Source organism: Streptomyces sp. NPDC093591, assembly GCF_044764885.1.
In the GTDB taxonomy this organism is placed as follows: Bacteria; Actinomycetota; Actinomycetes; order Streptomycetales; family Streptomycetaceae; genus Streptomyces.
In genome coordinates, this window is the sequence record NZ_JBIWIY010000019.1 from 230185 (window position 1) to 276045 (window position 45861).

Annotated in this window: 37 protein-coding genes and 1 pseudogene (1 of these 38 only partly in view); 20 read left to right on the plus strand and 18 right to left on the minus strand. The window is 68.7% G+C overall.

What is annotated here, in order from left to right; all coding sequences use genetic code 11:
- Positions 1–51, minus strand: the 5' portion of a protein-coding gene (locus ACIREI_RS35570; protein WP_403341951.1) for a hypothetical protein. 453 nt of this gene lie to the left of the window's left edge; only the first 51 of its 504 coding nucleotides appear in the window; it begins with the start codon at positions 49–51; its stop codon lies beyond the left edge, outside the window.
- Positions 52–259: 208 nt separating this feature from the next.
- Here ACIREI_RS35570 and ACIREI_RS35575 point away from each other — a divergent pair, with 208 nt between their 5' ends.
- The 4 genes from ACIREI_RS35575 to ACIREI_RS35590 all read left to right on the plus strand — a co-directional run bounded on the left by ACIREI_RS35575 (position 260) and on the right by ACIREI_RS35590 (position 3341).
- Entirely contained in the window at positions 260–586 is a 327-nt protein-coding gene (locus tag ACIREI_RS35575; protein ID WP_403341954.1) for a hypothetical protein, read from the plus strand.
- A 20-nt stretch (positions 587–606) separates the two neighbouring features.
- A complete protein-coding gene (locus ACIREI_RS35580) occupies positions 607–1800 on the plus strand; it encodes a PE-PGRS family protein (RefSeq protein ID WP_403341957.1) in 1194 nt (397 codons plus the stop codon).
- Positions 1801–1873: 73 nt separating this feature from the next.
- Positions 1874–2263, plus strand: a complete 390-nt coding sequence (locus ACIREI_RS35585) for a hypothetical protein (RefSeq protein ID WP_403341960.1) — start codon at positions 1874–1876, stop codon at positions 2261–2263.
- A 673-nt stretch (positions 2264–2936) separates the two neighbouring features.
- A complete protein-coding gene (locus tag ACIREI_RS35590) occupies positions 2937–3341 on the plus strand; it encodes a hypothetical protein (RefSeq protein ID WP_403341963.1) in 405 nt (134 codons plus the stop codon).
- Between the two features lie 151 nt (positions 3342–3492).
- Here ACIREI_RS35590 and ACIREI_RS35595 read toward each other — a convergent pair whose 3' ends face one another.
- Positions 3493–4017 carry a hypothetical protein gene (locus tag ACIREI_RS35595; protein WP_403341965.1) on the minus strand — a complete coding sequence of 175 codons (525 nt, stop codon included), beginning with the start codon at positions 4015–4017 and terminating at the stop codon, positions 3493–3495.
- Positions 4018–4745: 728 nt separating this feature from the next.
- Between ACIREI_RS35595 and ACIREI_RS35600 the strand changes: the two genes are divergently transcribed.
- Positions 4746–5228, plus strand: coding sequence for a hypothetical protein (locus ACIREI_RS35600; protein ID WP_403341968.1), 483 nt, complete (start codon positions 4746–4748; stop codon positions 5226–5228).
- Between the two features lie 206 nt (positions 5229–5434).
- Here ACIREI_RS35600 and ACIREI_RS35605 read toward each other — a convergent pair whose 3' ends face one another.
- Positions 5435–6301 (minus strand): GNAT family N-acetyltransferase, encoded by an 867-nt coding sequence (locus ACIREI_RS35605; protein ID WP_403341971.1) that lies wholly within the window; start codon positions 6299–6301, stop codon positions 5435–5437.
- 807 nt (positions 6302–7108) lie between these two features.
- On the minus strand, positions 7109–8872 hold the full coding sequence (locus ACIREI_RS35610) for an SUKH-4 family immunity protein (protein ID WP_403341974.1): 1764 nt from the start codon (positions 8870–8872) through the stop codon (positions 7109–7111).
- 776 nt (positions 8873–9648) lie between these two features.
- Here ACIREI_RS35610 and ACIREI_RS35615 point away from each other — a divergent pair.
- Positions 9649–10407, plus strand: coding sequence for a hypothetical protein (locus ACIREI_RS35615; RefSeq protein WP_403341977.1), 759 nt, complete (start codon positions 9649–9651; stop codon positions 10405–10407).
- Between the two features lie 23 nt (positions 10408–10430).
- On the opposite strand, the gene ACIREI_RS35620 is transcribed toward ACIREI_RS35615, so the two are convergent.
- Positions 10431–11239, minus strand: a protein-coding gene (locus tag ACIREI_RS35620) for an IS5 family transposase (RefSeq protein ID WP_403341980.1) whose coding sequence is annotated in 2 segments (ribosomal slippage) — positions 10431–10919 and positions 10922–11239 — 807 coding nt in all. Because the reading frame shifts where the segments join, the coding sequence is not laid out codon by codon here.
- 283 nt (positions 11240–11522) lie between these two features.
- Positions 11523–13712, minus strand: a complete 2190-nt coding sequence (locus ACIREI_RS35625; protein ID WP_403341982.1) for an SUKH-4 family immunity protein — start codon at positions 13710–13712, stop codon at positions 11523–11525.
- 100 nt (positions 13713–13812) lie between these two features.
- On the opposite strand from ACIREI_RS35625, the gene ACIREI_RS35630 reads away from it, so the two are divergent.
- Both ACIREI_RS35630 and ACIREI_RS35635 read left to right on the plus strand, forming a co-directional pair.
- Positions 13813–14061 carry a hypothetical protein gene (locus ACIREI_RS35630; protein ID WP_403341985.1) on the plus strand — a complete coding sequence of 83 codons (249 nt, stop codon included), beginning with the start codon at positions 13813–13815 and terminating at the stop codon, positions 14059–14061.
- A gap of 553 nt (positions 14062–14614) precedes the next feature.
- The gene (locus ACIREI_RS35635; protein WP_403342071.1) at positions 14615–14980 is read left to right on the plus strand and encodes a hypothetical protein; all 366 of its coding nucleotides are present in this window, start codon (positions 14615–14617) and stop codon (positions 14978–14980) included.
- Positions 14981–15155: 175 nt separating this feature from the next.
- Here ACIREI_RS35635 and ACIREI_RS35640 read toward each other — a convergent pair.
- Positions 15156–15413: pseudogene (locus ACIREI_RS35640) on the minus strand (toxin glutamine deamidase domain-containing protein); the annotation flags it as partial.
- A gap of 36 nt (positions 15414–15449) precedes the next feature.
- Between ACIREI_RS35640 and ACIREI_RS35645 the strand changes: the two are divergent.
- Both ACIREI_RS35645 and ACIREI_RS35650 read left to right on the plus strand, forming a co-directional pair.
- Positions 15450–16784 (plus strand): hypothetical protein, encoded by a 1335-nt coding sequence (locus tag ACIREI_RS35645; protein ID WP_403341987.1) that lies wholly within the window; start codon positions 15450–15452, stop codon positions 16782–16784.
- 207 nt (positions 16785–16991) lie between these two features.
- On the plus strand, positions 16992–17210 hold the full coding sequence (locus ACIREI_RS35650) for a hypothetical protein (protein WP_403341990.1): 219 nt from the start codon (positions 16992–16994) through the stop codon (positions 17208–17210).
- Between the two features lie 121 nt (positions 17211–17331).
- On the opposite strand, the gene ACIREI_RS35655 is transcribed toward ACIREI_RS35650, so the two are convergent.
- Positions 17332–17988 (minus strand): hypothetical protein, encoded by a 657-nt coding sequence (locus ACIREI_RS35655; protein ID WP_403341993.1) that lies wholly within the window; start codon positions 17986–17988, stop codon positions 17332–17334.
- 85 nt (positions 17989–18073) lie between these two features.
- On the opposite strand from ACIREI_RS35655, the gene ACIREI_RS35660 reads away from it, so the two are divergent.
- Positions 18074–18511, plus strand: coding sequence for a hypothetical protein (locus ACIREI_RS35660; RefSeq protein WP_403341996.1), 438 nt, complete (start codon positions 18074–18076; stop codon positions 18509–18511).
- A 42-nt stretch (positions 18512–18553) separates the two neighbouring features.
- Here ACIREI_RS35660 and ACIREI_RS35665 read toward each other — a convergent pair whose 3' ends face one another.
- The 8 genes from ACIREI_RS35665 to eccCa form a co-directional block, all read right to left on the minus strand.
- On the minus strand, positions 18554–18862 hold the full coding sequence (locus ACIREI_RS35665; protein WP_403341999.1) for a hypothetical protein: 309 nt from the start codon (positions 18860–18862) through the stop codon (positions 18554–18556).
- Between the two features lie 22 nt (positions 18863–18884).
- Positions 18885–20213, minus strand: coding sequence for an SUKH-4 family immunity protein (locus tag ACIREI_RS35670; RefSeq protein ID WP_403342002.1), 1329 nt, complete (start codon positions 20211–20213; stop codon positions 18885–18887).
- A gap of 130 nt (positions 20214–20343) precedes the next feature.
- The gene (locus ACIREI_RS35675) at positions 20344–22278 is read right to left on the minus strand and encodes an ATP-binding protein (protein ID WP_403342005.1); all 1935 of its coding nucleotides are present in this window, start codon (positions 22276–22278) and stop codon (positions 20344–20346) included.
- Between the two features lie 72 nt (positions 22279–22350).
- Entirely contained in the window at positions 22351–23196 is an 846-nt protein-coding gene (locus ACIREI_RS35680; RefSeq protein ID WP_403342008.1) for a hypothetical protein, read from the minus strand.
- A 20-nt stretch (positions 23197–23216) separates the two neighbouring features.
- A complete protein-coding gene (locus ACIREI_RS35685; RefSeq protein ID WP_403342011.1) occupies positions 23217–27854 on the minus strand; it encodes a toxin glutamine deamidase domain-containing protein in 4638 nt (1545 codons plus the stop codon).
- 587 nt (positions 27855–28441) lie between these two features.
- A complete protein-coding gene (locus tag ACIREI_RS35690) occupies positions 28442–28759 on the minus strand; it encodes a DUF397 domain-containing protein (RefSeq protein WP_403342014.1) in 318 nt (105 codons plus the stop codon).
- 139 nt (positions 28760–28898) lie between these two features.
- Positions 28899–29285, minus strand: coding sequence for a hypothetical protein (locus tag ACIREI_RS35695; protein ID WP_403342017.1), 387 nt, complete (start codon positions 29283–29285; stop codon positions 28899–28901).
- A 179-nt stretch (positions 29286–29464) separates the two neighbouring features.
- Entirely contained in the window at positions 29465–33406 is a 3942-nt protein-coding gene (gene eccCa, locus ACIREI_RS35700; RefSeq protein ID WP_403342020.1) for a type VII secretion protein EccCa, read from the minus strand.
- A gap of 284 nt (positions 33407–33690) precedes the next feature.
- Here eccCa and eccD point away from each other — a divergent pair, with 284 nt between their 5' ends.
- The 6 genes from eccD (at position 33691) to ACIREI_RS35730 (ending at position 40810) form a co-directional block, all read left to right on the plus strand.
- Positions 33691–35148 (plus strand): type VII secretion integral membrane protein EccD, encoded by a 1458-nt coding sequence (eccD, locus tag ACIREI_RS35705; protein WP_403342023.1) that lies wholly within the window; start codon positions 33691–33693, stop codon positions 35146–35148.
- Between the two features lie 196 nt (positions 35149–35344).
- Entirely contained in the window at positions 35345–35632 is a 288-nt protein-coding gene (rpsO, locus tag ACIREI_RS35710; protein WP_403342026.1) for a 30S ribosomal protein S15, read from the plus strand.
- 331 nt (positions 35633–35963) lie between these two features.
- On the plus strand, positions 35964–38186 hold the full coding sequence (locus tag ACIREI_RS35715; protein ID WP_403342029.1) for a polyribonucleotide nucleotidyltransferase: 2223 nt from the start codon (positions 35964–35966) through the stop codon (positions 38184–38186).
- Entirely contained in the window at positions 38183–39562 is a 1380-nt protein-coding gene (locus tag ACIREI_RS35720; protein WP_403342032.1) for a M16 family metallopeptidase, read from the plus strand. Before ACIREI_RS35715 ends, ACIREI_RS35720 begins: the two co-directional genes overlap by 4 nt.
- A 28-nt stretch (positions 39563–39590) precedes the next feature.
- Positions 39591–40343: a 4-hydroxy-tetrahydrodipicolinate reductase gene (dapB, locus tag ACIREI_RS35725; protein ID WP_403342035.1), complete on the plus strand. Its 753-nt coding sequence runs from the start codon at positions 39591–39593 to the stop codon at positions 40341–40343.
- A 14-nt stretch (positions 40344–40357) separates the two neighbouring features.
- Positions 40358–40810: a hypothetical protein gene (locus ACIREI_RS35730; protein ID WP_403342038.1), complete on the plus strand. Its 453-nt coding sequence runs from the start codon at positions 40358–40360 to the stop codon at positions 40808–40810.
- Between the two features lie 105 nt (positions 40811–40915).
- On the opposite strand, the gene ACIREI_RS35735 is transcribed toward ACIREI_RS35730, so the two are convergent.
- Together ACIREI_RS35735 and ACIREI_RS35740 are read right to left on the minus strand one after the other, a co-directional pair.
- Positions 40916–41470, minus strand: a complete 555-nt coding sequence (locus tag ACIREI_RS35735) for a PH domain-containing protein (protein ID WP_403342041.1) — start codon at positions 41468–41470, stop codon at positions 40916–40918.
- A 91-nt stretch (positions 41471–41561) separates the two neighbouring features.
- The gene (locus tag ACIREI_RS35740) at positions 41562–41798 is read right to left on the minus strand and encodes a hypothetical protein (protein WP_128435319.1); all 237 of its coding nucleotides are present in this window, start codon (positions 41796–41798) and stop codon (positions 41562–41564) included.
- 209 nt (positions 41799–42007) lie between these two features.
- Here ACIREI_RS35740 and thyX point away from each other — a divergent pair, with 209 nt between their 5' ends.
- The 3 genes from thyX (at position 42008) to ACIREI_RS35755 (ending at position 45700) form a co-directional block, all read left to right on the plus strand.
- The gene (thyX, locus tag ACIREI_RS35745; RefSeq protein ID WP_403342044.1) at positions 42008–42748 is read left to right on the plus strand and encodes an FAD-dependent thymidylate synthase; all 741 of its coding nucleotides are present in this window, start codon (positions 42008–42010) and stop codon (positions 42746–42748) included.
- A gap of 212 nt (positions 42749–42960) precedes the next feature.
- Positions 42961–43860, plus strand: coding sequence for a 4-hydroxy-tetrahydrodipicolinate synthase (gene dapA / locus ACIREI_RS35750; RefSeq protein WP_062701884.1), 900 nt, complete (start codon positions 42961–42963; stop codon positions 43858–43860).
- A gap of 154 nt (positions 43861–44014) precedes the next feature.
- Entirely contained in the window at positions 44015–45700 is a 1686-nt protein-coding gene (locus tag ACIREI_RS35755; protein ID WP_403342047.1) for a ribonuclease J, read from the plus strand.
- The last annotated feature ends 161 nt before the right edge of the window (positions 45701–45861 follow it).

Consider the following 45861-nt stretch of genomic DNA (forward strand, 5'->3'; position numbering starts at 1 on the left):
GAGTTCACTGCGCAGTTCCGGAATGGTCACCGAGGCGACGACCGCGGCCAACAGGAGCAACCCCAGGCCGAGGAGTCTTCCCGCCCACAGGCTCCCTGTGTCGCCTTGACGCGACTGTACTGTCACCACTTTTTGTCGTCCCCTTGCTCAACTTGACGATCTCTTGACTGGCGGGCTTGGCAGGGTAGTGCGCGAGGAGTCTAAGGTATCCGTCTGTCGTCCAACATGAAGTGCAGCAAGGGGAGTTCGGGGGAGCGCAATGGAGTTCGACACCTTCGATGTGGACACGGGTGTACTCCGCAAGCAGGGCGGGAAGTTCGTGGACCTCGGTGGTGATTTCTCCACCGCGTCCAAGCGACTTAAGGGCAACCTTGAAGACCTTGGTGAGCCATGGGCGGACGCGGATTTCGGGGAGATCTTCGGCCAGGTGTACACGCCGATCCGCGACGGGATCTTCACATCGATGAACAGCCTCGCAGAACGGCTTCAGAAGATCGGTTACAACCTGCAGGACATGGCACGCAACTACGATGCGTCGGAAGCGTCGAACAATGGCCTGCTGAACGGTATTTCCGGCGAACTCTAATCAAATACGGGGCTATTGGCATGTCGCTCACACTGCCCGGCGAGCTTGTCTGGGTGCTCGACCTTCTCGGCTACAACTGGCCCGAGGCCGACGAAGAAGCACTGCACAACGTCGCCGAGACCTGGCGGGCTTTCGGCGAGGAACTCGCAGAAATCCAGCAACACGGCGAAGGCCTCGCCCGCACCGTCGTCTCCCACAACTTCGGTACGGCTGTCGATGGATTCAGCAAGGACTGGGGCGCCTACACCGGCGCCAACGGTGAGGACAGATATCTGCCGGACGCCAAGACCGCGTGCGATGTGATCGCCCTCGCGTTCGACGCGGCGGCGGTGGCGGTCCTCACGGCGAAGCTGGCCGTGATCGCCCAACTCGTGGCGCTGGCCATCGAGATCATCGCGGCGCAGGCCGCGGCCCCCTTCACCTTCGGACTGTCCGAGATCGGTGCGCTGGGCGCGACACAGGCCACGCGGCTGATCGTCCGTGAGCTGCTGGACCGGCTCAAGCGGGAGGTCATGGAGGCGGTCACCAAGGCCATGGAACACGCCACCATGGACGCCATCAAGAAGATGGCCAAGGAGCAGCTCGAGAAGGTCACCAAGGAGAAGGTCAAGCAGTTCGCCAAGGACCAGCTCAAGGAGCAGGGCAAGCAGTTCGTCCAGGAGAAGGTGGTCGACGCCGCCAAGGAGAAGGCCACCGAGGCCGCCGTCGGAATGGCGCAGAACATCGGCCAGCAGAGCATCGAGACCTACTTCGACGCGCGGTCCGGTGTCGACCTCGGCGAGACGGCGGACGTCGCCAAGACGGCGGCGGGCGAGTACGTGGACGGCCTCAAGAACGAGGTCACCGGCGGGGAGGGATCGACCTTCGCCGACTACGCGGATCCGACCACGCACGTGAACAACGGCGTGGACGCCGCGACGGAGCGTGTCACGGGAGCGGCCGGGGACCGGGTCCAGCATGGCGTCGACGCGCTGGCCGGACACGGTGCGCAGAGCACGCAGGCGTCGGACGGGGCTGCGGCCACAGCATCCGGGGCGGAATCCGGCTCCGGGGCGGGCTCGGGTTCAGGGTCCGGGACGGGTTCCGGTTCCTCGGGCACCACCCAGTCCTCCAACAGGCCGACGGCCACTGCCTCCGCCGCGAGCTCCGGTTCCTCCGGCTCCTCCGGCCCCTCCGGCGGCGCGGACGACTGGGCCCGTAGCGAGTTCGGCTGATGCCACCGCTGCTTCAGCTGCCCCCAACCGAGCCGGCTCCATCAACCACTCACGGGAAGGACGTACCGCACCCATGACCGCGGACCGGGAGATCCAGGACGAGGAACTCATGGGGATCGCCCAGGACCCCGAGCAGGCCCTGCGGCTGCGTCGCTCCCTGCGCACCATCGCCGACGCGACCTCGCTCGGCCCGGACCTGCGCGAGATGGCGCGGGCAGTGCTGAGCGGGAGCGTCGACATCAAGGACGCCTTCCAGGACCCGCGCTACACCGAGGCCGTGTTCCAGCGGATGCACGAGATCCGCCGTGCGGCCGACGACCAGACCTACGCGGAACGCCAGCAGTCCAAGGCCCAGTTCGAGCAGTGGGACGCACGGCAGCAGGCTGGCCTGGATCGCGAGCGTGCCGTGCGGGATGCGCCCGTGCACGACTCCGGCCGGGGTGGGCGAGCGGGGCAGCGCTGAGGCGCAGCCGCACAGAGGGATGTGTGGCAGGCCGGTCATGCACCGGCGTCGGCTCCGAGAGGTTCTGTCCTCCGGAAGGGCGGCGTTCGCCCGAGGAGCCCGGACCGGTCGTGTGTTGATGCGTTGGCACGCGCGTTGGTAGTTTCACGCCGGTCCGGATACGCCGGCCTGCTCGGCTTCGGCTGTTCAACCTGCTGCAGGTGTGAGGCGAGGCGGCCGAGGCGTTCGACAGGTTCGCGATGGCGCTCAGCGCGCTCGGAGAGGTCATGTCCGCGGCCATGAACGCGTGTAGTGGAGAAGGCGGTCAGGATCAATGGGGTTTCTCGGCGGGGTCGACGACCTGGAGCGGTTCCTCACGCGCTCGTGCTACTTGAGCATCGCGTCCCTGCCGGCCTGTTGGGGCCTCATGGTCTTCCTCATCGGAGATGAGGGCTGGCGCTTCAGCTTTCTGGTGACTGCCGTTCTCCCGCTGGTCGCTGCTTACCTGGGGATCCGCGCCAGACGGGAAATTCGTACGAGGATGTCGGCTACGGCGTTCGGACTCGCCTTCGTTTCACTGCCGTTGATGCTCGGACTGGCGTATCTCGAGGGCTCGTAGCGCAGGTGGTGTGCTTGGCGTGATCGGCTGGGGGTACGACGGTGCCGGCCGACTCGGTCGCTAGGCTCGGCTCCCATGACAACGCATGGCGGTAACGCGGCGAACAGGTCGGACGGGACGGGCGGGCAGCCACTGTCCGCCGGTCCAGGTCCCGGGACGAGTGCGGACGAACTCCGGGCGCGATTCCAGCCTCAAGGCCAACCGGGGCCCAAGGAGGAGCGGCTGCGTGAGGCGCGGCAGGCGCGTGGGAGGTACGCGGCGTTCGCGGGGGCGGTCGCCGTCGTCTGTCTGGTCCTGATCGGCGTACGCCTCGGTCAGGGCGATGCGCTCGGCGTCTGGGTCGCCACGTATGCCATGGGGGTGGCCCTCGGTGGTTGGGGTTTCGTGCTCGCCAGGATCGGCCACACCCGTTGGGCGATGATGGTCACCTGTATCGGGGGAGCGTTGGCGGGCCTCGGCGACAGCCCCGCTTTTCGCTGAGGCGGGTCGGCTGAAGGCGGCTCGGCTGAAGGCGGGTCGGCTGAATGCGGGTCGGCTGAATGCGGCCGACTGACGGCGGCCGTGACGGCAGGGGTTCAGCTACCGACCGGGCACCAGGCGGTGGCCGCCCGGACCGGCACCTGACGAGAAGTCACGCCTGACGGCGCTTGTTACCGATGAGGTAGGCGAGGCCCCAGGCGGCGGCCGCGGCGAGCACGAGGCCGAGCGGGGCGAACCAGTCGACGCCGCTGTCGGGGTTGTCGGTCCACCAGAGTTTGGCCGGCCAGAAGGGCTCGTACCTGACCAGGTCCCAGACGGCGCCGCCCCCGTCGCTCTCGGCGAAGACGAGCACGAGGGAGTTGGTGTAGCCGAAGAACGCGCCGAGCGCCGCGATGATGGCCCCACAGATCCAGGCGCCGTTGCTGCGGTGCCCCACCATGCCGACCAGGAAGCCGACAACCGCTCCATTGAGCAACGCGTGGCCCAGATAGAGGATGTTGGCCACCGTGACCGACTGGTCCTTGTACGTGACCAGGATCAGACCGCTGTAGAGCAGCGAGACGATGACCGACGCGAAGAATCCGAGGAAGACCGCGCCGACCGGACTACCGCTCGCGTTCGGCCGCTGTCCGTAGGGGGGCGCCTGGAACGGCGGCGCGGCGTGCATGCCGTACATCGGTTGCCCCGGCGGCTGTCCCGGTCCAGGGACGGGCGGTGTCCCCGGGTACATCGGGGGCTGGCCGGAGGCAGGCGGCGGCCCGGCCTGTATCGGCGGCTGTCCCGCCGGCATGGGGGGCTGACCCGGAGCCGGAGGCTGACCGAACCCCGGGGGCTGCTGCGGCGGGGCGGGCTGCGTGTAGGGGTTGTTGGAGGCCTGCGGCGGCTGCGAAGGCTGCGGTGGTGGTTGGAACGGCGGCTGGCTCATTGACTTCCCACGGAGTGAACGGTCTGGAGCAGCAAGCTATCAGTGAGATCAGGAGGGGGTCGTCGGAGCCGGAGCGGGCTGCGTGAAGGGCGCCGAGCGCTCGGCAGACGGAACGGCGCCTCGACCGCGTCACCACCTCTCCGCTGTGGGGCCGGCGCCGGCCTGAACCTGGCTCCATACGACGAGCAGTCGGGCTGTGGGGGAGTCGGGACTCTCGGAGAGGTGGATCACGCCCTCTTCCGACGCGTGAACGGCCGTGGCGGTTGCTGTGGAGCGACTGCTGGCACGCTTGACCTGCGTGAACCGACATCGCCAAGATCTTTCGAGCCAGTCGGTGCATGAGCACCAAGTAGGGGAACGGGACAGCATTGAAGACGGACGCGAGTGGTGGGCTGAACCTGCAGAAGGCCGGAACGGGAGGCCCGGACGCCGGCCCCGTCGCTGCGAAACGGGGCGTCGGCAGCCGTATAGGCGCCGGAATGGTGGGCGTTTTCTTCTTGCTCTTCGGCCTGGTCCTCGTCGGGTCGGGCTACGAGGAAGGTCCCAGGAAGGTGTCCGACGGCATGGAAGGGACGATCACCATCGCCCGTTGCGGCACGGAGGACATCGGGAACGACGTGGAGTGCTCCGGCACCTTCCGTTCCGACGATGGCCAGGTCCGCTCCAAGGTGGAGGAGTTCGAACCCGGTGAGGACTTGGACAGGGGTGAGCAGGTCCAGGCGGTGGGGTACGGCACGGGGTATTTCAACCGCGGCACCTTCACGTCGTTGTACGTCGAGGGCGTTCGGTTCTGGTGTGTCGCCGCCGCCATGTTCGGAGTGGCGACCTTCCCGCTGAGCGCCGCCTTCCGTCGCGGGAACCGCCCCAGGGGGCGGGGGACGTTCATCACCGGGCTCGTCCTGCTGTTCGGTGGCTTGCTCGGCTGTGGTGCCTGTGTCCTGGTGAACTCCGTGCTCGTTTAACTGATTTCGGCGCTTCGAGGGGGTGGGCGGGCCGGTTCGCACGGCTGACGGGCGGTCATTTGCGCAGGACGTCGTTGGTGTGCGCTGTGCGCTATGCGGATGACGGTTGGAACCGCCCTCTCGGCCGGACTGCCTCGAAGTCGGAGCAGCGGATGTTCGATCGAGTCGAGAGCAGAGCATGGTGAGAAGGTCCGCAGACCTCGACGTCAGACCTTCCGGATCCGGTCGGCGATCTCCGGCCTCGCCGCGAACCCGGCCGCCTTGTACGTCGCGACGCCGCCGACGTTAGAGCTCGGTGTGCACACGCGCACGCTCGACGAGCCCATCTCCCGCAGGGCGGCCGCACCGGCGACGGTGATCGCCCGGCCATAGCCGCGTCCGCGGTGGTCCGCGTGGACGCCCATCGGCTCGACCAGTCCCGACTTCCCCGGGCCGGCCGACCAGACCGTCACCACCGCCGCGGGGTTGCCCTGGTCGTCGTAAGCGCCCAGGCATCGGGCGTCGGCGTAGAACGGTCCCGCGGACATCTCGTGCCGGTACTCGCGTGTGGGCCTCGTGGTGTTGAACGCGGACCGCAGGACGTCGGCGAAGTCCTGTGCCTGCTCCAGGCCGATCGCCTTGATCCGCACGCCGGGGTCCTCCACCGCTTCGGCGAGGTCGCGGAAGAGCGGCGTCCACGGCTCGTCGACACCCCAGCCTTCTTTGGTCAACAGGTCGTGGAGCAGCAGGCCTTGCGGCGCCTCGATGGACACTGCTCCTTCTGGCAGTACGCCGCGCTCAGGCAGCGAGAAGTCCTCGACGAGCCGCCGCGCCAAGTTTTCGTCCTGGAAAGCGTCGGGAGCGACCGTCATCCGCACCAGCGTCGGGGAATCCAGCATCCCGACAGCGAGGATCCGTCCGTCCCGGCTCCAGGTCCGGACCGCCGCGGCCGTCTCGGCCGTTCCGAACCGGTAGTTCCAGCCGATGTCCCCGGGATGCAGCTGCATCGGCGCTTCGTCGTGCTGCCACTCCCGCAGCGCCGCCATAGCCTCGCGCACCCCGTCGGCCGTCGGCGTACTCAGCACAATCGTCATAGTCGGGATCTGACACCCCGTCTCGGTGGGGTGCAACCGATTAACTGGCAGAGCGCTTCAGGGGGGATGGCGGCGGGAGGTCGCTGGCGAGTCCCGTCCCGGCGAAGAAGCCGTGAAGGACTCCGGGGCGGCACTGGAGGCGCTTGAGTCGGTTGCGACGAGCGCGGCAAACAGCCGCCGCAGGCCGCCCGTTTCCAGCCGATCAGCGTCACCGTCCGCCCCCGACCACTCCACTTCACCGCGAGCCCGTCTCCAGGTAGCCGACCAGTTTCTCCCGACACTTCGGCGACAGCTTGCAGCGCTGCCCGCTCGCGCCCCGGGAGGCCAACGCGCCCGCCAGAGGTCGCCCGCCAGTTGCGGGCCAGCTCGAAGGCGGCCTACCGACGACCCCTTCGGCGAACCACCCGGCGGCCTCCAGCCGCACCGCCTCGCGGCGCCGAGGCCCTTTCGCTGTCAGCTCGCCCCCCACCTGCGTAGCGCTTACCAACGACGGGACATATTGTGCAAAATTACTGTCAGTTGGCCGCACAAACCAGCCAACCACCTCAAAGCGCCGGAGTCAGTAGCGGCCTTGGCAGGGGCAGGGGCAGGGGCAGGGATCTTCCGTTCAAGACGGTCCACGGCAACTGACGTCACCCTCGTGCAGGTACTCGGCACCGCTCAGGTCAACCAGGACTTTCAGCGCGTTGCTGAGCAGACGCCCGGGACCCTGTCGCCGGATCTGCCGGCGCCGGGCGGTCGACAGAGGCTGAGCCGGGACGGCGGGGCCGTGGTGCCGGGGCCCGCCGTACCGAGGTCCATGGATGCCTACAGGTAGATGAATTCGTCGGTCTCCGTGACGTGCCCCCAGTTTCTGGTGGCTGCCGCGGCTGGGTCGATGCCCGCCAGCCAGGACCTGAGCTCGTCGATGAGATCCTCCCCGTCGAGGCCGCCGCTCGTGTGGTAGGCCAGCATGTACTTCCACTGCAGGCACACCATCGCGGTGAACTGGGCCAGGGAGGAGCCGGCCAGGGGGTCGCCGGGCCGGTCGTCGTCGACCGCGCCCTTCCTGGACTGTCGCAGTACGCGGCCGGTGGGGCCGTCGAGGAGCAGGATGCCGCCGATCCAGGTGCCCAGTTCGTAGAACGGGCCGTCTCCCACAGGCGTTTCGAACTCCTTGGTGCCTTCCCACGTGTGCTCGGCGAAGCCGGTGCCGGCGAGGTTGTGGGTGCTGAGACTGAGGAAGTTGTCGACGGCAGGGAAGCCGACCTCGGTGAGGAAACGACGGGTCGGCTCGTGCGTCAGGCCGGCCGGTAGCTCCTCCTCGGTCAGGAGAGGGGCGACGTCCGCGTCGAACACGTCGAGTACGAGGTCGCGGGTGGGGCGGCAGGCGGCCTCGTCGAAGGGGCGAGGGGTGATCTTTGTGTGCCGGCTGATGGCGGGGAGTGCGGGCAGCGGGGTGGCTTCGATGTAGTCCGGGTCGGGCTTGATCGCATAGACCCCTCGGCTGCCGCCGAGCACGACCAGCTCGCCGGCGCAGGCCACGTCCTTGACCTTGGGCGCTTGGATCACGCGGAGTGTGGCGGGATCTCCGAGGGCTGCCGCGCGGACCAGGTTCCATGAGGTGTCGGCCCTCCAGCGGGCCGGCGCCGGAGGTGTGGGCGGGGCTTCCTCGATGAACGGCCCCTTGGCCCCGAGGAATTGTCCCGTGACTGCGAGGAGCCGGCCGGTGGCCGCGTGCCAGATCTGCTCGAGACGGTCCAGGGTGCGGCTGGTCACGGTGGTGCCGTCCGCATCGGCCTGCAACTCTTCGACGACGTCGATCTGGGGTGGGCGGGGGCGGACCCGGCCGGGGGCCCGCCAGTGCGTCCAGACGGTCCGCCACGGCAGCGGACCGGCGGCTTCGATCAAGGCGTCGGCCCGCTCCGTATCGCCCTGGCTGAGCGCCACGAGATGCAGCAGTGAGACCCACTCCGCTTGCGAGGACGGCGCCAGACCGAGGTTGCCGAGGTAATACAGATCCGCGGTGAGGCTGCCTGCGGGAATGCTGTCGGGGAAGGCCATGCGGAGTGCGTTCAGCAGGGCGGTGTGGGTGCACTTGACCAGCGTGCGGGGATCCGCGAGGAGTTCCTCGAAGCGGCCTGCGGCTGCGGCGTGGGCGGGCAGAGCACGGGTCAGATAGTCGTCGAGCGGGTCGCCGTCGGTGCACGCGAACAGGCGGTCCACGACGGTCTGTTGGAAGGCCTGGAACGTATCGGCAGGAACTTCTGCGCGAAGCCTCCGGGCATCGCGTTCGTGGGTGAACACCACCGGTAGCTCGTCTGTGGGCTCGACCGCGACGAAAGGTGACTCATCGCCGATCGCGCGCAGTTCCGCGAGGTCGAAGTCGGTTCCGAGTGCGGAGCAGAGCGCCTGCCACTCCTCGACGCGCACCCGGTGTGGCTCGGACAAGGCGAGGGCCGTCATGGCTGTGCGTTGACGCGGCGGCAGCGAGTTGGGGGACAGCCGGACGATGTCGCGGGCGGGGGCGAGCAGGATGGGGTTCCGGTTCCGGGGGCCGAGGTCGTACACCTCGCTGTCGACTTCGACCACGAGTTTGATGTTGGTCGCCTTGGAGCGCCTACTGAACGCTCCAACGATCCCGCCGGCAGCTACGCCCAGCGGTTCATCTGTGAACCGCCTCTTCCCTGCCCACTGAGTATTGGTCACGACAACGATTCTCGGGTCGAACCTCCTGTCGAAAACGAGATCGTCCACGATATTGGTGAGGGCATTGATGCTTCGGAAATCGCCGTATGAAACACCGATGGCACGCATCACCCGATCCGCCACCTCTTCCGCGGAGCAGTGCGTGGCATCAACGAGCACGGCCCCCGGCGTGCTGGCGGCGAAATCTCTCAGAAGTGAGGTCTTCCCGGCTCCGGAGGGGCCGTCGACGTAGATAATGCCCCGCTTGGGCGGAAGTTTGGCCAGCTGTGAGCTGATCTGGTCCGCGGCTTCCTCCAGGTTGAGGTGAGAATTCACAGTGGGCGACTTCCTTTCCTGGTGACTGTTACCGGCGTCGTGCGGTGGGCTGCCGCATGTGCCCGCATCACAACGATTCCGGGATATCCAACCTCTCCAACGAATGCGTGATGCACAGACCGATCAAGGTCATGAACTGCCGCAGGCTGCTGCCCAGTAGCTGCGCTCCGGCGGCAGAGGCTGCCCTCGCGCGGATCGCTGAACGGTTCGACGTGTTCGCCCTTGCGATAAGCCGTGGCGTAGGTCGTCCCCATCTCCTATGAGCTCGTAACACGATCTTGTCTTGTCGGCGGCATTGGTGAGGTACGGGGTGCCAGTCGGGTGCGGCTGGGATGATTGCTGGCATGACACTGGACTGGTCCCGTCTGAAGCATGCCTATGGCTCCGCATCCAACCTGCCACGGCTCTTTGACGAGATCGGTGATCCCGAGCTGGCTGACGAGGCGTGGGAGGACCTGTGGGCTTCTCTCTACCACCAGGGGTCGGTGTACACAGCCAGCTTTGCCGCCCTGCCCGTTCTGGCAGACATCGCTGCCGGTCACAAACCTGGTGGTCGCTGGCCGGCACTTGGGTTGGCCGGCCGCATCGTCGTCGAGGAGCAACAGCTTCACGAGCCCGGTTACGTACAGACGCGCTACCCGGCTGCGATCAACGAGCTGCACCAGCTGACCCAGAACGTCGTGGGGACAAGGCCCTTCGAGGGCGACGTAGACGACTTTCTGTACTGGCTGGAGCACCTCCTGGCATTTGAGGGGGTGCCCGTATGGAGGCGCAGACTGCGCCGTGAGGAGCATCCCGTAGTGTGCCCCTCCTGCGCACTGAGCTTGGAGATCGACCTTTCCTACAAGGGGCCAGGCACTCGCCGTCGGGACCCGAACGCGCGCTTTCGGGTTGTCGGCCGTGAGGGACCCATAGTCCACGGGGTCCGCCCGGCGGACCCCGTGGACCTGCCGCCACTGGCGTCTCGGCTGCGCGATGTGGCCGTCAGGGCCGGCCAGCCAGCAACCGCAGAGCATCTGACCCACCTGTTTGGCTCCACGACGTGTCCCGACTGTGCTTCAGACTTCTCGGTGCCGGACCAGATCGCAGCCTTCCAGGCATAGCAGTCCAGGAGCGCGTAAAAGGATCACGCGTGGGCTTTCTTGAGTCGTCTCCAGCAGATGAGGCTGGAAGCCAACGAGACGAAGGCGTCGTGGAGTTCGGTTCGGCGTTCCCAGCGGACGGCGAGGCGCTTGAACTGGTGGAGCAGAGCGAAGGTCTGCTCGACGACGTAGCGCAGTTTGCCCAGTCCCTTGATGTTCGGGGCGCCCTTGCGGGAGATGACCGGCAGGATCCGCCGCTTGCGCAGCTCACGCCGGTTGGGGTTGGAGTCGTAGCCCTTGTCACCGAGAAGTGAGTCCGGGCGGCGCCGCGGGCGGCCCATCCTTCCGGCCACGGGCGGAATGCCATCGACGAGGGCGATGGTCTGGGTGACGTCGTTGACGTTGGCCGCAGTGGTGATGACTTTGAGCGGGGTGCCGCGTCCGTCGCAGATCAGATGGTGTTTACTGCCCGTCTTCCGCCGGTCGACCGGCGACGGCCCCGTGTCGGGGCCCCCTTTTTCGCGCGGATGTGGGAGCCGTCTACGCACGCGCGGGACCAGTCGAGTTCGCCGGCCGCGTTGAGTTCGGCGAGCGGGATGCAGTGCAGCTGCTCGAAGACACCGGCCTGCTGCCAGCGATCCAGGCGTCGCCAGCAGGTCTGTCCGGAGCCGAACCCCAGCTCTGGGGGCAGGAGTTGCCAGGCTATGTCGTTGTGGAGCACGTACAGGATGCCCTGCAGACACAGCCGGTCCGCTACCGGCTGCGGGCCCGGCGCCTTCTCCGGCCAGGGCGGCAGCAGAGGCCCGATCAGTGCCCACAACTCGTCATCCACGATCCACGGCCGAGTACTCACACCCTGCCGAACAGCCGAATCGTCACATCGGTCACGCCGGACCAGGGCACTTCAACAAGATCGTGTTACGAGCTCTATGGCAGGTAGGGCCAAAAGCGCTGCGGGCGCGAATACAGCCTCCTCAGGCACCGTACCCGTTCGGCCCAGAAGGAGGTGGCCACGTGGCTCCCGCTTCGTGTAAAGGTGCGCGAGGACGAGCGGAACCTGCCCCTCGGCGGCCCGGTACTCGCCGGGGCCGGGGCGGTAAGTACGAGCAGGGTCATGGGTCGGTCAGGTGGATCGGTCAGTCGGTGGTTCGCAGTGCAGCAGTCCAGAACGTGGTGTCTGTGTCTGCGTCGTCGAGGTCGGACAGCGTGTTCTCCAGATCGTCTCTGATCGCGACGCGCTCGGTACGGCTCCCCGCCGCGGCAAGCATGCACCTGGCCACAAGGTAGTGCTGGAGCAGGTCGATGAACGCGGCCAGACTGCCGGCGATCAACACGGCGCTGATTTCCTGTTCTCCGGCGTCGTCGGGCTCGTCGTCGAAGTAGGCGTCGAAGTCGTCTTCTGCGCTGCTCCAGTCGGCCGCACCGAGCAGGAGAACCTGCCCCGTTCCGCCGTGCAGGACCAGGTCGCCGGCACCCCACGCACCGATCTTGTAGTACGCACCTGGGGCAGCGTCTGCCGACAGGTCGCCAGGGGCGAGCCGGGGTAGACCCGCTTCGTCCAGAGCCTCGAGCCGGATTGCGGCGCCCTCGAAGGCGGGCAGTCCGACGTCCATGAGAACGCGGCGTGCCTCGGCGTTCGTCACCTCCTCGGGCAGCAGGCTGGTGGGCAGACGACGTACGACGCCCGGTTCGAAGAGGTCAGGGTCGTACGTGCCTCGGCGCCGTGCTGTCCCACGGTGCAGTGCGGGGAGGAAGCCGGAGTCGTCGAAGAGCGCCTCCCCGTGCACCTTGCTGAGGCGCGGACTTACGTCAGGGTCGTGGAGCTCGACCGCGAAAATGCCGCCGAGCCCCGTCACGACCAGGAGGTCGCCGACCCTCACCTGATCCGACACGAAGGGGGGTTCCAGAGTGTCGAACACGGTCAGATCGTCCCAGTCGGGTGTGACACTGCGTTCCATGTCGATGGGCCAGAGCGGCTCGCGCTGCCCCGGTGCCGGCATCGCATCCGGCCAGGGGCCGGCCAGCTCCTCGCCGGTTTCGGCGTCCCAGACTCGGTAGCGCTCGTCCCATTCCCCCGGAGCGCAAACGGTGTGCCGGCCAGGGAGATAGTCCTCAGGGGCGATGACAGGGTCTCCGAGTGGCCCGGGGCGAACGTACGCGGCGTTCAGAGCACCCGGCGGCCTCCAATGGGCCCAGCGCACCTGCCACGGCAACGGCTGGCCGGACGAGGCGATCTCGGCGGCGGTCTCCGCATCGCCACGCACCGTACTCATCAGGTGCAGCCACGATGCCCATTCACCCTGGGACAGGGAATCGACGCCGCACATCCACAAGTTGACCGAGTCCCCGGCCGGGGACGCACCGTCCACGACGTACGAGTCGTCGGCGTGGGCCGCGTCGATCAGGGCGACCTGATCGATACGGGCAACGAGTCGGCCGGAGCGCTGAACGGAGTCGAACTCGCCGGCCTGCACGGCGTGCATCGCCAGTCCTTGTGTCAGGTACCGGCCGGTCGTCGCTGTCGCAGGCTGCTGGCGCAGCCATGCGACCAGCTCCACATTCACGGCTCGTACGATCTCGGCATCGGTGGTCCGACGCAGTGTTTCGGCGTGCCGCTCGTCACGGAAGCGGATCCAGCCGTCGCCGTCCACCTCCAGTAGCTCGCCAGAAGCCTCCAGCGCTGTGGCCACATCCGGAGACCGGCCCACATGGCGCCCCAGCGCCTGGGCGAGGACGGTCCACACAGGCAGGGGAGCGCGACGGACCTCGGCCAGTGCGAGTGCACGCAACGCTTCGGTGTCCGTGCCGTCGGGCAGGTGCCCCACAGCCTCTTCGGCACTGCTCGGTTGCAGTGCCACGATCAAGTGATCGTGTGCCGACCGCACATCCGGCAGGTCCCGTTCGATCACGACCTTGAGACCGCCGCCAACGGCCAGTTCACCGGTGAAGCGGTGCACCATGCGCTCGGGCTCCGTCGAGCGCCGAGTACGGCCCGCACGGTGGGCATTGACGATGATGACCAGCCCGCCCCCGAGCGGGGAGTCCTCGAGCTCGAATCCCCAGTCCGCCCGCTTCTCCGGCAGAGCGGTGAACCCAGCAGCAGTCATGACCCGATCGATGAGGTCCTCACAGGTCAGCCCGGCAGCATCCACGAGCACCGCCTCACTGCGGGCCTCACTCAGCCGCAGCAGCGTCTCGGTCCTTCCGGACCCAGGAGGGCCGGTCAGCTCGGCCACCCGCTGGCTCCCGCTGTCCGACCACTCCAGGAGCTCGGCCAGGGCTTCTTCGGGTGATACGGGTGAAGGGGTGGGTGTTTGACGGCTCATCGCTGAATCTGCTGACTTTCGGTGTGTTCATGCAGGGGCGGGCTAAGGGGCTATTTTAGCTGCGGTGCGATCCCCTTCCAGAGGGCTTCGACCTCCTGACATGTCTGACCATCTCTCGATCGCGGGCCTTCTCAGTGGCGGTAACCGGGAACTTCTTATCGACCTCAGCGGTGATCTTTTTCTTCTCGTCATCGGGAAGATCGGCTCTTGGGTCCAACCCGAGTTCTGCCCGACGCTGTTTCTGGAGTTCCCTTGTGAGTTCGGATCGCTGCTGATCCGCTGGGTCGGCCCGGTATGGGGTGCTGTAGTGCACAGGTGCGTCGGCCAGACGTTCACCCAGCAGATTTGAGCAGTTGGAACTCCCGAGTCCGGCCTTCTTGTCGCCACAGGGCTCGCAGTTCGGTGTACAAGGCGCTAATCGTGTAGTTGCGCCCTGGGCTCTCAGTGGCCTTGTTGACGTCGTCGATCCAGTCGGCGAGGTGCCGTTCCGAATACAGACCGGTAACTCCTGCCCGGCTTGGGAACGATGAATCCGTCACGTATTTGATGGTGCCGTCGTCCCGCTGCAACTCGACTACTGCGAAGTTTCGTTGAGTCAGGTCCGGTGTGTGTCTCAGGAACCCCGAGTCTGGTCATCAACTTCCTGACGCGCTCGCCGGGGTCTTGTGCTTGGCGGCGCCTTCCGACTCCTTGCCGTTGTCAATCGGATTGCTGTTCACGCCGTACTGTTCGTGAGCAGATTGGCTGAGACGAGCCAACGTGGAGATGACCAGCATTTTCTCGCACCGGCTCAGGGACTCGAATCTGGGCAGAGCCTTGTTCAACCCATCAGATGTGAAGGTACGCGGTCGATCCGGGGAGGCATCGGGATCCGACTCGGAACCCGCGGCCACATTCAAAACGTGAGCGAGCTGACCGTTCTTGGCCCAGTCCCGCAGCTGTTGGGCGACGTGGTCCTGCTGCAGGCGGAAAACAGGATTCGTCTGGCGGACACGCTGCTGCGAATCGTCCGGGTCCAGGTTGCCCTGTTGCTCCTTCTTGTCGCCGAACTCGCAGTCCAGGCAGGGATGAGAGTCGTCGGGGTGTGGTCAGTGTCCGGCCTTCTTGTCCTTGTCGCCGCTGTCGTCCTTGGTGTTCTTTTCGTCCGGGTCCTTGCCGTCTGCGTTCTGGCCGCTGGATGGCTGGCCGGCCGGTTCGGCGGCTGGTCTCCGCGCTGGGTCGGCAGACGATTCCGGGGTGGTTCGAGGGTTTGCTGCGGTTGGCATTAGAGCTGTTGGAGTCCGTGACACCGGGCCGGTTCGGCGACACGGGCTGCCGGTTGGAGTCCAGCGGAATCGCGAAGACCCCGTTGTTCCCGCTGTGCAGCGGCTTCGAGCTCTGCTGGCCCGTCTGGGCGTCGATGTAGGTGATCTTGCCGTTGTGGTTGACGGCGTTCCACGCGTGGGCCCGCCCGTTGGCGTCCTGCGTGATGATCACGGCCTGTGAGCCGTGGCCGTTGTTGCGGAGGGTGTTCTCCAGGCGGTTGAAGGCGTCGCGCCCGTTGCCCATGTCGCTGAAGCGGGCGCCGAGGGTGTTCTCGATGCGGTCGCGGCCGCCCTTCTCGCCGCGGTCCGAGGGGTTGCCGTCCGCGTCCAGGTCGGTGGTTCGGCTGGCCGCTGCTGTGGGGTTGCCCGCGTAGGTGTCCACCGTGGACAGGGCCACGTCGACGCAGTTGTTGTTGCGGTCGCCGGACCGGCGTTGGAGGTGCTCGGGCTGGTCGGGCTCGTGCGGACGGTGGCGGGAGGCGTGCCGGGCGTGCCGGCGGCAGGGTTCCTCGCGGGGCCGGAGTTGGGGTTCGGGCTCGTCGTGGTCGGGTTGCCGCCGGAGGCGCCCGGGCTGTGGTGCCCACCACCCGGAGCCGCACCCCCGGTAGAGGGCGTCGTAGGCGACGTCGGCATGGCTGAGCCGCCGTCCGAACGGCCGCCGGAACTGGAGGGAGACGGGTCTGCCGTCGTCGGCGTGGGTGCCGTGTTGGACTGCGTGGGCGCACTCGCGGCCAGGCCGTCGATCTGGGTGCCGATCGAGCCGCCCCCGGGCGGGGACGACGTATTGCCGGACGACGAAGGCGTGGGCGTGGACTGCGCGGTCGGGGACGACAGTCCGGAGACGGGGGAGCCGCCGCCGGTGTGTGAGGGGCCGGACGTGCTCGGGGTGCTGGAGGAGCCGTTGGAGTCGGAGCCGTTGGACGAGGGGCCGCCGGGTGTGGGGTCGTCGAAGTCCGACAGGGACGGCCCGGTGGATGGCGTCGGCCTTGAGTACGGGGTGTCCGGGGAGGACGTATTCCCGGAGTCGGATCCCGGCCCCCCGGAGCCGGAGCCGGAGTCGGGCCCCGGCCCCACATTCGGTGCGCCGATGTCGTTGCCGCCTGTGTCGGCGGATATGCCGCTGCCTATGTTCGCGCCGGGGATGTTGCCGTTGCCCGTACGCGTCGAGGTGCTGGAGTCGGACCCCGACGAAGTCGAGTCGGAGGACGAAGAGCTGGAGGAGGAGTCAGAGGACGAGGAGGAGTCGGAACTTCCCGGCCCGGAGTTGCTCCCGGTGTCACCCCCCCCGGAAAGTCCGACCCCGACGGCCCGTCGTATCCGTCGATGCGGCTGTCGATGGCGTCCCGGGCCCGGCTGCCGGCTTTCTGGCCGAGGAGTAGACGGTCTGGCGGCCGAACTTGCTCCAGTACAGGCCGACTGCGGCGAGGCCCTGCCAGGGGATGACAGCGCGGTGCTTTCCGTTCTCGACCCACAGGCCGGTGGCGTCGACGAGGACCCGGGTGCGGCGGTTCGCCCAGTGGACGACGAACAGGCACACGCCGAGCGCCCCGAGCAGCAGCATGAACACGAGGCCCGCATAACCGGCCGGGCTGGCCGCACCCTTTTGGTTCCCGGTGGCAACCACGACAGCTCCGAAGACGCCGACCGCGCCCAGCGCGATGAGCAGGACGGAACAGGGGAGCCCGGTCGTGGCGCCGCGGCGGCCGGTCCGTATGACCGTGGCGTCCGGCGCGAGGGAGGGCGTGTGCTAAGGCAACATGGTGCGTGAGCCTAGCGAATTGACCTACGCTCCCTCCTCATGACGACGCACGGCCGGGGACACGGTGGGGAACAGGTACAGACGCAGGTGGGAGGCGGTGGGGGCGATCCGACCCCGCCCGGCGTGGACGAACTCAGAGCGAGCTTCCCACGGCAATCGGATCCGGGGTTCGCGAGACAGCGGTCGGAGCAGGCGCGGAGCGCTCGCGGGGGTCTCATGGCTGCCGGGGCGTTGGTGGCGCTGGTCTGTCTCGTCGTGATCGTGGGACGTCTCAACAGCGGTACGCCGACGGGCGTGGGGACCGTCGTCTACGGCGTGAGTCTCGCTTTCGCCGGCGTCAGCGTGGAGTTGGCGCGGCGCGCCCGCACCCGCTGGGCCATGATGGCGATCATCCTTGCCGCGGCGGGCGCGTCACTGGCGGATGCGCTGCCCTGACTCTGTAACGGAGACTGCCGGGGGGGCTGAGGTTGCTGCGGGCAGCCGTACGGCTGCGGTCAGAAGGCGCGTCAGAAGATGTGTCAGGACATGTGTAAGTAAGGCGTGTCAGTAAGGCGTGTCAGAAGAAGTAGCTGACCAGGAACGACACTCCGGCACCGACAAGCCCAACCCCGATCATCCCGACCACGACCGACCGCGTCCCTCCCCGCCCCGCCGCCTCCCAAGCCGCGTCGAACGAGATACGGCTCCGCCCGAACGGCGCGAACCCGGTGGCGAGGCAGAAAACCCCGAGTCCCGTGAGAACCCAGCCAGCGAAGAAGGCTCCGAACCAACGCCAGGCCCGGTCCATGCCGGTCTGCACGTACTCGGCATCCGTCGCGCCCGCCTCCGTCGGCGGGTCGCTTTGCTGCACCGCCAACTCGGCGCCCTGCGCGTACTGTCGCCTGACCTGAACCGCGGCATTCGCGTCCGTACGCTTGCCGTCCGCCGAGACGAAGGTGCCCTCGCAGCGGACGGGCCGGCGGTTCTTACGGCTGCTGCGGGAGGCGTTGCTCGGATGGCTCACCTGGCACTGCTCCACCGTCAGGGTGCCGGGCGTGCCCGCCCAACCCGCCGCGTACGCCCCCTCGTACGCGCCGAATCCGCTCAGGACGAGTCCAGCGAGCAGAAAGACCAGGCCACCCGCCCGCCCGAGGCGTCCGAACGCCCCGCCGACGAGACCGGTGAGGGAACGGTCGACGCCTGTGCCGCTTCCTGTGCCTTGCGTCCGAGCCATGACTATGCGGGCCTCTCTCCTCGGTCCTTGTTCCCCATGTGTGACAGGAGATACTTCAGGTGTCGAGAGGCGAGGAGAAGCGACAATGACCAGGAACCCCGAGAACTCACCGAACTCACCCACCCCGCACGGCTCTTCGCAGGAACGCGGTGTGCTCGACGAGGCACTCGAACCGGAGCAGATCCGTTCCCTGAACTCCGCCCTGCGCAAGCTGTCCGAGACCGACGCCGCCGGCAAGGACATGCAGGAGGCGGCCAAGAAGCTGCTCTCCGGCCGCCTTGCCCTGCGCAACGCCCTGGACGACCCGGCGGTGTCACGCGCCCTGGGCGGAGGCTTGGCGTCCCTGCGCGGCCAGTGGGAGTCGCTGTCGGAGGAGGAACGCGATCAGATCAGGCACGGCGAGCCGCTCGCCGACGGTGGCCCGTCCTCCGGGTCGTCCGAGCCGAGGCGGTCGGAGGGCGAGGGCTCGCAGTCCGGGAAGAAGAACCAGGGGCGGCACAGCGGCGGCTTCTCGCTGTACTGATCACGCGAACGCCGTACGAAGTTGTGACCGGCGCCGTACGAGTTACGACTGGCGCTGCTTCCGGTACAGCGCGATGGCCGCCTCCGTCGGATAGTTGGGAACGGTGACGGTCTCGCCGTTCTCCTTGGAGACCACGATCTTGCTGCCGCCGGGCGGAGCGGGCTGCGGCCGCCCGGCGGCGTCCGTGACCGGCGGGAACACCGCGTACACCAGGTATCCGATGTCGAATTCCTCGACCCGCAGTTCGGCGGGGGTGCCGTCAGGCAGCCTGGGCTGCGCATACCGGCTGCGCACGAGGGCGAGGGCCTGCTCGGAGGTGGCGGGCGGGGTGGCCGGGGTGTCCGCAGTCACGGGTCGGTCGCTCTTCTGGTCGTCAGAACAACCCGTGCCACATCTGCTCGACCACCAGCGACCACCACGTCTCGACGTTCCCCAGCGCAGAGGCGTCCACAGCCGCCAACTGCTCCTGCAGCGCGGCCACTTCCGCACCGGCCGCGATCGGATCCAGTCCCTGCATCCGCTGCCGTGCGGTGGCGAGCAGGGCCAGGGAGCGGGCGAAGGCGGCGACGGAGACGTTGACGTAACGGGCCGCGGCGGTGACCGGGTCCACCGCCCAGACCGCACCGAAGCCGTCCGGCTGCCCCGTCCCCGGCAGGCACTGCACCGCGATGACCGCGACGCCGTCGAAGCCGATCCGGGTCAGGTACGACAGGGCGCCGATCTTCTCCTCGCCGGCGGGGCTGCGGCGCTCGCGCAGATTCGTGGCCACGTCGGTGAACAGGCCACCGGCCGGCGGCGCGTCGGGCCGGTCGGCGGTGAAGAACAGCGGGAGGTCGGCGGGGAGCCCGGCCCAGGTGAGCGTCGACTTCGTGGCCTCGGGCAACTGGCTCTCGGCCACGTCGTCGGCGTCGTGACGTCGTACGCCGTCCTCGCCGAAGACCTCGACGAGATGGCGGCCCAGGGCCACGTCACGCATCGGTTCCACGGGCGTCACCTGCGCGGGAACCGGCAGGCGGTGCGGGCGGGGCGGCGGCTGCTGGCCGGCCATCCGGTGCATGGTCTCGACCTGCTCGACCAGCGCCGCGACGCCCTCCGCACGCGCCTCGGGACGGGCCCCGTAGGTCTGCGAGCAGGACAGCTGGGCGTTGGGGAAGGAGTTGAGGAGCTCGGCCGTGTAACCGCCGGGGAGCAGGCTGGGGCGCAGGTCGGTGTGGACGGCCACGACATTGTCGGCGGGCACGCTCATCCGCCGCAGCTCCATCCAGGCCTGGTACTCGGCGGGAGGCAGGCCCGGAGCGGAGGTGCGGAAGAGGGTGGTCTCCTCGCCGTTCCCCGGGTCGACGTACGTGAAGACCGCGGTGTTGCCCGGACCGGTGACCGGGCGTGCGCCTTCCGGCGAGCCCGCGCCCTGCGTCGCGCCGCCGTGCTTCTGCCGGTACATCTGGACGACCTCGTCGACCGGCACCGACGGCCACACCGTCAGCTCGCCGGTACGGCGGTCCACGACCCCGCACGCGTTGCCGATCTCGGCGGGCGGCCGCCGCTCCCCGGTGACCGGGTCACGCTCGGGCTCCGCAGGCGCCGCCCACACGACCCAGCCCAGGTCGAACTCCTGCATCCGCACCTCGCGGCGCGGCTCCGCGGAGCCTTCCGGGTTGAGCCAACGGTCGGCGATGGCGAGCGCCTGCTCCTGGCTGGTCACGGGGAGGCTCCTTCGAAGGGGTCGGTTGTGGTGGTGAGGCGGATGATGCGGGGAGACAGGGAGGGGGGAAGGCGCGTGGGCCTCCTGCGTGACGGCGTCCGCAAGGCGGCCACAACGCCGTCGTACGTGCCTACGAGGCTATCCCCGCCTCCACCGCGTGAATACGGAGGGCTTTCGCCCCGCGCTCGGTGGCGATGAGGAGGATGCCGTCGGGGGACAGGTCGGCTCCGCTGAAGGGCACGTCTGACAGGAGAGCCGTCACCATGTCGCCGGCGGCCCGGTCCCAGACGCGGATGTAGTCCGCGCCTTGGCTGAGCCCGAAGGCGGCAGTTGCCCTGTCGTCTTCCGAGGGACGCATCAAGAGCGCAGGGTCGGCCGCAGGTAGGAGCTCGGGACGAACAAGATCGTGCACCAGCAGAGCGCCACGTGAGCCCGCCGCGTTGGCCTGGCCCGTCCCCCAGGCCCCCGGTGTTCCCGCAGGGACGACGAGGACGGCTACGTACCGTCTGGTGCCGTCTTCGGCGGGCAACTCCGCCACCGTCAGCTCGTCGATCCCCGACACCGGCAGACTCCACAGGGTCTGCCACGGGAGCTCAAGGCCAAGACGGTGCGTGGCTTCGGCGTACTCCGCCAGGCCGTCCTCGACGAAGGCGGTCTCGAGCAGCGCGGCACGCCCCAACTCCGAAAGCTCGTTGCGGGTCAGCAGCGGGGCCGTACGCAGATATGTGCGGGCCGCTGCACCGAGCGCCTCGAGCGGTACGGCTTCGACGGCGGCCCGCAGCCGTATCGGATCGGCGTGGACGAACAGGCCTGGATCAGTGAGGAGTTGGGGGAGCAAGCCGGCCCCGAGCGCATGACCGGCTATGCCATCACGTACGTAGGGCGCGGCCTTGCCCCAATCCTGGTCCGGCACGGCTTCGAGGAGGGCGATGGCGATTCGGCTCTGGACGGCGTGCGGCTGGGGCAGGGCGCCGCGGAGCGCATCACCGATCGCCGGGTGGGCGAGGCGCAGCAGAGTGCGCTCGTCGGTGGGGTCGTCAGAGGCCTCGACCAGTTGAACGAACGGTCCGACGAGCAGCATGCCGGACGCGACGGCGCCGGACATGTCCTGTCCGGCGACCGCGCTCACGAGTCGAGGCCACAGATCGACGGGAACTCCGTCGCTCTCGGCCAAGGCCAGCGGAGTGAGGAGCATCCGCAGGGTTCCCGGGTCGGCCCCGAGACGCTGTGCATGCCAGTCGACAACCGAGGCGACGGACGTCGGCAGCCGCTCTCGGTCGGTGGGGTCGAACCCTTCAGGTGCGGTGAGGACGCTCTGAACGGTCAGCTGAACGACCAGTGCACTCGTGTCGGCCTGATGTGCGATGGCCGCTGCCAGGGCACGCCGGATCCCAGGATCGACAGTGAACGGCAGCTCGGGCGCGCCGAACTGCGTACTCAGGGCCGCGTCGGCATGGCGCAGAAGGACTTCGGGGTCGGCCCACTGGGGATCGTCCAGATCCATGATCTGCACGGTGCCTGCAGGTAGTCCGTCAGCCATTGTGCCGGCGAGTGGGCGCGGCAGCTCGACTACGAGGCGTACGGAATCGAGCGCGGCCAGGGGCATCAGCACCTCGCGGACGAGCTTTGTCGGCTCGTCCGCCGACCGGACCGGCCCGGCCTCATCGGCGTCGAGGACGACGAGAGGGACGGGTTCGCCCAGCGCCGCGAGCGCTGAGTAGACGTCCTCGGAACGCTCGGTCTCCAGTTCGTAGTGGTCCGCTAGGGCCCAGAGGAACTGAGCCGCTGTCAGCCCGCGTGCGTTCGCCGCGGCGGGCGCCGGCAGTTCGGGCGGGACGGTTGACGGATCCAGTCGGTCGAGGAGCAGTTGCTTGCGGAAGTCCGGGTCACAGAGCATCAGAAATCCGGTGAGCAGCCGTGAGCGCCCACTGCCGGAGTCTCCCGTCACGATCACGACACGAGGTGCCCCCGGCCGCCCCGTACGCCAGGTGGCAAGTGCCCGTAGGGCGTTGGCACGGCCGCCTATGTGGGGGTGGGGGAGATAGTCGTCGGCTGGCTCTGTCATGGCTTTCCGTCCTCCGCTGCTGCGGACGTATGCGAAGGCATCTGGCGGCTGTGTGGCTGGTGGCGGCTTCGGTCAGATGGGCAGGGCGCCCTTGAAATGAGAGGTGGGGACATCCGGGTGGGTGGTCGCCAGCCAGCCGTGACCATGGGTGTCGCGTTCACGTACCGGGCCGGGCTCGACCGAGAGTTCTTCGGCGGCCTTGTGCGCGTCGGTCACCCCTTCGCTGTACTTCTCGGCGAAGTAGGGGTCGTACCACAGGTCGTCTTCGTCCATTTCGATGAACTCGACCTCGAAAGGCAAAGGGTCACCCACCCATTCCGGATCGCCGTAAGTGGCGTACCCGCGGACCACTTCACCATTGCGGGCGACCCACCACACGTCGGCATTGTGGTAGGGGTCGATGGTGTAGAAATGGGCCTCGCCGCATTGTTCACTGGCTTTTTCGGCCAATTCGTGGCCACCGAGCTGGTCCAGGAACGAGTTGCCGTACAAGAGGCGCCAGTTCTTGAATTCCGGAGTGATGAAGACCCGGTATGCGGTGGCGGAGCTTCCGTCCGCGGTGGTGAAGTCGGCGGTATCCGGTGCCACTGTGGCCGCGGCGAGGCCCATGGCGGTGGTGGCTGCCCGGAGATCATGCAATCCCCACACCGACACGACGGTATCCAGCTGATCCGCGGGGAAGGCGATCCAGCGCCCGGCCGTGGGGATGGTGACCGGGCGCTCGTCCAGGAGCTTCGTCCGGATGAGGCGCTCGACCGCGCCGAGGTCCTTCGCGTCGAAGTCGCGGGAACCGCTCACATCGGCAAGCGCCCGGAGAGCCGGGGCCCGAAGCTGCCCCGGCCCTTGCCGGCGGATCTGCTGGAGACGGGGGACGGCTGCTTCGCCCATCCGTACGAGGGCGTCGATGTCGTCTGGCATGAGGATCAGCCTAATCGTGGTCAGTTGTTGCCGGATTCGGGCGTCTGTCCCGGTGGCGAACCCGGGACAGGCGGGACAAGCTGGAGGCGGAGTTTGTCCCACGTCCGTTCGAGGACATCCATGTGGCGGGTCATTTCTGCGTCGATCGCCCGCTCTTTATGGGTCTCTACGGCGTCGCGCAGGCGGTCTTGTTCGTTCTTGACCTCGTTCACCAAACGAGCCCGCGCAGCCTCTGCGGACATGCCATCGACTTTCTGGAGGTTCGGGTCGAGAGCCTTCGAACCCGGAACCAGCCTCTCGGTCACGCGACGCCGCAGCTCCTCCTTCACCTCCTGGTCCGACAGGTCGCCCACAGCGTCGACGGCTGCTTGCTTATCGGGAAGCATGGCATCGCGTTGCTGCACGCCGGCCGGATCGTCCCGATAAGTGGCGCTGTAGTGAATCGGGGTACCGGCGAAACGCTCGTGCTGCAGGACGTTGGAGCACTTCATGTGCCCCTGGCCCTGACCACATGGTTCGCGCTCGGTGTAGAGGCCCAGAGGCGTGTACTGGGTGCCGTCAGGGTCCACGCGCTGCAACCAGTCGAGCAAATGCTGTTCCGAGTGGCGGGGTGTGACTCCCGGCAGCGACGCGGGCACGGATGAATCCACGACATAGGTGACCTCGTGGTCCGGCGGTGGCCCCTTTACTTCGAGTACGGCGAAGTTCTTGCCGGAGAAGTCGGGCCCGTGGCGCCTCAGTGCATCCGACTGGTCCTGGTGAAGGTTCTTGAACTCCGCTGCTTTGAACATCGTGTTGACGAACTTCCGATGCAGCTTTACGCCCAGGGACTCCCCTGACTTCTTTCCCCCGCGGTCCTTCGTCCCCGGCTCGGGTGCGGGCTCGCCGGGCTCACGGTACGGGTGCTGTACGCGTTCGGGGTTCTGGCCCACGCTGTGCTGCTGGTGGAACGAGAAGCTGAGCCTGGCCAGTGACGCCACGACGGCTTGCTGCTCGCCCCGGGACAGATTGCCGAAGCCCTTCAGGCCATCGCTGAGCTGGTCCCTGGTGAAGGCGTGTGGTTGGTTGCCGGGGCCACGTTCTGTCTCCCGAAGCACACGCGCGAGTTCGCCGGATTGCGTCCAGCGGTCGAGGCTCTCGTGGACCCTGTCCAGGTCGACTCGGTGCACCTCACGGTTCTCGCGCAGCCCTTGCTGGAGAGCGTCGGGCTCGATGCCGTACTCCCGCGAGGTGGGCTTCTCCCGGTCCTCGTGGGTACGGGAAGTGTCGCTCTCCGGTCCGCCCTCGGTGACCCTCTGGCTCTCGTCCGCTGTGTCACTTGTGCCCCGGTCATGAGGCTCGGTGTACGGACGGTCGTCGGGATCCTTCTTGCCGTCCTTGTCCGTGGAATCCGTGCCGTCCGCAGGGGCCTTCGAGTGGTGCGGGTCGTCCTTCCCGGCCGGATCACCCGGCTGCCCCGCGGGCTCGGCACTCGGTCGCCGCCCTGCCTCCTCCGGTGTGGCGGACCAGGGGCGGGTGGAGTCAGGCTGAGATCGCGGGCCGGACTCCGAGGAATGGGTGGGCACCGGCTGCCGGTTGGAGTCCAGCGGAATCGCGAAGACCCCGTTGTTCCCGCTGTGCAGCGGCTTCGAGCTCTGCTGGCCCGTCTGGGCGTCGATGTAGGTGATCTTGCCGTTGTGGTTGACGGCGTTCCACGCGTGGGCCCGCCCGTTGGCGTCCTGCGTGATGATCACGGCCTGTGAGCCGTGGCCGCTGTTGCGGAGGGTGTTCTCCAGGCGGTTGAAGGCGTCGCGCCCGTTGCCCATGTCGCTGAAGCGGGCGCCGAGGGTGTTCTCGATGCGGTCGCGGCCGCCCTTCTCGCCGCGGTCCGAGGGGTTGCCGTCCGCGTCCAGGTCCGGGGTACGCGCCCCCGCGGCCGTGGGGTTGCCGGCGTAGGTGTCCACCGTGGACAGGGCCACGTCGACGCAGTTGTTGTTGCGGCCGGGGGCGTCTCGGCCTTCGCCGTTGATGCGCTCGACCCAGCGGCCGTCCGCCGGGTTCGGCGGTCGGGTCGGGTCGCCGTTCTCGTCTCGGGGGACCGAGTCCTCGAGGGCACCCTGTTCTGCGCGAGTGGGGTCGGTGACACCGCCCGGCGGGTTGGTGTTGCGGGTCTGCGAGGCCGCGGTGGGGGCGTCCTTCGGCTTCGGGGTGTCCGAGGAACCCTGCTGGTCGGGGTGATGGGGGGTGGACTGCTGGGCCTGGTTGTTCGGCGTCGTGACCACGTGGTGGACCGGCACCGGGACGACCTGAGGCTGCTGTTGTTGGTTCGGCGTGTTGGCTGGAGGCTGCTGGGTATTGGGCTGCGCACCCGGCTGGTTCGGGGTGTTCGGCGAGCTGCCTGGGGCCTGGTGGGGCGGCCTGGTGGGCGTGGAGCCGGCGTTCGGCTGGTTCGGGGTGCTGGGCGTGCCCTGAGCGGAGGGGGTGTGCGTGGCGGGGCCGGGCTGGGTCGAGGAGTTCGGGGTGCTGTTGCTCGGTGTCGAGGCGCGGTCAGGTCCGCTGCCGGTGGACGGGGAGGGCGACGTCGGGGGCGTGCTCGTGGAGGGCGATGCACTCCTGGGGGGAGTCGACTGCGCCGGGTTCTGGTGGGCGGTGGTCGTACGCGGGCTCTGGCCCGGGGCGTGGGTACGGCTGCCGCTGGTCGAGTCCGTGCTGTTGCGCGGGGGAGTGCGGTCGCCAGGCGTCGTGCCGGGGTTGTTGCGGGAGGAGGTGCCGTCGTTCGGAGTCGTGCTCCCGGGGGTGTTGCGCGGCGTGCCGCCGTCCCCCGGCGTGGCGGCGGTACCGGGGTTGCTGTGGGGCGGAGTGCGGTCGCCAGGCGTCGTGCCGGGGGTGTTCCGTGGCGTACTGCCGTCCCCCGGGGGCGTGCCCCCGGGGCGCTGGGTCGGTATCCGGCCGTCCGGCGTGCTCTGTGCGGGCGTACCCGGCGTACGGCCGTCCGCCACCGTCCCCGGAACGCGCCCGTCCGGCGTCGCTGCAGGCGTACTCCGCGGCGCTGTAGGAGAGGTAGAGCTCGGCGTGGAGGCCGGCCCCGTCCCCGTGGCGGAAGGCGTGCCTGGAGTACTGGCGGAAGGATTCCTCGCCGGACCGGAGCTGGGATTCGGGCTCGTGGCGGAGGAGGCACCGCTGCCGGAGGCGCCCGGGCTGTGGTGCCCACCCGGAGCTGCACCCCCGGTGGAGGGCGCCGTGGGCGACGTAGGCATGCCCGAGCCGCCGCTGTCCGGACGGCCCCCGGAACCGGAGGGCGACGAGTCCGCCGTCGGTGTCGGCGCCGCGTTGGACTGCGTGGGCGCGCTGGCGGCCAGTCCGTCGATCTGGGTGCCGATCGAGCCGCCCTCCGGTGAGGACGACGTACCGCCGGACGACGTGGACCCGGACGTGGGCGTGGACTGCGGGCTCGGGGACGACAGGCCCGAGACATGGGAGCCGCCACCGGAGTGCGAGGGACCGGACGCACTTGGGGTGCTGGACGAGCCGTTGGAGTCGGAGCCGTTGGATGAGGGCCCGCTGGGCGAGGGGTCGTCGAAGTCCGACAGGGACGGCCCTGAAGAGGGCGTCGGCCGCGAGAACGGGCTGTCGGAGGAGGACGAGTTCCCGGAATCGGATCCCGGCCCGGAGCCGGAATCGGGGCCCGCGCCGATGTTGGGTGCCGGGATGTCGTTGCCGCCTGTGTCGGCGGATATGCCGCTGCCTATGTTCGCGCCGGGGATGTTGCCGTTGCTCGAACGCGTCGAGGTGCTGGAGTCCGAGTCCGACGAACTCGAATCGGGGGACGAGGAGGAGTCGGACGAAGAGGAGTTGGAACTCTCCGACCCGCTGCTGGAGTCGCTACCGGTGTCACCCCCCGGAAAGTCCGACCCCGACGGCCCGTCGTATCCGTCGATGCGGCTGTCGATGGCGTCCCGGGCCCGGCTGCCGGCTTTCTGGCCCAGGCTGTCGCGGACGCCTTCGGCGAAGGTCTGCGGGCTCTGCCGGAGGGCGTCGAGGCCTGCCTCGCCGCCGGCCTTGAGGGTGGCGCCGACGTCGTAGCCTTCCTGGGCGCCGAAGCCGACGTTCACGGTCTGGCGGATGAGGTCGCTGATCATCGCCTCGACCGCTGAGATCGCGGGTTCCTTCATCATCTCGATGAGCGCCTCGAACATGGCTTGTTTGAGCTCGTCGAGGAGGCGTCGGACGATGAGGCGGGCGGCCTGGGTGGCGCCCATTCCCGCCACCGAGGACAGACCGAAGGTGAAGGGGGCTGCGGCTGCGGCGGCGGCGATCTGGATGGCCAGGGCGATCAGCTGGGCGATGACGGCCCATTTGGCGAACTCGACGAGGTAGGCGCAGGCTTCCAGAACGTTCGCGATGAGGAAGGCGGCCTCGGCGGCGCTGCGGAGGTAGCCGTCGTTGCCGCCTCCGCCGTCGAACTTCTCGTAGGTCTTGGTGAACTTGTCGATCGATTCACCGGCGTTGTGGGCGGTGACCTGGCGGGCGCTGGTGTTCGCTTTGGTGTGGAGCGTGTTGACCTTCTCGCCGAACTCCCGCCACACCGTGGCGCACTCTCTGAGCTTGTCCTCGTTCGCCGTCGGCCACTTGTAGCCGAGCATCTGGAGAACCCACTCGAGCTCGTCCGGCAACATCATCGCCACAGCAGAAAGCACCCCCGTCGGACAGCACGGCCGTACACATCCCTCACCAGCCAAGGGAAATCACACAGGAGTACAGCCGTCCGCAAAGTTTACGGACTCACCTGCCGGTGACTTCAGGGGTTTGCTGTCACAAGTCCGTTGCAGGCCGCCATGGTTGTCCGCAGGAGCGCGGTACGACGCCGACCGTTCACCGCGTACGGCTCTGGGTGTGCTTTCGGCGTACCTTGACGTCGGGTCGGCCGACGTGCCCCTCCACGCGCTCGGACTCGCCGAGCCGGCAGGGGACGCCTGCGGCTCAAAGGCCCGTACCCCGGGGCACAGTTGGGCCGTGGCGCCAGGGGGCGCCGCCGGTACCTGCGCTCTTGGCGTGGAGTCGGCACGGCGCGGGCGCAGGCATACTGGGTCACGGCGGCCCTGATGCTGGGGATTGTCTGCGGGGTCCTGGGGGCGCGGGCCTCCGACCCCGCTCCATCGGCTCGACCAACCGCCACGAGAACGGCCGCCGCCCGCTGCTGTGGGCGACGGCCGTAGGACCATCTACGCGGAACCCTCGGAGTCCTCGGAATCCACGCGAAGCCGCCCTACTCCGCCACCACCCCACCATTCTGCGGCGTCGGCTCCAGGTCGAACTCCCCGTCCCGCGCCCCGAGTACGAACGCCCGCCACTCCGCCTCGGTGTACCGCAGCACGGTGTCGGGGTCCAGGGACGACCGCATGGCCACCGCCCCCTCGGGCAGGTACGCGATCTCGACGCGCTCCTCGTGCTCCTCGGTACCGGGCGCGCATTGCCACTCGACTCCCGAGATGTCGAGGGCGTAGAGCTCGTCGCGCTCCCGTTCCTTACGCGCCTTGATGTCCTCGGCCTGAGTCGCGACCTCGTTGTCCCGTGCCTCGGTCATGCTGCTGGGCCTCTTCCTGACGTGCGAACGAAGTGTGTGTCTCACCCTACTGGCGCGGGTGGACCGCCACAGGTGCGTTGCGGATCAGGCGCTCGGATCAGGTTGACCGGCCTCAGGCTGTCGGCTAAAGAGCCCGGCGTCAGGTCGAGGGCCGGGTGTGGATCTCGCCGTACGCGACCCCGGGCGGCATCTTCACCTGGCCGTCGTACTGGGCCATCGTGTCCTTCCAGATGGCGTCCTGCGCGGCCTCGTTCTGCTCGTGGGCGACGCCCATCTTGGCCAGGGCGGCCCCCATCCCGGCGATCCGCTCCGCCAGGCTCCCCATCGAGTCGTACATGCCGTCGCGCAGACCCTCGTACACGACCCCGAACTTCTCGCCGATGTCGTCGTCACCCCACGGCGGGGTGTCACCCTTCTCAAGGGCGCCGAGCTCCATCGTCAGCGTCTTCACGGCCTTGGCGAACTCCACACCGGTGTTGAACATGTGGAATCCCTCGGTCTTCAGTACCTCAGGATCGGAGTCCATGTAGTCCGACGGCACAACTGCCCCCCGTGGCTCGTCATTTCTGTCGCGACTCCACCTTAACGGCGGCGCCCGGACGATACCCAGCCCCCACGGACACCCGGCCCCACGGACAACGAAGAGGGGCGGCACCCAAGCGGGTGCCGCCCCTCCGGCCGGACCGATCGCCGAGCCGCCGCCGCTCAGAACCGAGTCGGCAGCCACCCCGTCTGAATCAGCTGCCCACCGCGGCGGCGCGTGTGGAAGTACCCACGGCCGGGCGGCAGTTGGGTCGCCGTGATGTTGCCGAGCAGCGCGCCCTCCGCACGGTCGCCGGAGAGCACGATGCCCTGGGCGCCGAGCTCACGCAGGCGCTGCATCACCGGCTCGTACAGCGACCGGCTGGCACCGCCCGAGGCACGCGCGATGATGATGCGCAGGCCGACGTCACGGGCGAACGGCAGGTACTCCAGGAGCGGGGCCAGCGGGTTCACGCCGGTCGCCACCAGGTCGTAGTCGTCGATGATGACGAACGCGTCCGGGCTGCTGTACCAGCTGCGGTTGCGCAGCTGCTCGGGCGTGACGTCCGGACCCGGCATACGGCGGCTGAGCGAGCCGGCCAGGCCCTCCAGCGTCTCCGACAGGGCCGGCGCCGAGGCGCAGTAGCGCGACAGGTGCGTCTCCGGGACGCCCTCCAGGTGGGCGCGCCGGTAGTCACCCATGACGATCTTCGCCTGCTCCGGCGTGTACCGCTCACAGATCTGCTTGATGAGCAGCCGCAGCACCGCGGACTTACCGGACTCGCTCTCACCGAACACGATGAAGTGCGGGTCGGTCTCGAAGTCGACGAAGACCGGCGAGAGCGACGACTCGTCGATGCCGATGGCGACACCGCGGTCGGGGTGCTCGAAGCCCTTGGGCAGCCGGTCCGACGGCAGCATGGTGGGCAGCAGCCGTACCGCCGGAGCGTGCTGGCCCTGCCAGTTGTCGTTGATGCCGCGGATGAGGATCGACTGCGCCTCGGACAGGTCCTCGGTCTCCGAGGAGCCGTCCACGCGGGGCAGCGCCGCCATGAAGTGCAGCTTGTCCTGGGTCAGACCACGGCCCGGGACGGTGGCGGGAACGTTCTGCGCGACCTTGCGGTCGATCTCCGACTCCGTCGGGTCACCGAGCCTGAGCTCGATGCGGTTCTGCAGCATGTCCTTGAGCGCGGGCCGCACTTCGGTGTAGCGGCTCGCCGTCAGGATCACGTGCACACCGAAGCCGAGACCGCGCGTGGCGATCTCCGTGACGGTGGACTCGAGCATCTCGTAGTCCGTCTTGAAGGTGGCCCAGCCGTCGATGACGAGGAAGACGTCACCCCAGGGCTGGTCCGGCAGCTGTCCCGCGTTGCGACGCTGACGGTAGGTCTGGATCGAGTCGACGTTGTTCGCGCGGAAGTACTCCTCGCGCGCGTTCAGGATCCCCTCGACCTCGCTGACCGTACGACGCACCTTCTCGGCGTCGAGACGGTTCGCGACACCGCCGACGTGCGCCAGCTCCTCCATCGAGATCAAACCGCCACCACCGAAGTCCAGGCAGTAGAACTGCACTTCGGAGGGGGTGTGGGTGAGCGCGAACGACGAGATGAGCGAGCGCAGCAGCGTCGACTTGCCGGACTGCGGACCACCGACGAACAGACCGTGACCGGCACCGCCCGCGAAGTCCCGGTACAGCACGTCACGCCGCTGCTCGAACGGCTTGTCCACGAGGCCGACCGGCACGTTGAGCCGGCCGAGCGCCGTGTAGTCGGGCGCGGTCAGGCCGCGCTCCGGGCTGACGGCGAGCTGGGGGAGGAGCTGCTCCAGCGAGGGCGCCTCGTCCAGCGGGGGCAGCCACACCTGGTGGGCGGGCGGGCCCTGGTTGATCATGCGGCCGACGAGCACGTCCAGGACGGTGTCGGCGAGCGCGTCGTCCACCCGGTTGTCGGGCTCCGGCTCCTCGATCACCGGCTGCGGAGGCAGCGCCACCTGCTCCGCCGAGAACAGCGCGGGGCGCAGCTGCGTGGAGCGGTGCACCCGGGACGGTCCCTCGCCGTGGTACGGGCCCGACACGTACGCCGCCTTGAAGCGGACCATGGTGTCGGTGTCGTAGCGCAGGTAACCGGAACCGGGGATCGACGGCAGGTGGTAGGCGTCCGGGACACCGATCGCCGTACGGGACTCGGCGGCGGAGAACGTCCGCAGACCGATCCGGTACGACAGGTAGGTGTCCAGGCCGCGCAGCTTGCCCTCTTCGAGGCGCTGCGAGGCCAGCAGCAGGTGGATGCCCAGCGATCGGCCGATACGACCGATCTGGATGAACATGTCGATGAAGTCCGGCTTGGCCGTGAGGAGTTCGGAGAACTCGTCGAGCACGATCACCAGCGAGGCCATCGGCTCCAGCGCGGCGCCCGCGGCCCGGGCCTTCTCGTAGTCGTGCAGGTTGGCGTAGTTGCCGGCCGAGCGCAGCAGCTCCTGGCGGCGCTGCGTCTCACCCATGATCGAGTCGCGCATGCGGTCGACGAGGGTGAGGTCGTCGGCGAGGTTGGTGATGACGGCCGCGGTGTGCGGCATGTCCGCCATGCCCGCGAAGGTCGCACCACCCTTGAAGTCCGCGAGGATGAAGTTCAGCGTCTCCGAGGAGTGCGTGACCGCGAGGCCCAGCACCAGCGTGCGCAGCACCTCGGACTTGCCGGAACCGGTGGCGCCGACGCACAGACCGTGCGGGCCCATGCCCTCCTGCGAGGCCTCCTTGAGGTCCAGCATGACCGGCTCGCCGTTCTCGCCGACACCGATCGGCACCCGCAGCCGCTCGTGCAGCGTGCGCGGACGCCAGGTGCGGGAGACGTCGACCGTCCCCGCGTCGCCGATACCCATGAGGTCGGTGAAGTCCAGGTTGGACAGGAGGGGTTCGCCCTCCTCCGCCGAGCCGACCCGGAACGGGGCCAACTGCCGCGCCAGGGACTCGGCCTGCGCCGGGTTCAGCACGTCGGGCCTGCCGGTGTAGGCCGACTCGTGGCCGACGAACAGCCGCATCCGGTCCGGCTTCACATAGGCCGTCAGACCGGCCCGCAGCTCCTCCTCCAGTTCGCCGGGGGCGATCTCCAGGAAGGTGACGCCCTGGAGGCCTTCGGCGCCGGCGAGTTCGGAGTCCGGCGGCACGGTGCCGCCGTCGAGCACCACGATCAGATGCGGCTGGTCGTAGACGGGGGTCGCCTCACGATTCCAGCGGGGACGGTCGTCCAGCTGGTCCGCGAGCGCCTCCTCCAGCTCGCCGAGGTCGTCGAAGAGGAGCCGGGCCGAACCCGCCCCGTCCTTCGCCTTCGGGTGCTGGCTGTGCGGCAGCCACTTGATCCAGTCCCAGTCCGCCGCCGCGGAGGGATGCGCCACCACGGCGATCATCAGGTCCTCGGGCGAGTGCAGCGTCGCCAGCTGGGACAGGGTCGCGCGGGCGTTGCCGTAGACCGTGTCCGTCTCTCCGCAGATCGTCACGTGGTAGAAGGCACGCAGCGAGATGGAGACGGGCAGGTCGTGCAGGCTGCCGTGCGCGTCGAGGAAGGCCTTCATGGCCGCCGCGGTCAGCGGCTCCAACTCGTCCTTGGGAGCCGTCTCCGGCGCCACGAGCGGAGTGTTCAGCTGCTGGGTGCCGCGGCCGATTCGTACGGAGGCGAAGTCCGCGTCGACCGGCCGACGCTCCCACAGCCGCTTGCTGTCGGCCGCCACCGCCCAGAGCTGCTCCGGGTCGGGATGCTGGAACAGCTGGCTGCGCCGCTGCAGTTCCGCCGTCTTGTGCACGTCCTTGCGGACCTGCTCCAGATAGCGGAAGTAGTCACGCCGGTCCTGGGCCATCCCCGCGCCGGGCCCCTGACGGGCCTTCGCGAACTGGGCGATCATCATGGCCAGGGTCGAGGCGAGCATGAGCCCGCCGACGACCTTCATGTAGGACTGGCCGGCTGTGAAGAAGAAGGCGACGGAACCAAGCATGCCCATCATGGGCAGCATGTTCATCAGCATGCTGTCGTCGCCCTCGCGCGGAATCTCGGGCGGCGTCTCGAGTTTGACCTCGCCGTCCGGGACGGCCGGTGGCACTGTCCGCGGTGGTCGTTTGATGATGACGACGCTCACCGATGCACTCATCCTTCGCGATTGATACGTGATACGTCCTGGCACCGACGCCCCCGTGTACCGCTGTGCCGAGATGGTTTCTCGTTCGCGTAGGCGTCGTTCGCGTAGGCGTCGATCCTACTGATGCGCTCAGTGCCCGAGTGAGGCAGGCGGATGGAGATGCGGCGCAGGTCCTGGGAGGAATGGGGGAGGTAGGTCCTGTGGCCGGTACGGCAACGGATATGGTGGCGCTCCGCGTCGTACGAGCGGCGCGAGGAAGCCTTGTCTAGCAGGGGGAACACCAGGTGAGCACGGGGACTTCGACAGGTTTCTGCCGAATCACCATCGCAGCACCGGACAGCCGTGTAGATGTCGCGCTGCCGGAGGACCTGCCGATCCAGGACCTCTTTCCCGAGATCATCAGGCTCTCGGGCCTGGTCCAGTCGGACACCAGCCCCGCCGGTTATCACCTTGTGACCCGCGAGGGCCAAGTGCTCGACGCGAGCCGTTCGTTGCTCGAGCACCGCGTCAGGGACGGCGAGGTGCTGCTGCTGCGCACCTTCGCCGATTCGCTGCCACCGGCCGTCCACGACGACGTGGTGGACGCGATCGCCGCCGCGGTCAAGCAGGACATGCGCAGCTGGAACGACAACCTGATGCGGGTCGCCGGCCTCGTCGCGGGGTCGCTGCTGCTGGTCATGCTCGGCTTCGTCTTCTGGTTCGCGGACCCGATCCGGCACGACATGCACGGCCTCCAGGGCATCCTCGCCGGCGTGACCGCGCTCGCCCTGACGGCACTCGCCGGCGTACGGGCCCGGGTGTACGACGACCGGGGCTCCGCCGTCGCGCTCGGCATCTCGGCGCTGCCGCACGCGCTCATCGCGGGCTCCGGTGCCATCGCCCAGGACCCGGGTGAAGGCCCCGGCCGGATCCAGTTCCTCGTCGGCTGCGTCGCCGTACTGCTCTTCTCCGTCGTACTGATCATGCTGCTGCCGCAGGGCGACGCCCCGTTCGTGGCCGCCGCGCTGGCCTCCGCGATCGGCACGCTCGCCGTGTTCTGCGGGGTGCTCACCGAGGCGGAGCCGCGCGAGATCGCCGCCGGCACCTCGGTCGTCGCCCTCGCGGTCGTCGGCTTCCTGCCCGGCTGGTCGGCCCGCTTCGCCAAGCTGCCGATCGGCTTCCGCAACCCCGAGGACCTGGCCCGTGCCCGTCGCGAGGGCGACGAGGGCGACCTCGAGGCCGTCGACGTCCAGCGCATCGTCGCCCAGACCAGCCGCGGCCACGAACTGCTGCTCGGCCTGGTCGGCGGTTGCGCCGCCGTCATCATCGGCGCGGGCGGCGCGGTGCTCGGCTTCAGCAGCAGCGGCTGGGCCCAGCTGCTCGCCCTGTGCACCGGCCTCGCCGCGATGCTGCGGGCCCGCCTGTTCCGCTACACCGCCCAGGTGACCTGCCTGTTCGTGGCCGGTGTCGTCACGCTCGCCCTGCTGGTCCTCGGCCTGGCGATCTCGCCCCCGGCCGACATCATCATGGAGCTGCTCCAGAACAACTCCGGCCCGGTCAACGTACGGACCCTGTGGCTCGGCGCCTCGGTCGGCGTCGGCGTGCTGCTCCTGATCGCGATCGCCCTGATCGTGCCGAAGAAGGGGCTCTCCCCCTTCTGGGGCCGCATGCTCGACCTCGCCGACTCGCTGGTGCTGCTGTCCCTGGTCCCGATCTGCCTGGCCGTCCTCGACATCTACGCCAAGGTCCGCGGCGGTCTCTGACCGGGGCGGCGCCGCGGGACCGCCTGTCAAGGGCGTGCCCGTGTGCTGGTACGCTGTGCAACGGCCGTTTGTGTACGCGCCCCCGGGTTCACCTGGGGGATGCGCCCAGCGGACCCCGCCTCCCGAGTAACGGAAGCTCCCCCGAGACAAAGACCGGGGGCACTCGGTGGCCACTCAAAGACTACGAGGAGTACGCGTGCCGCTCGACGCCGCTACGAAGAAGCAGATCATCACCGACTTCGGCCAGAAGGAGGGCGACACCGGCTCCCCCGAGGTCCAGGTCGCCATGCTCTCGCGCCGTATCTCGGACCTGACCGAGCACCTCAAGACCCACAAGCACGACCACCACTCCCGCCGTGGTCTGCTGATCCTGGTCGGTCAGCGTCGCCGCCTTCTCCAGTACCTGGCGAAGAAGGACATCCAGCGCTTCCGTACGCTGGTCGACCGCCTCGGCATCCGCCGTGGTGCGGCGGGCGCCAAGTAAGACGCCGTGAGGGGAGCGGTTCCCGGAGAGATCGGGAGCCGCTCCCTTTGCTGTACGTGCGGAACGTCAACCGTGCGTGCGGAAACATGCGGAGTGTCACACACGCTTTGTAGTGTGGTAGCACAACGCAATACGGACGACACAGCACGACAAGAAGAGGAGAAGCGCGCCTAGCCGCCGCCGGTCCTCGGTAGTGGCCCCCGGGGGAAGTGAGCCCCGGGTGCTTCGATCGAAGACCGGCCCGCACCGCACGGAGCGCTTCTCCGCCACCGTCCCCCTGCCACACGGGCAGCGACGGGACAAAAGACGACAAGTAACGGAGAAAACGCTAGTGGAGAACGAGACCCACTACGCCGAGGCCGTCATCGACAACGGCTCCTTCGGCACCCGCACCATCCGCTTCGAGACGGGCCGCCTGGCCAAGCAGGCCGCCGGCTCCGCCGTGGCGTACCTGGACGACGACACCATGGTGCTGTCGGCCACCACCGCCTCCAAGAACCCCAAGGACCAGCTCGACTTCTTCCCCCTGACGGTGGACGTCGAGGAGCGGATGTACGCCGCCGGCAAGATCCCCGGCAGCTTCTTCCGCCGTGAGGGCCGTCCCTCCGAGGACGCCATCCTCACCTGCCGCCTCATCGACCGCCCGCTGCGCCCGTCCTTCAAGAAGGGCCTGCGCAACGAGATCCAGGTCGTCGCCACGATCATGGCGCTCAACCCCGACCACCTGTACGACGTCGTGGCGATCAACGCCGCCTCCGCGTCCACGCAGCTGGCCGGCCTGCCCTTCTCCGGCCCGATCGGCGGCGTCCGCGTCGCGCTGATCAACGGCCAGTGGGTGGCCTTCCCGACGCACTCCGAGCTCGAGGACGCCGTCTTCGACATGGTCGTCGCGGGCCGCACCCTGGAGGACGGCGACGTCGCGATCATGATGGTCGAGGCCGAGGCCACCGAGAAGACCATCCAGCTGGTCAAGGGCGGCGCCGAGGCCCCGACCGAGGAGGTCGTCGCCGCCGGTCTGGACGCCGCGAAGCCCTTCATCAAGGTCCTGTGCAAGGCCCAGGCCGACCTCGCCGCGAAGGCCGCCAAGCCGACCGGCGAGTTCCCGATCTTCCTGGACTACCAGGACGACGTCCTCGAGGCGCTCACCGCCGCGGTCAAGCCGGAGCTCGCCTCCGCGCTGACCATCGCCGGCAAGCAGGAGCGCGAGGCCGAGCTGGACCGCGTGAAGGCGCTCGCCGCCGAGAAGCTCCTGCCGGAGTTCGAGGGCCGCGAGAAGGAGATCTCCGCCGCGTACCGCTCGCTGACCAAGACCCTGGTCCGTGAGCGCGTCATCAAGGAGAAGAAGCGCATCGACGGCCGCGGTGTCACCGACATCCGCACCCTGGCCGCCGAGGTCGAGGCCATCCCGCGCGTGCACGGCTCCGCGGTGTTCGAGCGTGGCGAGACCCAGATCCTGGGCGTCACCACCCTGAACATGCTCCGCATGGAGCAGCAGCTGGACACCCTCTCCCCGGTGACCCGCAAGCGCTACATGCACAACTACAACTTCCCGCCGTACTCCACCGGTGAGACCGGTCGCGTCGGTTCCCCGAAGCGCCGCGAGATCGGCCACGGCGCCCTCGCCGAGCGCGCCCTCGTGCCGGTCCTGCCGACGCGCGAGGAGTTCCCCTACGCGATCCGCCAGGTCTCCGAGGCGCTGAGCTCCAACGGCTCGACGTCCATGGGCTCGGTCTGCGCCTCCACCATGTCGCTGCTGAACGCCGGTGTGCCGCTGAAGGCCCCCGTCGCCGGTATCGCCATGGGCCTGATCTCCCAGGAGATCGAGGGCGAGACGCACTACGTCACCCTCACCGACATCCTCGGTGCGGAGGACGCCTTCGGCGACATGGACTTCAAGGTCGCCGGCACGAAGGAGTTCGTGACCGCCCTCCAGCTCGACACCAAGCTGGACGGCATCCCGGCCTCCGTCCTGGCCGCCGCCCTGAAGCAGGCCCGTGACGCCCGCCTCCACATCCTCGACGTGATGATGGAAGCGATCGACACGCCGGACGAGATGTCCCCGAACGCCCCGCGGATCATCACCGTGAAGATCCCGGTCGACAAGATCGGCGAGGTCATCGGCCCCAAGGGCAAGATGATCAACCAGATCCAGGAGGACACCGGCGCCGAGATCACGATCGAGGACGACGGCACCATCTACATCGGTGCCGCCGACGGCCCGTCCGCCGAGGCCGCCCGCACCACGATCAACGGCATCGCCAACCCGACGATGCCCGAGGTCGGCGAGCGCTACCTGGGCACGGTCGTGAAGACGACCACCTTCGGTGCGTTCGTCTCGCTCCTGCCCGGCAAGGACGGTCTGCTGCACATCTCGCAGATCCGCAAGCTGGCCGGCGGCAAGCGCGTGGAGAACGTCGAGGACGTCCTCGGCGTGGGCCAGAAGGTCCAGGTCGAGATCGCCGAGATCGACTCCCGCGGCAAGCTGTCGCTCATCCCGGTCATCGAGGGCGAAGAAGGCTCCGAGGACGACAAGAAGGACGACACCGACAAGTGACGTCGAGTAGCTCCACGACGACGGCCCGCACCTCTTCGGAGGCGCGGGCCGTCGCCCGTACCCAAACCCTCATCAAGGGCATGAACGGCATCGGTACGGTCCGCAAGACGACCCTCCCGGGCGGCCTGCGCATCGTCACCGAGACCCTGCCCTCGGTCCGCTCCGCGACCTTCGGCATCTGGGCGCACGTCGGCTCCCGCGACGAGACCCCGGCTCTGAACGGCGCCACGCACTACCTGGAGCACCTGCTCTTCAAGGGCACCACCCGCAGGTCGGCGCTGGACATCTCCTCCGCCATCGACGCCGTCGGCGGCGAGATGAACGCCTTCACGGCGAAGGAGTACACGTGCTACTACGCGCGCGTGCTCGACGCCGACCTGCCGCTCGCGATCGACGTCGTCTGCGACATGCTGACGGGCTCCCTCATCCTCGAAGAGGACGTCAACGTCGAGCGGGGCGCCATCCTCGAAGAGATCGCCATGACCGAGGACGACCCGGGCGACTGTGTGCACGACCTGTTCGCGCACACCATGTTCGGCGACAACCCCCTCGGCCGCCCGGTCCTCGGCACGGTCGACACGGTCAACGCCCTCACCGCCGACCGCATCCGCCGCTTCTACAAGAAGCACTACGACCCGACCCACCTGGTCGTGGCGGCCGCGGGCAACATCGACCACAACAAGGTCGTACGACAGGTCCGCGCGGCCTTCGAGAAGGCCGGCGCCTTCAAGAACCTGGACGCCACGCCCATCGGCCCGCGCGAGGGCCGCCGCGCCCTGCGCACCGCGGGCCGCGTCGAGCTCATCGGCCGCAAGACCGAGCAGGCCCATGTCGTCCTCGGCATGCCCGGCCTGTCCCGCACGGACGAGCGCCGCTGGGCCCTGGGCGTCCTGAACACGGCGCTGGGCGGCGGCATGTCCTCCCGCCTGTTCCAGGAGGTCCGCGAGAAGCGCGGCCTGGCCTACAGCGTGTACTCGTACACCTCCGGCTTCGCCGACTGCGGCCTGTTCGGCGTGTACGCGGGCTGCAGGCCCTCGCAGGTCCACGACGTGCTGAAGATCTGCCGCGACGAACTCGACCACGTCGCCGAGCACGGCCTGTCCGACGACGAGATCGGCCGCGCCATCGGCCAGCTCCGCGGCTCCACGGTCCTCGGACTGGAGGACACCGGCGCGCTGATGAACCGCATCGGCAAGAGCGAGCTGTGCTGGGGCGAGCAGATGTCCGTCGACGACATGCTGGCCCGGATAGCGGCCGTGACCCCGGACGACGTCCGCTCGGTCGCCCGCGAGATCCTGGGACAGCGGCCCTCGCTGTCGGTCATCGGCCCGCTGAAGGACAAGCAGGCGTCCCGGCTGCACGACGCGGTCGCCTGACAATCCCCTGGTGAAGGAAGCACAAGAGATGAGCAAGCTGCGCGTGGCGGTCCTCGGTGCCAAGGGCCGCATCGGCTCCGAGGCCGTACGGGCGATCGAGGCCGCCGAGGACATGGAGCTGGTCGCCGCCCTGAGCCGGGGCGACAAGCTGGAGACCCTGGCGGAGACGGGCGCCCAGGTCGCCGTCGAACTGACCACGCCGGACTCGGTGATGGCCAACCTCGACTACTGCGTGGGCCACGGCATCCACGCCGTCGTCGGCACGACGGGCTGGACCGACGAGCGCCTCGCGCAGCTGAAGGGCTGGCTGGCCGAGTCCCCGGAGACCGGCGTGCTCATCGCGCCGAACTTCTCCATCGGGGCCGTCCTGACGATGAAGTTCGCGCAGATCGCCGCGCCCTACTTCGAGTCGGTCGAGGTGGTCGAGCTGCACCACCCGAAGAAGGTGGACGCCCCGTCCGGTACGGCCACCCGCACCGCCCAGCTCATCGCGGAGGCCCGCCGCGCCGCCGGCACGGCCCCCGCGCCGGACGCCACGGAGACGGCCCTCGACGGCGCGCGCGGTGCCAGCGTCGACGGGATCCCGGTGCACGCCGTCCGCCTGCGCGGCCTCCTGGCCCACCAGGAGGTCCTCCTCGGCGGCGAGGGCGAGACCCTCACCGTCCGCCACGACTCCCTCCACCACAGCAGCTTCATGCCGGGCATCCTGCTCGGCGCGCGCCGCGTGGTGACCACTCCGGGCCTGACCTTCGGCCTGGAGCACTTCCTGGACCTCGGCTGACACGAGGCTCACCGATGCGCGCGAAACTCTCCTACGCCATAACGGCCGCCGTCCTGGTCGTCTACTTCGTCCTGGTCGGCAGCCGTGGCGTGATGCTCATCCAGTCCGGCACGGTCCTCACCGTCACCTTCGGCGTGGCGGTGCTGATCCTGCCGGTGATCGGTGTCTGGTTCCTGTGGAAGAACACCCAGTTCGTCCGCAGGGCCAACGCTCTCGCCGCCGAACTCGACGCCGAGGGCGGCCTGCCCGTCGACGAGTTGAAGCGCACCCCCAGCGGCCGTATCGACCGCGACTCGGCCGACGAGGTCTTCGCCCGGCGCAAGGCCGAGACGGAGGCGGCCCCCGAGGACTGGCGCAGCTGGTTCCGCCTCGCCATCGCCTACCACGACGCCCGCGACACCCCGCGCGCCCGCAAGGCGATGCAACGGGCCATCGCCCTGCACGACGGCAGGACCGTCGAGGCCTGAGCCCTGGGACAGCCCGCCCAAGCCCTGTGGCGACTCCTCAGCCGTACGCCGAAGGGGCCGGCCCGCACTGACCGCGGACCGGCCCCTTCGGCGTACCTGCCGGGCTCAGCCGCGCGTGTTCTCCGCGGCCCACGCCTCGACCGCGTCGGTGGCCCGGTCGAACGCCGCGACCCGCCCCAGGAAGTCCGCATTGTGCGTGGTCATCAGCGTCGGCATGTCATCCGCCGCCCGATCCCGCCGTACGAGCATCAGCGCCTGCCCCTGCACGGTGCGCGGCAATCCCAGCCAGCGCACCGGCTGCTGCACCGTCCGCACGGCGACGACCTGCTCCCAGGGCACCGTACGCGTGACGAGGAAGCTCACCCGGCGCAGCCCGTGCGGGCTCACCCACACACCCATGCGCAGCAGCCGCAGGGCGCCGGCGATGACGAGCAGCGCGATACCGAAGATGGCGCCCGCCTCGGTCAGGGTCCCGGTCAGGGCGATGATGACGGCCGCGAACAGCACGTACGAGGCGAGCAGCAACCACAGCGCCGCCACACCCACCCGGCACGGCCCGGGACGGTAAGGGCGCCGCCAGCGGTCACGGTCCTCGAAGGGCAGCGCGACGTCATCGGCTGCCTCGAATGCGCGGTCGGCCGTCAGGAAGGGCAGGGGCACGGCTGGTCCTCACTCAATCCATGCTTGGGCTGTGCCCGGTGAGGCTATCGACCTGTGTCCCTGCTCACCACCCTTGGGGGGCCGGATGAGGTCAGCGCCCCTGGGACGCCTGTGACTGCTGGGTCTGCGTGGCGGTGTCCGTGGACAGCGCCGGCATGCCGACCACCAGCGAACCGACCAGCGCGGCGACGATGGTGAGGCCCAGCAGCCAGCGTCCGGCTATCTGACCGGCGGACGCCCGCTCACGGGGCGGGGGAGTGACATCACTGCGGAACCTGTCGGCCTCGGCAAGGAAGGCGAAGGGGACCGGCTCGCGCCGACGGAACATCGAGGGCTTCTCCTCTCGGGATCGTATGGGTGACCGTCACCAACACAGACGGGCGAGTGCCCCAAAAGGTGCCCGGTTTCGCCGAATTCACAGAAATTCGCCGAAGTTCGCCGACGTATGTCGCGACCCGGCACCGAACGCCCCGTTGTCAGTGCCGGGCCGTAGAGTGGGCGCCGCCCGAGAGAAGTGATGGAAGGACCCTCCGAGCCGTGACCGACACCCCCGCCGACGACCTCAAGCCCAGCTTCCGCAGTGACGTCACCGTCGAGCTGGTCAAGCACAGCGCGGCCGACTCCGACGTGCTGTGGGCCGCCCGCGTCTCCACCGCCGGCGAGCAGTCCCTGGACGAGCTGCAGAAGGACCCGGAGCGCTCCAAGGGCCTGATCAACTACCTGATGCGGGACCGGCACGGCAGCCCCTTCGAGCACAACTCGATGACCTTCTTCATCAGCGCCCCGATCTTCGTCTTCCGCGAGTTCATGCGGCACCGCGTGGGCTGGTCGTACAACGAGGAGAGCGGCCGCTACCGCGAGCTCCAGCCCGTCTTCTACGTCCCCGACGAGTCCCGCAAGCTGGTCCAGGAGGGCCGCCCGGGCAAGTACGTCTTCGTGGAGGGCACCCAGGCCCAGCAGGAGCTGGTCGGCCGCGTCATGGAGGACTCGTACCGCGAGTCGTACGAGGCCTACCAGGAGATGCTCGCCGCGGGCGTCGCCCGCGAGGTCGCCCGCGCCGTCCTCCCGGTCGGCCTGTTCTCCTCGATGTACGCCACCTGCAACGCCCGCTCCTTGATGCACTTCCTCGGTCTGCGCACCCAGCACGAGCTGGCGAAGGTCCCGTCCTTCCCGCAGCGGGAGATCGAGATGGTCGGCGAGAAGATGGAGGCGGAGTGGGCCAAGCTCATGCCCCTGACGTACGCCGCCTTCAATGCGAACGGCCGTGTGGCGCCGTAACGCACCCACGTTCCCCGGCCGGGCACGGCCGCACGGACCAGCCCCAGGAGGTGTCCGTATTGCGGCATTTAGAGAAGTTCATCTAGCCTGATCAAACGGACCCGGCACTGCTTGAACCCCCGAGCAGGCAGTGCCGGGCTCCATCTTTGTCCGGACTTTTCCGCACCCCCCGAGGGCAGACCAGGCCGTGCGCAACGAGTAGCGTGTAACCCATGGCTCCGACCTCCACTCCGCAGACCCCCTTCGGGCGGGTCCTCACCGCCATGATCACGCCCTTCACGGCGGACGGCGCACTCGACCTCGACGGCGCGCAGCGGCTCGCCACGCACCTGGTGGACGCAGGCAACGACGGCCTGATCATCAACGGCACCACCGGCGAGTCCCCCACCACCAGCGATGCGGAGAAATCGGACCTGGTGCGCGCGGTACTGGAGGCCGTCGGCGACCGAGCCCACGTCGTGGCCGGTGTCGGCACCAACGACACCCACCACAGCCTCGAGCTCGCCCGCACGGCGGAGAAGGTGGGCGCACACGGCCTCCTGGTCGTCACGCCGTACTACAACAAGCCCCCTCAGGAGGGCCTGTACCGGCACTTCAAGGCCATCGCCGACGCCACCGAGCTGCCGGTCATGCTCTACGACATCCCCGGCCGCAGCGGCGTCCCGATCAACACCGAGACGATCGTCCGCCTCGCCGAGCACCCCCGGATCGTCGCCAACAAGGACGCCAAGGGCGACCTCGGCCGCGCCAGCTGGGCCATCGCCCGCTCCGGCCTCGCCTGGTACTCCGGCGACGACATGCTGAACCTGCCGCTGCTCTCCGTGGGCGCGGTCGGCTTCGTCTCGGTCGTCGGCCACGTGGTCACCCCGGACCTGCGCGCGCTCGTCGAGGCGTACGTCTCCGGCGACGTCCAGAAGGCCACCGAGATCCACCAGAAGCTGCTCCCGGTCTACACCGGCATGTTCCGCACCCAGGGCGTCATGACCACCAAGGCCGCGCTCGCCCTCCAGGGCCTGCCCGCCGGACCGCTGCGCGCCCCCATGGCGGAGTGCTCGCCCGAGGAGATCGAGCAGCTCAAGATCGATCTTGCCGCCGGCGGGGTACAGCTCTAGCACCAGACTTCGCGCGCCCGGGCGCGCACCAGACTTCACAACTGAATAAGCGGGCCACCGGTGCCTGCACCCCACAACGACAACTGCTTCTGCACGAACGTCACGCGCGCCACGTGCCCGACCGGTACGTGGCGCGCGTGGTGAGGAGAGTCTTTTGAGTCATCCGCATCCTGAACTCAGCGCGCCCCCGCCGCTCCCCGAGGGCGGCCTGCGGGTCACCCCGCTCGGCGGCCTCGGCGAAATCGGCCGAAACATGACGGTCTTCGAGTACGGCGGCCGCCTGTTGATCGTCGACTGCGGAGTGCTCTTCCCGGAGGAGGAGCAGCCCGGAATCGACCTGATCCTGCCGGACTTCTCGTCCATCCGGGACCGCCTCGACGACATCGAGGGCATCGTCCTGACCCATGGCCACGAGGACCACATCGGCGGCGTCCCCTTCCTCCTGCGCGAGAAGCCGGACATCCCGCTGATCGGCTCCAAGCTGACCCTCGCCCTCATCGAGGCCAAGCTCCAGGAGCACCGCATCCGCCCGTACACCCTCGAGGTGATGGAGGGGAACCGCGAGCGCATCGGCCCCTTCGACTGCGAGTTCGTCGCGGTCAACCACTCCATCCCGGACGCCCTGGCGGTAGCCATCCGCACACCCGCCGGCATGGTGGTCCACACCGGCGACTTCAAGATGGACCAGCTCCCGCTGGACAACCGCCTGACGGACCTCCACGCCTTCGCCCGGCTGAGCGAGGAGGGAATCGACCTCCTTCTCTCGGACTCGACGAACGCGGAGGTCCCGGGCTTCGTCCCGCCCGAGCGGGACATCTCCAACGTCCTGCGCCAGGTCTTCGCGGGCGCACGCAAGCGGATCATCGTGGCGAGCTTCGCCAGCCACATCCACCGCATCCAGCAGATCCTGGACGCGGCCCACGAGTACGGCCGCCGGGTCGCCTTCGTCGGCCGCTCGATGGTCCGCAACATGGGCATCGCCAGGGACCTGGGCTACCTGAAGGTCCCCCCGGGCCTGGTCGTGGACGTCAAGACGCTCGACGACCTCCCGGACAGCGAGGTCGTGCTGGTCTGCACGGGCTCGCAGGGTGAGCCGATGGCAGCCCTGTCGAGGATGGCGAACAGGGACCACCAGATCCGGATCGTCCAGGGCGACACCGTGATCCTGGCGTCCTCCCTGATCCCCGGCAACGAGAACGCGGTCTACCGCGTCATCAACGGCCTGACCCGATGGGGCGCGAACGTCGTCCACAAGGGCAACGCAAAGGTCCACGTCTCGGGTCACGCCTCGGCCGGCGAGCTGCTGTACTTCTACAACATCTGCCGCCCGAAGAACCTGATGCCGGTGCACGGCGAATGGCGCCACCTGCGCGCCAACGCCGAACTGGGCGCCCTGACCGGCGTTCCGCACGACCGGATCGTCATCGCCGAGGACGGCGTCGCCGTCGACCTCATCGAGGGCAAGGCGAAGATCTCCGGCAAGGTGCAGGCGGGCTACGTGTACGTCGACGGCCTCTCGGTCGGCGACGTGGGCGAGCCGGCCCTCAAGGACCGCAAGATCCTGGGCGACGAGGGCATCATCTCGGTCTTCGTGGTGATGGACTCCTCCACCGGCAAGATCACCGGCGGCCCGCACATTCAGGCCCGCGGCTCCGGCATCGAGGACTCCGCCTTCGGGGACGTCCTCCCGAAGATCACGGAGACGCTGGAGCGATCGGCGCAGGACGGAGTGGTCGAACCCCACCAGCTGCAGCAGCTGGTGCGCCGCACCCTGGGTAAGTGGGTCTCGGACACGTATCGACGCAGGCCGATGATCCTCCCTGTCGTGGTGGAGGTCTGACGGTCCGTCGGACGCACGACCGTGTGAACCCGGAGCGGGGGGGGGGGGGGGGGGGGGGGGGGGGGGCCCCCCCCCCCGGGGGGGGGGGGGCCCCCCCCCCCCCCCCCCCCCGCGCGCGGGGGGGGGGGGGGGGGCCGCCCCCCCCCCCCCCCCCCGCGCCC

Coding starts and splice junctions, on each gene's coding strand:
- ACIREI_RS35575 (WP_403341954.1), top strand. CDS start 260: ATGGAGTTCGACACCTTCGATGTGGACACGGGTGTACTCCGCAAGCAG.
- ACIREI_RS35580 (WP_403341957.1), top strand. CDS start 607: ATGTCGCTCACACTGCCCGGCGAGCTTGTCTGGGTGCTCGACCTTCTC.
- ACIREI_RS35585 (WP_403341960.1), top strand. CDS start 1,874: ATGACCGCGGACCGGGAGATCCAGGACGAGGAACTCATGGGGATCGCC.
- ACIREI_RS35590 (WP_403341963.1), top strand. CDS start 2,937: ATGACAACGCATGGCGGTAACGCGGCGAACAGGTCGGACGGGACGGGC.
- ACIREI_RS35595 (WP_403341965.1), bottom strand. CDS start 4,017: ATGTACGGCATGCACGCCGCGCCGCCGTTCCAGGCGCCCCCCTACGGA.
- ACIREI_RS35600 (WP_403341968.1), top strand. CDS start 4,746: ATGGTGGGCGTTTTCTTCTTGCTCTTCGGCCTGGTCCTCGTCGGGTCG.
- ACIREI_RS35605 (WP_403341971.1), bottom strand. CDS start 6,301: ATGACGATTGTGCTGAGTACGCCGACGGCCGACGGGGTGCGCGAGGCT.
- ACIREI_RS35615 (WP_403341977.1), top strand. CDS start 9,649: ATGACACTGGACTGGTCCCGTCTGAAGCATGCCTATGGCTCCGCATCC.
- ACIREI_RS35625 (WP_403341982.1), bottom strand. CDS start 13,712: ATGAGCCGTCAAACACCCACCCCTTCACCCGTATCACCCGAAGAAGCC.
- ACIREI_RS35630 (WP_403341985.1), top strand. CDS start 13,813: ATGTCTGACCATCTCTCGATCGCGGGCCTTCTCAGTGGCGGTAACCGG.
- ACIREI_RS35650 (WP_403341990.1), top strand. CDS start 16,992: ATGGCTGCCGGGGCGTTGGTGGCGCTGGTCTGTCTCGTCGTGATCGTG.
- ACIREI_RS35655 (WP_403341993.1), bottom strand. CDS start 17,988: ATGGCTCGGACGCAAGGCACAGGAAGCGGCACAGGCGTCGACCGTTCC.
- ACIREI_RS35660 (WP_403341996.1), top strand. CDS start 18,074: ATGACCAGGAACCCCGAGAACTCACCGAACTCACCCACCCCGCACGGC.
- ACIREI_RS35675 (WP_403342005.1), bottom strand. CDS start 22,278: ATGACAGAGCCAGCCGACGACTATCTCCCCCACCCCCACATAGGCGGC.
- ACIREI_RS35680 (WP_403342008.1), bottom strand. CDS start 23,196: ATGCCAGACGACATCGACGCCCTCGTACGGATGGGCGAAGCAGCCGTC.
- ACIREI_RS35685 (WP_403342011.1), bottom strand. CDS start 27,854: ATGATGTTGCCGGACGAGCTCGAGTGGGTTCTCCAGATGCTCGGCTAC.
- ACIREI_RS35690 (WP_403342014.1), bottom strand. CDS start 28,759: ATGACCGAGGCACGGGACAACGAGGTCGCGACTCAGGCCGAGGACATC.
- ACIREI_RS35695 (WP_403342017.1), bottom strand. CDS start 29,285: ATGGACTCCGATCCTGAGGTACTGAAGACCGAGGGATTCCACATGTTC.
- dapB (WP_403342035.1), top strand. CDS start 39,591: ATGAGCAAGCTGCGCGTGGCGGTCCTCGGTGCCAAGGGCCGCATCGGC.
- ACIREI_RS35730 (WP_403342038.1), top strand. CDS start 40,358: ATGCGCGCGAAACTCTCCTACGCCATAACGGCCGCCGTCCTGGTCGTC.
- ACIREI_RS35740 (WP_128435319.1), bottom strand. CDS start 41,798: ATGTTCCGTCGGCGCGAGCCGGTCCCCTTCGCCTTCCTTGCCGAGGCC.
- dapA (WP_062701884.1), top strand. CDS start 42,961: ATGGCTCCGACCTCCACTCCGCAGACCCCCTTCGGGCGGGTCCTCACC.